Source organism: Rhodococcus sp. MS16 (assembly GCF_013277795.1).
In the GTDB taxonomy this organism is placed as follows: Bacteria; Actinomycetota; Actinomycetes; order Mycobacteriales; family Mycobacteriaceae; genus Rhodococcus_F; species Rhodococcus_F globerula.
Genome location: NZ_VBTM01000005.1, coordinates 745,366 through 803,036, shown reverse-complemented (window position 1 = coordinate 803,036; position 57,671 = coordinate 745,366). Strand labels below are relative to the sequence as shown.

Sequence of the window (57,671 nt, the reverse complement as noted above, 5' to 3'; positions counted from 1 at the left end):
GGCCCTCGCCATTTTGGCGAATGTTGTTCATGAGGAAGTTCTTTCCGTTGCGGAAGCGGATACGAAAGCTCCAGCTTCCGATAGGGAGCTGAAGACATCGATCCTGGTATCGAATTCCATCAGTTCGAGTAACCGTATGGTCCTGTGATCGGTTGCGAGCGCCCAGGTGATGCCGAGTCTGTTCACGCGCGCTGCCAGAGCGCTCAGGATGGACAGTTCAGCAGTGCTGCGAAAGTGGCAGTTGGTGCAGTCGATGACAAAGGGGCGTCCTTCATCGCTGATGTCTTGCAGGTGAGCGCCTAACGAAGCCAGGGACGTTGCGTCGATTTCGCCGCGAACGCAGAGGGCGGTGACCCCGTTGATCTCGGACAAACTGGCAAACAACACGTCAGAGGGGTATGCCGGGTCATGTGAATTTCCAAGCGCACCGGCAAGGCTTGTCAGCTCTGGGCGATGCGTAGCATCAGCTCGATCGTCCGAGGCTCGGCTTGCGGTGTCGCGCCCGCCATCGTGTCCGGATGAATTGTCTGTGGTTGTCATGCTGCCCCCGAGGTGAGAGTGTGTCACCGCATTCGTGTGCATTTCACCCCTGCGGTGGCATCGACGATTCAGTTCTGTTCACTCTTCTCTTGCCATTCTTCGACGGGAACGCCGAGATGGTCGGCTAGACGGTTCATCGTTGCGGCAATCTGCTCCTCCGTGACCCTTGGGAATTGCGCCGCTTGGCGGAACTCCGCGTCCTTGACGCCGGACCAGTCGTATACCTGGGTGAGGCCGGTACTGCCTTCCGATACGACGTCCAGCCGCCACGACCAACGCGTGCCGCGAGGCTCCATGCCTTGGCGGTTCGGAATCCAGCCGATCTCTTCGTTGACTCGGTATACGAATACGGTGTTCTCCATGACGTACTCACCGAGTGCCGGCTGATACATCTGCATCGTGAACGTGTCGCCGACACCGTTCAGCGGCTTCGGATCGATTGCTCCTCTGAGCATGTCGGAGCCATCGATCGTTGCCTGTACCTCGGGGTTCGCCAGCGCGGCGAATATAGACGAGGTGGGTGCGCCGATGACGCGCCGGACGATGAGTTCGTCGGGCATGTGGGACTCGCTTTCATTGATAGACAAAGGTTTTCGTGCTCTATCGCCATCCGAGGCGTACGGCTCCTTCGTGAAGTGGGTGCCGATTTTTTCGCGGTTGTGTCCTCCAGCTTCCCGCCACCCGCACGCGTCGTCTTTCTGTCTGTCTGTCAACTACCAAAATCTATACCAGCAAGCATAGATAATTGGCAATACTGCGATCGTAAATAACCATCTGAACTGGCCTCGAAACGCCGAACTGAGCGGAAAATGTCCACTGGAACGCCCAGTGATGGCTCGACTGCCCAACTTCTTCGCACAAAATCTGTATTGTGGCGGTTAGATTTACTGTGCGCGACGAACCGAGCGGTCGACGAGGAGAGCCTGGCGAGTACGTAGTCGGATCGAATTCTTTCGTTGATCGCTGTGGTGAATTACGAATCTATATCGGGAGGCTTGAAACATGTTGGTACGCAGAATCGCTCGTCCGTTGCTCTCTACGTTTTTCATCGCAGGAGGAATCGATGCGCTGCGTGATCCTGCCCAGCGAGCAGTTCAAGCGGCGCCATTGATCGACAAATGTGTCGGGACGTTGCCCGAAGCGGTCAAGCAGAAGATCCCTGCTGATCCGGAAACGCTCGTCAAGATCAACTCTGCAATCCAGATCGGGGGTGGTGTGTTGCTGGCCAGCGGCAAAGCGCCCCGCCTTGCGTCGATAGCCCTCGCTGGCAGCCTGGTGCCCACCACGCTCGTCGGTCACGATTTTTGGAACGAGACCGATCCCTCGGTGCGCGCGATGCAGCGTACGCAGTTTCTCAAGAATGTCAGCTTGCTCGGTGGGTTGATAATCGCATCCGTCGACACCGAAGGAAAACCATCTCTGGGGTGGCGCGGACGTCGCGCCGCAAAAAAGGCGCGGGCATCGGTTGTCGCTGCACTTCCGCTGGTCGCGGCACAGGGCCATAACGCTGGTTCTCGTGTCGAACATGCAATGGCTGTGGCATCGGAGCGTGGCTCCGAACTCGGCGACACTGCCAAAGCGCACGGTACGGATTGGATCGAACTGGCCAAGGAACGGGGTTCGGGGATTGCGGAGATCGCAAGCAAACGAGCAGCGGAACTTGGCGAAGCTACAAAGGAGCGCGGGCCGGATCTCTTGGAGGTCGCGCAGAAGCGTGGCTCCGAACTGGCAGAGATGGCGCGCGAGCGAGGCTCCGAACTCGCCGATTCGGCTTTGGAGCGTGGCACCGAACTCGCCGAGACCGCGCGCGAGCGTCGGGCTGAACTGGCAGACTTGACGCGCAAACACAGTGCCGAGATCGCAGAACTTGCACGCGCGAAGAGCAACGACTGGGCCGAGGTTGTATCCGAACAAACCGAGGTGCAGGGAAAGCGCGCACGTAAACGTGCGGAGGCAGCACTCGAAAAGGTTCGCGCCAAGAAGGACGAATTGGCACACTGAATATGTTGAAGAATAGGTCAGGCCACCTTCGGCCGGCCTGACCTATTCAGGGTGCATGTGGCGGTCAGTGTGCGAATGCCTTCCTCGCAGGTCGGTCGGCGGCGCTGTTCCTGAGTTGCTGGACGACTTCGTTGATCGCGGTTACCAGTTTGTATGCGAGGTCTTGACTGAAGCCTTCGCGTAACACGATGCGCAGGACGGCGACATCTTCGGCATCTGCGGGCATCGTGTACGCGGGAACTTGGAAGCCGCGTGCTCGCAGTTCGTGGGAGATGTCGAAGACGGTGAAGCCCGGGTCGTCGACGACTTCGAAGGACAAGACCGGGATGGCGGTGCCGTCGGTGATGATGTGCATGTTGTCTATTTTCGAGATCGCCGCGGACAGCATCAGTGCGGTATCGCGTAGAGATTCCATGATCTGGGTGTAACCAGCTACTCCGAGGCGGATGAAGTTGTAGTACTGCCCGACGACCTGATTACCTGATCGGGAGAAGTTCAGGGTGAAGGTCGGCATGTCTCCGCCAAGGTAGTTGACGCGGAATACCAGATCTTCGGGTAGATATTCCTTTGAGCGCCAGACCACGAACCCGATGCCCGGATAGGTCATGCCGTACTTGTGGCCGCTGACGTTGATCGATACAACACGTGGAATCTTGAAGTCCCACTTCAGTTCCGGGTGCAGGAACGGGACCACGAAGCCGCCACTTGCCGCGTCGACATGCAGCGGTACGTCTGGGCCGCCGTTGGCCGCGATGTCGTCGAGTGCTGCGGCGATCTCGGCAACGGGTTCGAGTTCGCCGGTAAACGTGGTGCCGAGAATCGCGACCACACCGATGGTGTTCTCGTCGACAGCGTCGCGGACCTGTTCGGGGGTGATCACGTAGCGGCCCTTGGCCATTGGCAGGTATTTCGGTTCGACGTCGAAGTAGCGGCAGAACTTTTCCCATACAACCTGGACGTTGCTACCGAGGATGAGATTCGGTTTCGTAGCGTCTTTGCCTTCCTGCTCGCGGCGTTGCCGCCAGCGCCACTTGAGGGCGAGTCCACCGAGCATGACGGCTTCGGAGGATCCGACTGTGGAGACCCCGGTCGCGGAGGCAGGGTCGGATGTCAGTCCTTCTGCGTGAAAGAGGTCGGCAACCATGTTGACGCAACGAGTTTCGATTTCCGCTGTTGCTGGATATTCGTCCTTGTCGATCATGTTCTTGTCGAACGTTTCGGCCATCAGACGATCAGCCTGAGGGTCCATCCACGTGGTGACAAAAGTGGCGAGATTCAGTCGTGAACTACCGTCGAGCATCAACTCGTCGTGGATGAACCGGTATGCCGCTTCGGGATCGGATTCGGCTTTGGGTAGTCGTAGCGCGGGAATCGGATCCGTGCCGAGCCTGCCGGTGTACGCAGGTGCGAGGGTTTCGGTGGGAGCTGCAAAAATATCTGACATCTTTCTCCTCCAATAGTCGAACGAGCGATTGCGGATCAGTCGGACAGTCCAGAATCGAGTCGGAAGTTGTAGCGCCGCAGCGCTCTACACTTCGATCGACGGGTACAGACGTTCCATCGTGTAGCGGCGGTTGCGGCGTACCGAGAGTGCGCTGATCGTCATCGATACGAGCAGAATGCCGGAAAGGACGGCGATTGCTGTCCAGAGTCGCGAATCGACGTGTTCGGCGGTGATGAGTTGCCGGAGTCCGTTGACGGTATACGTCATCGGGTCGAACGGATGGATGTATTGAAATGGCGTAGCTGTCGTCGGTACCGGATAGATTCCGCCGGCGGAGACCAACTGCAGCATCAGGAAGGCCAAGGTCACCACTCGGCCGACTGCAACTCCGAAGAGAGCATTGAACATCTGAATCATCGCCAGATAGGTCGCCGAGACCAGCATCAGGAACAGGATCGTTCCGGGAACGTGTTTGACGTCCAGGCCCACTCCGATGTGTACCACTGCGTACATGGTGATCACTTGGAGGATACCGATGAGCAGTGCCGGCCAGTACGAGGCCAGAACTGTTCGATACAGGCCAAGATTGCTGATGGTTGCGCGGGATTGTAACGGGGTCAACAACATCCAGGTGATAATGCAGCCGACGAACAGGGCCAACGACAGGAAGAAGGGTGCGAATCCCGTACCGAACGTTGGCGCCTCGTTCGTGTAGTCCTGCTTGAGTGCGACTGGAGTGGACAGGGTGTCCGCGGTAGCTGTGCGTTGATCGTCAGTCCAACTCGGTACCTGCCCGGCGCCCTTTGCGAGTGCGTCGGCCAGTTCATCCGAGCCCGATTGCAGTTCCACCATTCCCGAAGCGAGCTGATCGGCTCCGCTCGCGAGCGCGAAACTGCCATCGGTCAATTGGATCAGTCCGGAGTTCAAAGTCGTGGCTCCGGAACTGAGCTGGTCGGCGCCGTTGCGTAGTTGCCGCACGTCTGAAGCCAGTCCACCGTTTTGCAGGAGTGCGAGTCCGGATTGCAGGGGACTGGTTGGATCCGTCAACTGGTATTCGAGTGCGCGTGCGTCTTCGCTGAGCCGACTGATTTCCGCTTGTAGTGCGGCAGTGTCACTTTGGGGTTGTGCTGCGGTGAGTGGGGTGAGTGCTGCAACGGCCTGTTGGGCGAGAGGGTCGGTGCTGGGCCCGAGAAGGTCGACAACTCGCTGCAGCACGGGGGAGATGGTCACTTGTGGCGGCTGGGGGAGGCGATCGCCGAGAGCAGTGAGGGACTGCCTCAGCTGTGCCGCTTGGGCTCCGAGGTCGGGCACGTTGCTGGAGTCGAGGGCGTTGAGCAATGGATCCGCGACACCGTCGATCGCCGTGGCGAGTTGCCCGGCGCCTGCTGCGAGCTGCGCAGACCCATCGCGTGCGGTAACCATGTTCGTGGAGAGCTCGTCGGCACCGGAGCTGAGTTGATCCGCTCCGGCCTTGGCTGTGTCGATACCGGTCGCGAGGGTCTTTGCTCCGTCGGCAGCCTGGCCCAGGCCCGAACCGGCGGTCTGCAGACCTGTCAGGACCTGGCCGACGCCTTGGGCGCCGATGGTCGAGTTGACCTGGTTGATGACCTGTTCGGAGGCGTCTTGACCGATGATGGTGGCCAGATAATTATTGGCGTCGTTGAAGGTGAAGGTGAGATCGGCCTTCTCGGGGTTGTCGCCGTTGGGTGATTCGACAGCGTCGCTGAAGTTCTCGGGCAATGTGATCGTGAAATAGTACTTGCCGCTGGAGAGCCCGGCTTGGGCTTCTTGATCCGAGACCTCCGCCAAATCAAGTTGTCCGGAGGCGATGAGCGATTTGACGACTTGATCGCCGGCGTCGACTTGTTGTCCTGTCGATGTTCGTCCCGAGTCGTTGTTGACAATCGCTGCGGGGATTTTGTTCACCTCGCCGAAGGGGTTCCAGAAGGCCCACAAGTACATCGCGCCGTACAGCAGCGGCAACAAGATGATGGTGACGATCGCGATTCGTGGCAGGGTGCCGCGGGAATAGCGTTTGACATCACTGCCCAGAGATATACCTGCGAGCATCAGTCACCTTCCTTCGGTCATAACGCCGATATCGCCGGCTCCGAGCAATCCGTGCATGTTCACCACGGCGTGGACGCCGGTATCAGGCGGGAGGGCGTTGACATCTGCAGTGATCACCGACTGGTGCTCGCCGAGTGCAACAAGCCGTTGCAGCAAGGCGGCTCTCTCGAGGTCGTCGGCGATTTTGTCGATGCGCCCGACAACGAGCAATGGCGGGCGTTTGGTGTTCGCGACGGCGATCCGCAACAACAATTGTTGGATTTCGGGAAGGTCGTCGACGAAGGCATTGAGCGGGGGTAATTCGATGTCACCGAACGTCTCTGCGCACATGTTCGAGACTTCCACCTCGCTCGCGCGGGGAACGAATTTGTACCACGGCGAATCCCATCGGAGTTGTTCGGTCACCATGTCACGTACGGTCACCGACGGTCGGACGTCGTCGAGTTCGTTCAGACATGCGATCGCCGAGATGGCCAAGATTCTTGTCGGATTGTCGTAGCCGAGTACGGCTAATGTCCCCGCGGACAATCGCATTCGTCCGCACAGTGTCATCAGCAAGGCGGTTCGCGCGGCGCCGGCCTGCGCAGCCAGCACCGTCACACCGCCTGCGTCGATATCCATATCGAGTGGACCGAACACGTGGCCCCACGGTCCGTGTAACTCGATGCCCCGAGCGGAGACCAATGTCCCCGCCGCTGCTTCGGCGGGTAATTGCCAACTCTCTGAACTGGTTTCAACCAATTTGAGGCCTCCCGACCTTGGTGCGGCACGGCGGCGCGGAGCTACGCGAGAGGTCCCCGGTGGGTTCTTCTCGTGGAGGATCACGCATCGACGAGAGATGTCACAAAGTGTCTTTCACTACCTGGCCGTTCTTGACGATGACCCTTAGGCTCTTGCCTGGATCTGCGAGCAGGTTGAGGTCCTCGAGTGGATTTCCGTCGACGAGTAGGACATCCGCCCACGCGCCCTCGGTGATCACTCCGAGTGGTGCCTGCCTGTAGGGATCCCGCTCGCCGGCGAGCCGGAAGAGTTCGGCATTTCCGGAGGTGAGCATCCGAAGGGCGTCGACATTGCTGTAATGGTCGCCGAGTCGGGCGGCCATCTCGCTCTGCCGGGGCGCGATCTGCGGTTCGAGCAAAAGATCTGTGCCCCAGGCTGTTTTGACGCCGTGTTTGCGGGCCCAGCTGTATACGTCATCGGTACCGGTGCAGATCTCGCGGTCCTTTTCTGCACGGCTAGGGTCGGGGTAGTGATGATCGCCCAAGGCGAAGGGCTGCATCGAAAGCCAAATGTCCTTCTCGGCCATCAGAGCGATCGTCGCCTCGTCGGCGAGATGGCCGTGTTCGATGGACTTCACGCCGGCATCGATCGCGCGGCGAATGCCGGTGACGTTGTAGACATGGGTAGCGACGTAGGTTCCGTAGTCGGTGGCGGCATTCACCGCTGCACGAAGTTCGGGATCGGTGAACTGGACTGTGTAGAGAGGGTCGTACATCGACGCTGCGCCGCCGCCGACCATCATCTTGATTTGTGAGGCACCCTTTTTGAGTTGTTCGCGAACTGCGGCCAATACCCGCTCCGGACCGTCTGCGACGCGCATGAAGCCGATTTCTTCGGCCCGACTTTGCTTTCCGCCCAAAGCGGTGGGGCATTCGTAGACGAATCCGAAGTCGCCGTGCCCGCTGGTCTGCGAAATAGCGGCCTGGGAGGGATAGATTCGAGGCCCCTCGAACAGTCCCCGGTCGATCACCGATTTGATGCTGCTGGTGTCGCCGGCCATGTCCCGGACCGTGGTGAACCCGCGGTGGAGCATGTTCTTTGCCTCGGCGAGGCCATTGAGCGCGATATGCGCTTCGCTGCCCATCACCATATCCATGTATGAATTGGCGTTGCCGACCAGATGCACGTGAGCGTCGCTCATACCCGGCATCAAGACTCGATTTCCACCGTCGATGACGGTGGTCTCTCGGCTCGGGTCGTCTCCGATCGGGGATTGCGAGACTCCCGCAATCGTCTCTCCGTCAATCAGCACGTCACCCGAAACTACCGTCGCAGCGACGCCGTCGAAGATACGAACATTGCGGAACAGTAAACGATGTCCAGCTTTTGAAGGGGCTGTCATAACTCGCACGCTAACAGTGAAATTCGGACATTGAGGGCAAATAACGAAAAATCACCCTATTGATTCGGTAACGATCAGACCTGGCGAACCGATCCGGAGATGCCGTCGTAGACGGGGGGTATGCGCAAAATCTCGGATCCTCGAAATAATATGTCGGAGTTGAACTACACTGCGGCGCATGCTGATTCACCCGACATTACGGATGCAGTCCTGGGGCTTCGTGATCGGATCGACTCTCTTCGCGCTCGGTTCGGCACCCTTCCTTTCGTCGCTCTTCGGTGCCGCCCTCGCGAACGTTTTCTTTTTCGCCGGGTCCTGGTTTTTCACCGGCGCCGCGTTTATCCAGTTGATACTCAGTGGATCGGCCACTACTTCCGACTCCGGTAAGCCTGCAATCCGTGCCGTGTGGTTATCGGCAGCAGTGCAGCTTCTCGGCACGATACTGTTCAACATCAGTACCGGTTCAGCTCTGCACGACCTCAACGTGCAAGGAGAAATGCACCTCGTCTGGAATCCCAACGCGGAGGGCTCTATCGCATTCCTCGTTTCGAGCGGTCTTGCTGTGCTTATCCTGTGGCGCGCGAAGACGTACTGGGCGCCGCGATCGACGGAATGGCAAAGCGTCTGGCTCAACACATTCGGATCCATTGCTTTCGGCGTATCTGCCGTCGGATCGTTCATACTCCGTGACGGAAATACACTTGATCCCAATATGGCCAATATCGGCACCTTCGTCGGTGCGTTGTTCTTCCTGTTCGCCTCCGCGGTATTCCTGGGAAAAAGCACCCGGCCAGTGTCGGCAATGGCAGAAGCGGTCTGAGTGCACCAGTTTCATCATCGTGAGGAAACAGCGGTGCGTACGTGAGGAATCGTGAGACACGATCGAGCAATGTTTATCGCGCGATATAGTCGCGCGAATACCGGCGGTTATGTGCGCTGCCCATATCTTGCAAGCGCATATAACCACCGATAATTCGGGTACCGATCAGGACGGAAGGGCGAGGAACTTCAAAGGTGCGGTCTCATCGAAGCGGCCGGTGACATTTCCGGCCAGCCCACCTTCGAGAGCGGTGTCCCCGATCAGGTCGAGCTTGCCGGCGGGAGAGCCCTCCTCGAAGTTCAATTCACTCAATTCGACCCAGACGACATTGGGTCGAGTTGTCGACTCGAAGACGTATCGCTTGTTGGTGAGGTCGGAGACGGTCTGCCAAATCGTCTGCGACGCGTTCGGCTTGTCGGGATCAGGGATGCGGAACGGTTGCGCGGTGTTACGGATGACGCTGAACATGCCGGCGATTGCCTCGAGTTCGGTCTTGGGTTCGGGAAGGCGTCCGACGTAATACGCTGCGCGCGCGAACCTATCGGAGGCCACTGTGGTTCCGGGAAGTGGCCTGTCTCCACCGAACCCTTGGACCTGCTTCAATAGTTCGATCTGCTTGTCGTAGGTGGGGGAGTTGGTCATCACGCGGTAGTCACGGCTGTGCCACACGTTGGGCTTTCCGTCGATGTACTCGATGACTACGGAGTCGCCGTTCCCATCGTCCAACGCGAGGTGCACCGCGGGTACTTCACCGGTGCTCGGGTCTCCCAGTGGGACGACTTGGACACTGGTGTCCTCGATCCAGGCCACTGCTTCGTCGACGGTTGCGAAGTTGTCGAGGAAGTACTGCATCCAGACCGCCATGCTCAAGGCGGGTTTGCTTTTGTCGTGCTCGCCGTACGTTGATTCGGAGAGCCAGAGGATATGCCCGGCGAGGCCGACTTCGTTCATCCCGTCGACGGTCATCATGTCGTACGCGCCTGCCACGACGCTGCCGTATCGGGCTACCCAGGACAGTTGGCCGCCGACGCCGTCGTCTCGTTTGATCCCCCGAGGCATAACCCACAGGTTCGTGGCGGTATCCCGGTGGTAGTCCATGTTTCGACCGACGAGAACCGCTCCGCCGGGTTCATTCCAGATGACGCGAGTGCACATACTTTCACCTTTCCTGGATCAGATGTGGGACGAATCAACTGCTCAGGCAATGGTTATTGGAATGCCCTCCGATTATGGCGCACGAGGTCCGCAACTCGGCAGGCGAGCGCACGATTCATCTGCGTTATCGGTGGATAGTCCGTAGTCGCTGTGAACAATCGAGTCCAATGACCAGCAGCGCGAATTACCCCGCCGGTCTTCATGAGGTATCTGCTTTTCACCTCCGTGTACAGGCGCCTCGCTGCCGTTTTCGACGTATGTCGCGGATCAACGCGTTCCAAGAATTGCCGTCTGACAAAGGGTCTGAAAGAAGATGTGTGCAGGCAACTCTCCTTTGTTTTGTATCACGAGTCACGTGTTTGCATGGGCATACGGCACATTGGCTAGGGGTGAAATCGTGGGTGAATTTCGCGATTTAGTGCGTGATGTACACGCATGATGTGTCAGGCGAACGGCACCTGCCGCATGTAGCAAGTGGTCGATCGGCCGGCCGGACAAAGGCAGTGACAAGGAGGGTGGTTAGTCTAAGAATTCGCCCTAATCGACCATCGCGCTGCGTCTCACGTGTTAGATTTCGATTGTTCCAATCTTTGTCGTAGCGCCCGCCGAGTCCGGCTCGGATTTCTCGGGCAAGTTTTTTGTGACTGTGCCGACCAGCCGTCCTCGTAGACACGGATGTCTGGATCAATTCCTCAATGGTCGGCGAACCGTAACCGCGGGCAGTCTCACGCACGCGAAGTTTCCCGCTCGGAAAGCACGCATCCTCGTAGACCGATTACTCACCGACTGCGGCGACGAAAGGTAGCTCCCATGAGTTCAGGCGCCCAGATCGACTCCGCCCCATCGTTACTCACCCACGTAACATCCTCGCTGCGGTGTTGGTGGTTCTGACCCTGATCTTCATCTTCCAGAACCGGAGCGAAACCACGATCAAACTGTTCTGGGTATCCGTGCAGTCACCGCTCTGGCTCACCCTCGTCGTGATCCTCCTACTCGGCTGGATCGCCGGCCTTCTCACCCGCCGTAAAAAGCCAACCAACTGAATTCGCAAACGAATAGCTGTCGGTGGCCGGGATCGGCTGTCGCGGAAAGGTCTTCATAGTTCAGGTGCGTAGCAGAAGAATATCGGCAAACACTGGTTCTCTCGAAATCTACAGAAGGTGAAACGATGTGTACCAGAGTAATTTGGCCTGATGCCGCGGGGTCTGTTCTCGTCGGCCGCAACATGGACTATCACCGCGACACCGGGACAAATCTGTGGTTGCTTCCCCAGGGGGTTGAACGCAACGATGGCGTCGGCGGTTCCCTCAGTTGGACAGCCGAATACGGCAGCGTCGTGGCTGGCGCATTCGACATGATGTCGGTGGACGGCATGAACGAGGCTGGACTGGCGGGCCATATCTTGTGGCTCGCGGAATCGGATTACGGTAGTCGTGACACATCGAAGCCAAGTCTGAGCATGGCGATCTGGCTGCAGTACTTCCTGGACAACTTTGCCACTGTTGCGGATGCCGCCGCCTGGATCGTCGATTCCGACGTCCAGGTTGTACCGCTGGGCGATCCGGCGACTGGCGAGGTGCCCGCCGTTCACCTTGCGTTGGACGACGCGACCGGCGATTCGGCGATCATCGAGTACCTCGACGGCAAGGCGACCGTCTGGCACGACCGTGACTACCGTGTGATGACCAATTCCCCGTCCTTCGACAAGCAAATCGAACTTCTCAAAGAGGTCGACGGGTTCGGTGGCACCAAGCCGCTACCGGGGACCACGCTTGCGTCCGACCGGTTCGCTCGCGCAGCATATTACGTGGGCCGACTGCCTGAGCCGAAGAGCGAGGTCGAGGCGGTGGCGGGAATGTTCAGCGTCATCCGCAATGCTGCGCAACCCTTCAGGATTCCTGATCCCGAGAAACCCTATGCCTCGCAGACGATTTGGCAGACCGTCTCCGATTTGACCAACAAGCGGTACGTCTTCGACTCGACCACGCGACCCAATGTCGTGTGGGTGGACTTCGACAAGCTGGACTTCAACGAGGGCGCGCCGGCGGGCAAGGTCGACCTGATGGGCGACACGTCCCTCGAAGGCGGACTCGCCGGTAACGTCTCTCGCCGCTTCGAGGAAACGCCGCCAATGCAATTTCTGACTCTGCCGGCCTGATCGACAGCAGCCGGCTCTCCCTGCGTGGGTGGTCAGCTCACCGTCGGTTATGCCATCGCCGCGACATCATCGATCCCTGAGGGGTGTACATATGGATACTGCGGATCAGCTGCCTTCCGTTCCTGTGGCAACCGAGCGTGCGGTCGACGCTCAACTCAGGGCGAGTTGGTTGCCGCTCGTGCTCGTGTGCTGCACCGGTTTGGTCTCGGTATTCAACGCTACGGTGTTGCCAATGGCGATCAGTGGGATCGTCGACGGGCTGGACACCACGATCTCAAACGTGCAGTTGGCCATCGTCGCGTACGGCGTGTTCGTCGCAGCCTTCACGATCACCGGCGGCAAGATCAGCGGGGTGCTGGGTGCTAGAAACACTCAGCTGCTCGGCTTGAGTGTCTACGCCGCGGGAATGCTGTCTTGCGTTCTGGCACAGAATGTCTCGGTTCTTATCGCAGGTGAGGCGATCGCCGGACTCGGTGGTGCTCTTCTTGTGCCCAACGCGCTGGCGATTCTCGGTCAGACATATTCCGGCACGCAGCGCACCGTTGCGGTGTCGGTGCTGGCGGGTACAACCGGAATCGGTGCTGCGCTCGCTTTGCTGGTCGGTGGATTCCTCGTGCAGGCCTGGGGTTGGCGAGCACCCTTCGTGCTGCTGCTCGTCGTAATTGCAGGAACGAGCGTCGTCGCGTCCCGTCTACGGCTACCCCGGACTACGTTCCGAGGGACCATCGACAAGACGAGTATCGCGCTTTCGGCCGTGGGCGTGCTGATGTTGGTCGCCGCCATCAATCAGATCGGATCGTGGGGGCTTGTCCTCGCCGCCGAGGGTGCTCCCTTGAGTGTGCTCGGCCTCTCTCCCGTGCTCGCGTTGGTAGTGATCGGCGGCCTGGTGCTCCACACGTTTGTCGCGCGCCAACACGAGTTGCTCGACGCTGACAGGACACCCCTGCTCGCCCCTCAGGTGTTCGGCTCTGGGCTCAACCGTGCGTGCCTGAGTGGGCTGGTCGCGGTGAACCTGTTGATGGCCGGAGTGAGCTACCTGCTGCCGCTCTATACGCAGATGGTGCTTGGCAAGAGTCCGCTGGGGACGGCACTGATGCTGATACCGATCTCCCTTGCCGCACTCGCCTCCGCTGCTGCCACACCAGTTCTGATGCGAATGATAGCGTGCCGTTGGCTGTTGACAGCAGCCCACGTGCTGGCTGCCGCGTCGGTGATACTGCTGGCAATGACCATCTCCAACCAATGGTCAGGTGCGTGGACTTTGATCAGTGAGGTCGCCTTGGGCCTCGGTATCGGAGTGGGACTGAGTGCGGGCAGTGCATTGCTCATGGAGACCAGCCCACCGTCTCTCTCCGGAGAGATCGGCAGCGCTCGGGGAATGGCGAACTTTCTCGGCCTGTGCACGGGTACCGCCGTCGCGGGGGCCGTGCTGATGTCCGTGCTTGCGCAGTCCGCCTCGGTCCGTGTCGCCGACGGATCGGATCTACTGTCGGACAGCAGAATTGAAGTGACCACCAGTTCGGTTAGCTTCGTCGAGAACGACGACCTCCGAAGCCGCCTCGCGGGAATGGAGTTGACCTCGGCGCAGCTCGACCGGGCGGTGGAGATCAATGTCGAATCCAGGTTGGTTGCGCTGCGTGCGAGCCTCTGCGTGCTCGGGTTGGCGGCGTTACTCCCGATCGTGACGTTCAGGCACCTGCCATCCCGGCGGGAAGGGTGACGATCGCGACTCTGCGGTCGAGAGATTTCGAGAGCAAGCGTTGTCGAAGCGATGCCCGCGACGAACCAGAAGAACAGCTCCGCAACGAAATTGGTCGAAGACCAGTGAATACAATCGTCAGGCCGCGCCGAGTCGAGCTATTCACTGAGACAGCGCACTTCAGCGAGGTTCGCTTCGACAACCATGAGACCGTCGACCGCAGCTCCGACGTTTGTCAGGGATGAGTACGACGGTCTCCTGGCGGCGTGAGTGCGACTCTCGGACCAATTTCAAATTGTTTGTGGGAGCTGCTCAGTCGCTGCTGTGAGCTGTCTTGGGAGGATCTTCTGTCTTGACCTGCGAAAACAGCTCGCTTGGGGAGGGTATTCTCGGTTTTCGGGGTATGCACAGGCAGGCAACGAGGGCGGCAGCCAGGACACCGGCGCTCGACAGGAACGCTACGGGGGCGCCGGCCGCATCCAGGAGGGCACCTGTTGTGTACGGTCCCAGAATCGCGCCAACGTCGAACGCGATCCAAAAGGCGGCCAACGCTAGACCGCTGTCGCCACCATCCACCTCTCCGAGGAGCGATGGTGCCGTGGTGGAAGTCAGTCCGTGAGCCAGCCCGAGTCCGACGAAGGCAGCAACGATCAGCTGTATTTCCTCGAGCTCACCAAATAGAGCGGTCACGACCAGCGCTACAACGAGAGCTGTGACAGTGACCGTTCGAAAACTCAGCCGTCCGGTTACAGCGCCCAAGCTGCTTGCGGCAATTTGGGCGACGGCCGCGACTGTCAACAACATGCCTATTACCCCAATACCGAACCCGAGGTCATCAAGCCGGACCGGCATGACCACGGTGCGCACGCCGTACAACACCCATCCCGTCGCAAACTGAAGCAGCACTACCGCTACGAACGTGCGGCTGCGAAATAGTTGTCGGAGGAGATTCCAGGTCGAGACGGGCACAACATCTTCGGCACTAATGCCGTCACTCGTGCGGAGTCCTCGCACGCTGCGCAGCGCGACCAAAGCAACCAGCGACCCCACGCCGAGAAGCACGCCGTAGATGATCAGCGGCAGGCGCGGGTCGATCGTTGCCATCAACCCGCCAATCGCCGGTCCTGAGATCATTCCCAACGATGTGGCTGTGAAATAAACGCTCATCGAGCGGGCGCGTTGCGCCGAAGTCGTGACGATGAGCAACAATCCGGTACCTGCGACGGTGAAACCGGCGCTGCCTATGCCGCTTATCGACCGAAATGCAACAAAGAGTTCAAAGGTCGGCGATAAGCCGGCGACGACACTGCATACAGCTTGAATGGCGAGTCCGAGTACGAGGACGTTCCGCAGACGGAATTTTTTCAACAAGCCCGTCAGGGAGACGTTTGCGATCAGTCGGCCCGCCGCGAGTCCACTGACGGCAAGACTTACGCTCGCTGCTCCGACGGAGTAAAGGTCAGCCAGTGCCGGCAGTGCCGGCCCTAGCATTCCGTAGCCGAGACCGGACGCGACAGCGATAAACGAGAGGACCCACACGGTTGACGGCACACGAGCGTTCTCGGTGACTTCTGTCGCAGGATCACTTACGGTGCGCGTCATCGGTAGAGCGCTTTCGGCTGGGCTACTGCTCGACTGCCGATGACCACGCGATTATTTTCTCCCGCAACGGAAATCGTCGACCTGACGCCGAAATGTATCTCCCTGCCGAACGGACGCGAACGTGACAATATCTTCATTGGTACTCCTGGCAACATGGCTGGTAAGGCAGGGAAATATGAGATGGCCGACGCGGGTGTGGTCAACCGTGGTGAGCGCAACAAACAGATAGCGTTGCCGGACTGAGTGACAGCGAGCTTCGCTATCTAGTGGAAAGTTTGGTCAGTATCCGCGGTTCTGGTCTCAGTTCCCAAGTCGGAGAGAGCGTGCTGACAGCTGCTGCTCCGATACTTCGCCCTGATCCCGTGCAGATCGCTTCGCTGCTCGCGGGAGATCCCATGATGTTGTTGTCCGCCTGATTGTTTCGGAAATGATGTGTGTCTTACGGTCACACGATGGTGGCGGTGCCCTGGTCGATGACGGGTGTACCTGCTGCATCTGTTGTCTGGAATCGCACGACCGTGCCGTCGATCCACATCGAGACAGTGAGGCTCTCGCCGGGGAGAATGGGTTTCGTGAAACGACCCTCCATCGCGCGGAATCGCTTCGGCTCCGAGTTGGCAGCAGCATGTAACAGCGCACGGCCGGTGAACCCGTACGCGCACATACCGTGCAGGATTGGTCGTGGAAATCCGCCGCGGGACGCGAACGAAGGGTCCGTGTGCAGAGGATTTCGGTCACCAGTCAGTCGGTATAAAAGTGCCTGGTCCGTGCGAGTGCGGTAGGTGACCTGATGATCGGGTTTGCCAGCGGGTTTCTCCCATTCCGAGGCCGGTCCCCGGCTGCCACCCCACCCTCCGGATCCACGGAAGAACATAGCGGATCGAACGACGCTCAGCAGACGTCCCGTATCGTCGCGGGCTTCGGATTCGACCTCGACGAGTGTTCCGGAACCCTTGTCGTAGACGCCCGCGATGGCACTGGACGTGGTTACCTCACCCTCGACGGGGAGTGCGTCGTCGATGATGAATCCCTGCTCGGCGTGGAGCATTTTCGACAGGTCCACACCGTCTGGCAACGGAATGAGGCCACCGGAGAGGGCGACATTCGCGAATGTCGGCAACACCTTCTGCGGCTTTGCCTCGCTGTTTTCGGTGGTGAACTCTAGTTCTTCCAACGGGTGGCCCTGCCCGGCACCCACTGCAAGTGCATACAGCAACGCATCCTTGGACGACCAACTGCGTGTGATCGTCTCACTTCGCCGACCCACCCACGACTCGTCGAACATCTAGTACCTCGTCTTATCTCGAGAGGTCAGCGGTATCGGTCCGCGACCTGGCGTGCTGCCTGGGGTGTCCTGCGGCGCCGACAGTAGGGCGCAGCACTCCACAGGTTCAGGGAAGACCCGTTTGCCTAATCGGATCCTGTTCTCTTTATACCTGAGCATATCGAGTGAATATTTTCAACAGGAGCTTCATTTCTTCGCCTGATCGAAAGATTGCGATTCGATCGCACTGGCCGGTGAAGTAGTGAGGGGGACTTGACAATACGTGGAGCGAGGTCCACGCTAGCTAAGCGTAACACGTTCCGATTGTTGGACGATGATCCAGGTTTAGCGGACAGGACTCACTCGATGTGAGCCACGTTCGAGGCCTTTCGTGTGCCGAGACGGTTGGTTTGTGTAGTCAGAAAGGAGCACCCCGTCCGGCCTAGTTCCACAAACAACACCCGACGCGAAGAGGGGCTACGCATTCGGTTCTGGGCCGTGGGTACCGAGTGCTTGTTCTGCCCGCGCAATCTGTCCTCGCTGCGGGTCCGATGACGCGCAGTGGAGCAGTGAAACAGGGAATGCGAAGGAGGACTGCGGATGGTGTCGAATATCGTGCTGTTGCAGACCTGTTCAGCCGCGCCATCTGCTGCGTCGTCATGTGTAGGCGTCCTAGGCTCGAACGCGTCCTCGTAGTGGCAGGGGAACTCGCGCCAGTCGGCTGCTACGAAGGTGTTCACATTCGAGAAGTGGCAAAGCCGGCTCAGCGGCGCCTGTGTCGAGGACCGGCTCCGCGTCGCTGCCCGACGGTTGATCGAGCCGGTCGGTACTCACAACGAAATTGGAACGTCACCAAGAAAATCGTCCAGCGTCGCTTTGGTGTGACTTTTGTCGAGGTTGACGAGGGAACGGCGGCATGCAGGAAAGAGCGCTCGGTGTCTGTCCCTGTGGGCCAACCCGATGGTCAACGGCGAAAGCTTTTTTCCTGAAGGACAATTGGATCCGAATAGCATAGAGCCGGCGGTGGTCACCCGTACTTCGGCGCGCACACCTGATGCTGAGTTGTCTGTGACATCGAGGGTTGCAACAACGACGCGTTCAGATCGTTCATTGGATGCCGCTACGCTCAATTGCCCCTGCACCCCGGTCAAACGAACCTGGGGATCGGCGATGACGATATCCAGAAGTCCGTCGTGTGCCCGGAGATGGATCCGGCCACGGTACTGGGCAATCCGAGTCCCGTCGGGCTCATGATGATCGGTGACGAGAGGCCAGTTCGTTGCCCTGTTCGACGATGGCAGAATCATATGAAATCTCGCCAAGTGCTCGAACGTATTGCAGCAATGACTCTTTCACTGACCATCTCAGTGACGTGGAGGTACCGATCTCTGGCATTTCCATAGTGATCTCGTTTCTCTACCTACGCGCATCAGGAAGTCGCGATCGGATTGAACGCAACCAAGGATCGGACCCGTCGCTGTCGACCATCGTCGGCCAGGTCCGTCGATTATAGACGCTCGATGTATATGTACGTCAACAACTTTCGCCTAAACAGGCTAGTCGGTCGTTCAATGGCTCAGCCTGCCGGTGCACCGCGAGAACAGAAGTTGAGCGCTTGATTCCCGGTTGGTCGACAGTTGATACTCGTGATTACTTGTCGGCAGAATTACTGTGGCAGTTGAGGCCCGCGAGAACGAGGTCGACGACTGATTCGATGTATTTCTCGGCCCCGGATTCGAACTCTTTGAGTTTCGACATCGGGGTCATCAAATAATGGTGCTCGATTGTTCCTGTGACAGCATCGAGTACCAGGGCTGGCGACGTACCCTCTATGATTTCACCGCGTTCGATTGCGCGAAAGATAATTCCACGACCGTTGGCAATAGTTTCACTGCGCAAATCGGCTATTTCGCCCTCGAATAGTTCGGGATAAATCTTTGCATCAATCATGGCTCGCATTCGCACTAAGCCATAATCGCCTAGTAGCCAATCTGCCGTCGCTCGGCCAAGAGTAAGAAGGTCGCCACGAAACGTTCCGGTATCGAAGTCGACCTGGGGACCTTGGTGGGATCGCAACGCGGCTGACATTATCTGTTCTTTCGTTTGCCATCGCCGGTAGAGGGCCGCTTTTCCAACCTTGGCGTGTCGCGCAATGAGATCGAGATTCAGTCTTGCCCACCCCAGATCTCCGTACAATTCCAGCGTAGTGGACAGAAGACGTGCTTCTATGTCTGGATCGATCGGGCGCCCGCGGCCGGATGGTTGCTGGATGGCGCGTGACATTGGCCCATCATGCCACGCGCCATCCGGCACTTTCTTCAGGGCATCTCGTCAGTTTCTGGTCAAGCCCGATGCAGTAGCGAGGTACGGCCCGCTCACTGCTCAAAACTGGTGTTCGAAAGATCTCGTACGCAGTCTCACGATGATTCTCGGACCGGATGATTGATCACTTGCTCCGGCGACTCGGGTTGGTAGGCCTTTCCGCCTAGCTTGTTAAGGAACGGGACGAGCATGAAAATTAGAACTCCCGCTCCGATACAGCCGGACCAAACTGTGATGAATGCACCTTCGTTTGGTATTTTCGACCCACTGATCAACATCCCGGACATGATCGCGGCGCATATCGCTCCAGCGGTTGCCCCAGCCACCGTTCGCGCGGTGTTATATAGAGCGCCCGCGATTGCGGAGTCTTCCGGACGTGCGCGAGAAATCACGAGTGCGGGAAGGATTGCGACGAATAGACCAATTCCGGTGCCGCCAACGAATCCCATTGAAATGAAGGCGGACAGTGTGTGTCGAAATGCAATTAACCCACCAAACCAAGTGGAAATCAATGCAGCAGAAATCTGCAGTGCCGTTCGTGTACCGAATCGTCGCGCGAATCTGTCGGCGAGCGCCGCCGAAATCATGAGGGCAATGGGTACTGGAGTTATCGCAAACGCGATGCCCATCGAATCGAGACCAAATCCGTATCCGACGATTTCAGGTTTGGATGAATAATACAGTGTAGAAACTGTAACGGCTCCGTAAAACTGCAATCCGAATACTAATGTCAAAACTAACAAGAATCCGACTCCTCCCTTCGTCAACAAGTTGAAGTCGACTAGGGGGGTGCTGATTCTTTTTTCCATCATGACAAAGGCGACAAGTAATGCCACGCCGCCGCCAACTGTCATCAGGGTTGTAGTAGAAATCCACCCTAGGTTGCTTCCATTGCTTATCCCGATGAGAAAGGCCCCGAGGCCGGTGCCCAGCAGTGCAGCACCCGTCCAGTCGATGGACCCTGTTGCACGAGTGGAGGTTTCGGGCACGAAATATGCAATGCAAACAAGGCTTGTCAGTGTGAGTGCGGCGGGAATGAAGAGGGCGAGAGTCAGGTCGACTGTAGTTCCGAGTATCCCGACCAAAAGTGTCCCCGCCGCGCCTCCGGCGCCAAGGCACCCTACAAGTATTCCGATTGCGCGTCCTGCGTCAGCGCCAGCTCGTTCTCGGAGAATTGCCAACTCGAGAGGGAGAAGCGCGCCCAGCGTTCCTTGGATGATTCTGCCCAACAAGAAGATCCCGAATGAGGGTGCCATCGCGGTAAGGACCGTTCCGACGGTTACGGTGCCAAGCACAATCAATACCATGCGACGGTGGCCGTATTTGTCTCCCAGTTTGGCCAGCAAAGGCACGCAAATTACGGTCGAGAGGAGGTAGGAAGCCAACACCCAGTTGAGTTGTGCCGGGTTGACACTGAGCTGCTGTCCAATGTGCGGTAAGAGCGGGATGTACCACGACTGCAGCATTCCGCTGATGACTTCGGAAAAAGCCAGGAATCCAACGGCTGCGAGTCCTCCGGCTTGATGTGGAGACATCGCAAGATTTGACTGAATGCTTGGTTCGGTCACTGGCACGCCCCGTTGGAATATTCATCATGAGTTGAGTTGTCAGGCATGGGTTCTCGTGTCCTTCTCGTCAAGGGTTACGGGTCGACCGAATAAGAGACGACTATCGTCCGCTGAACTGTATGGAGTGACGAATAACTGTGTCAAGGGTCACATTTCTTTGCTGGAGGATTGCCGCCGTCGGACGAAACCGGTTGCGGCCCAACGTCCACGTCCTACATTGTCAAGTTGCCTGCCGCTTCGAAGGCGGGGGCTGCGGACCGTTGATCTCGAATCCGAACCGGTGGAGTTCTGCGCAGCTGACTGCAATCGCATTTCCAATCGGGTCTTCGGCAGCCACCGCCAGTTTCTGCCGATGTAAGCGATACGATCGGGGCTGTGAAGAGGTCGGAGATCAGCGCTCTGCGCCGCCGTTGGTCAGTAGAGGACGTCGAAGATCTACGGGCGCAGCTGCTCGATCAGTCGCGAATCACCAAGCCGCCTCACACGCTCACCTCCCCGTGGCCCGCGACCGAGAATGAGCTGCTGGATTTGTGTGGTCTGACGGTGGGTCGCTATGGATTGGACATCAGATTCGTCACGCTGGAACGTATCGATCTGAGTTTCGTGCGCGGTGCGCTCACGGCGTTCGAAGCCGAATTGTTCGACTGCCGCTTCGATTTCGCCGCATTGACCGGCCAACCACGCTTGAACCGCAGATTCGAACGATGCAGTTTCCGCGGCGCCACCCTCTCTCGTCTGGCGCTCGGGCCGAAGGTTGTCGATTGCGATTTCACTGGAGCGAAAGCCCACAAGCTACGTTCCGTGCCCAATACCGTGTTCGATCGGTGCACATTCGACGACTCGGACCTCACAGGTGCGCAGTTCTCCGACACCTCGTTCGTCGATTGCACCTTCGGTGCCGTGCGGTTCTCCGCGTCGACGAGCTTCGCGCGGTGCTCGTTCACCCGTACCATCATCGATTTCGGCATGGCACAGGTCTCGCGAACGACGAGCGACGGCACTGCTGTGCCTGACCAATGGAAAGGTGAAGACGAGGCAAGCGTCGCACTGGAGCGGTATGCCGCACGCTACGCCCGAGCCATTGTCGCGGAGGATGAGGATGGGCCGCCGTCAAGTCCGAAACTCGAGTGAAGAACTAGCTGACGTTGACCTCGGCTGCTTCGTCCGCCTGCCCGTCCGGCGGCGACGGTCAGGCGCGTGGTGAACGCGGAGACGCTCGAGGCTCTGCACTCCGCTATCTGCTCTCCGCTATCTGCTCTCGAATGTCGTTGTACGTCGACGCGTCAGGGGCTACCAGTCGTACAGCGTCGTTGATGCCCTCGATTCGCTGCGCCTCAACTGTTTCGAGTTCACCTCGGTTGATTCGGCCAAGAAATCGGAAGTCGACGAACAATTGGATCTGTTACAAAGGCCGGCACCGCCGAAAATCGCAAACGGATTGTTCGTCGTGAAGGACGGACGTGTCGCTGTTCGACAGCTTCGAGCCTCTGGATCGGCATCTCGATGCGGGCGTAGCCTACGTCCAGGTGGAGTTCGACTCGTTGATCGATCCACGGTTTCCCAATGGGATTCAGTTTCTGACCACGGCGATCTGTGTTCGGTGGTGTGTCGGATTGTCGATTTCGTCAACCGTCGCGACAGCGAGGTCGGTATAGGTGAATGTCGGATCGGATGAATGCAAGAGTTCCGGGCCGGCGCTGACTAGCAGTGGGCCGGTTTCGGCGTGCTCTCCGATGACCACAGGAGGGGGAGTGATTACCACCCAGTCGAGTTCGCTCGGGCTCTGCTGGAGGAGTTCGAGTTCGAGGGCATGACCGACGGTGAACGGCTTCGCTTCGTCGGGGAAGTCAGGGGTATCCACCAGTCGTATTCCCGGGGTCGGTTCGAGGGTTGTTCCGATCCCGATCACGAGTAGACGCCTGGTCTGCAGTCCTCCGATCAATGCATGCGTGGATGCGGAAAAGAACTGGTCCGGTGGTACATCCATGCTAGCGCCGGCATTGATCACCGCATCGGCCCCTGCCGTGAGTCGGCGTACGTCAGCGACATCGGTGACGTCGCCCGTGACACCGTCGATGTCGGGGTGCGCATGTGGGTGGCGCATCACGGCTAGTACGTCGTGGCCCCGGGCGCGGGCCTGTGCCAAGATTCGACGACCCGCGCGGCCGCCAGCTCCGAACAACACAATCCGGCTCATGCTTTCCTCCGTTCACTGCGTCACCGAGATGGCGACGGGGACGCGTTCACGGTAGAACGCGCCCCCTCGGTTACCGCAACGTAAGCAACTCGACATCCGTAGTGTGGATTCCATGACTGGACCTCTGGATTCAGAACTATTCGCCTCGTGCGGGACGGTTCGTCCTCCGGTGCAGGTAGGCGGTAAATGGGATGCTCAGATCATCTTCTGCCTCCTCGGTGGGGCCCGGCGGTTCTCCGAGATACAAGTCCCGATGCGGCACGTTGCGCCGAAGGTCCTCACCGAATCTCTGCGAACTATGGAGCGTGACGGGTTCGTCAGTCGGACAGTGCATTCGGAATCTCCGCGCCACGTCACCTACGCTTTGACCGCACTCGGATACACGCTCACGCAGCCGCTGCAGGCTGCTTGTGAGTGGTCTCAAAAACACCTTCCGGAGGTGATCGAGTCGCGTCGTCAGCACGAAGCTGGGCTCGCTTGACAGGTCGTGCTTCTGCGTGGAGGTGTCACGAGGAGGTTCTGGCCCAATTTCCGTGATCGATTGTGAATGTGTCAGCGACTGAGGAGTATTCGTTTGCGGACCAGGTCGAAACCAGCTCGTCCGTACATTTGCCGTTTGAGCATCTTGATCCGATTGACATGCCCTTCGACCGCACCAGAACTGTAGGGCAGTTGGCGAGGACCTGTTTTAGTCCGATCTGCTCGTCCTCGGTGACGTTGTCGGGGTGTCGTAGCATCCATGAGGTGATCCGCCGAACCTTCGGAGTCTGCTTTCTGGCTGGCGCAGCGCCGATGGTACACAGCGGGCTCGAGTAGTCGCGGACGGTTCCGTGGCTTGCTTCAGCGTGGGCGGAAATTGAGCATGTTCGCACGCCTTTGTTGATTGCTTCGGCTGTGACACTGAAATTGGTGATCCAGTTGGAGATCAACATCCGCCGTTTCAAATGAGTGTGCGTAGGAATTGGGACAATGGCCCGATGACGCTCGAAGAACAACGAGGCGATCGATCACCGACACGATGGTTGTCCCTGAGAGGGGCAGGGCAACTGGCAGTCCGGGCGCGGCGGCTGCGGCCCTGACGGCCTGGATTGAAGTGCTGACGCCTCTTACTGCAGGTACAGCCACATGCAGTGGGAGATGATCTCCCGACGAAGCCGGTAGCCCTGTGCGTCGCCGACACCACCAATACACCGCGACTGGAAAGTATTCGGATCAGGTTGGCGGATTGTGTCCCAGGCGGTTGCGCAGAATGTACTTCTGAATCTTCCCGGTCCCCGTCTTCGGTAACGGCCCGAAGATCACCCGCTTCGGTGTTTTGAAGCCAGGCAATTGTTTTCGGGCGAACATGATCAACTCCTGCTCGGTGAGGCGAGATCCGTCGACGACGGACGCGTAGGCGACGGGTACCTCGCCCCAGCGTTCGTGTGACTCTGCGACGACGGCACATTCGAGTACATCGGCGTGTCGTTCGAGCACCTGCTCCACTTCCACTGAGGCAATGTTCTCGCCACCCGAGATGATCACGTCTTTGGAGCGATCGCGCAGTTCGATGTAGTTGTCCGGGTGTTGAACTCCCAGATCGCCGGTCCGAAACCAGCCGGATCCGAACGACCGACGCGTCGCTTCGGCATCGCGGTAGTAGCCCAAGGCCACTGTGTTTCCGTGTACAGCGATTTCGCCTGTCGTCGTTCCATCCGCGGGAACGTCGGAGCCGTTTTCGTCCAGAACTCGGAGGGGCGTACCTGCGATGTTGCAGTTTCCTTGTCTGGCCTTGAATCGTGCCTGTTCCTGCATAGCCAATGACGAATACTCGGAGGGGAACTCGCAGATCGCAGACGGTCCGAATGTTTCGGTCAGCCCGTACAGATGGGTGACGTCGAAGCCGAGATTGCCGAGTTGTGCGAGCAGCGTCGGAGACGGCGGTGCACCACCGGTGCCGACACGTAGAAGTTTGTCGACAGAATGCGCAGCGGGGTGCGAGGCAAGGTCGATCAATACGGTTGGCGCAGCATTGAAACTGGTAATGCCCTCGGTGTCGATGAGTTCCCAGATGCGTCCGGCGTCGACCCTGGGGAGGCACACGTGTGTGCCTCCGGCAGCGGTGACGGCCCAGGTGAACGCCCACCCGTTGCAGTGGAACATCGGTAGTATCCAGAGGTGAGCGGTGTCGGTATCGAGTTTGCTGTGGAAGGCCATTGCCATTGCCTGGAGGTAGGCACCTCGATGGTGGTACATCACGCCTTTGGGGCGCCCGGTCGTCCCTGAGGTGTAGTTCAGCGTGATCATTGAGTGTTCGTCCGTAACCGGAATTTCCAGTTCTTCCGCGTCACTCAGGCGTTCCTCGTACGTTTCCGAGTCGAGTGAGAACTCCACTGCCAACTGTTCGGCGAGTTGGTCGAGCGATGTGTCGTACAGGAGGACGGTCGCACCGGAGTGCTCGATGATGTGCTGGAGTTCGGGGGCCGTCAGTCGTGTATTCAGTGCTACCAGTACAGCTCCCGCCATCGCGGCTCCGTAGTGGGCATCCAGCAGCATGCGACTGTTCGGGGCGAGTACTGCGACGTGGTCTCCTGGCTTCACATCGAGTGAAGCCAGGAGACCGGCGAGGCGCCGGCAGCGTGTCAACCACTGACGGTAGGTGATTCGGATGTCTCCGTCGACGACAGCGATCCGGTCGGGGAAGAACGTGGCAGAACGCCGTAGGAACGACCCTGGAGTGAGTTGTTCGGCTGTCGCGGGGGCGTGGAGCGGACGTGCGTGCATCGTGCGGTCTTCCTTCTCGGATCGCTTCCGAAGTTCAATCGTTCTATCGAATAGAAAGTGGTGCAACGGTTTCCGCATTTGATGCGGATGAGGTGCGCGATCCGCCGTACGTCGCGGTCCGGATGCTGAGCAAGGTGAGAATGCCGACCAGGCACGAGCCGAGGAGGAAGTATGCGGGAGAAAGGGAGTTTCCGGTGCGATCGATCAGCCACGTAGCGATGTACGCGGCGGTTCCGCCGGTCGCGATGGTTGCGAGATTGAAACCGAGAGCTACGCCGGTGAGCCTGACTCGGGACTTGAAGAGCGACGGGAAGAGCGGTGCTGTGGCGACCTGGATGAGCGGGGTGCCGAGTGCGAAGACGAAGAACGCCAGACCGGCAACGGCGAGTCCGTGGCCGTTCATCAGTGACATGGCAGGGTAGGCAAGTAGGCCGGATCCGATCAAGCCTGCTGCCGCGACGGGGACGCTACCGAACCTGTCGACGAGGAGTCCGGCAACGGGCATGAGTAGAGCGATGAGGACGATGATGAGTGCCGTCATCCAGGTGACTTGCGTTCTGTCGTAACCACCTTCGCGAACAAGATAGATGGCGACGTAGGTCAGCACCATGTATCCCGTGGCATTCTGCGCTACTCCCAGCCCGAAAACCTGCAGGACTTGCCTGGGCTGAGTGCGGAGCAGTTCTGTGAGAGGCGCCTTTGCGACATCGACTGTTGTTGTGGAGTCAGCGAATTGGGGAGTGTCTTCGATTCGGGTACGGGTCCACAGGCAGAACAGGAGAAGCGGTACACCCAGCAGGAATGGGATTCGCCATCCCCAACTGGACATTTGAGCATCCGTAGTGAGCGCGGAGACCGTGCCGACAGCGATAGCGGCGAGTGCGAATCCGGAGTTGCTGCCGAGTGCAACGAACGAAGCCCCGAGGCCCTTGCGCTTCGGGCCGACCGTCTCGTACACGTATGTCAGTGCGCCGCCTAGCTCTCCGCCTGCTGAGAATCCCTGCACCAGTCGCGCAACGACAAGCAGAATCGGTGCCAGAATGCCTACCGACTCGTAGACCGGCAGAAATGCCATGAGTAGGCTGCCGGCGCCCATCAGCAGGACTGACAGCAGGAGCGCACGTTTCCGTCCGTGTCTGTCGCCAAGGCGGCCGAAGAAGATTCCGCCGATGGGTCGCATGAGGTATGCGGACGCGAATACCGCGAGGCTGGCGAGTAGCGAGGCGGTTGGATCTCCGCCGGGGAAGAACAGGGGGCTCACGACTACTGCCAGGTAGGCGTAGACGGTGAGGTCGTAGTACTCGACGATGGTTCCGACTGCGGCGGCGAGAACTCCGCGGCGCCTCGTCTGATCGAGGGCTCGGGTGTCGGTCTGGGAATTCGTGTGACTTTCCACGAACGTCTCATTTCTGTGCGGAAGTGTGAAGGAGATCGTGCGCTCCCCATGAAGTGGGAGTGGTCACATCTCGGGGCGCTTTTCACACCATAACCGCTCAGGCCCTAAATCTGTACATGTTTAGTCGAGTTGGTTGAAATATCCTGCGGAATTGTCACAGCTGCCAGTGCACCGGCTCGGAAATGATGTGTGCGAGGCGCTTGCGGTAGTACTTCGCGGTGTCGTGAACGAAGGCTTCCATCGCATCTCCGGCAGCAGATGCGTTTCGGGAACGCATGGCATTGAGTACGAGTTGCTGTGCCTCGACGGCGGCGATGCGGGTGACTTCCGGATGTCGCGACGGCTCGGCGTCGCGTACCAGGAGAAGCAATGTCTCCATGAGTATGCGAAGTACCGGGTTCCCTGACGCTGTGTAGATGATGGTGTGAAACAGTGCGTTCTTCTCGACGAAATTGTCGTAGTCATCGGGATGCGTGCGCATGGTGTCGAGCGCTGACTGTAAATCGTCGAGTTGCTCTTCTGTAATTCGAGGCGTGGCAAGCTGTGCGACCACTGGTTCCAGGGTCAGGCGCGTATCGATGACGTCGCTGAGATTCGCCCCCTCTAGCTGTAGGAACAGCTTCATGGTGTTTCCCAGTGCTTCGAACTGCGGCCGACATGCGACGGGGCCTCCCCCGACGCCGGCGCGGATAGTGACCAGGCCTCGACTTTCGAGGAGGCGGAGTGCTTCACGTACGGACGTGCGTGCAACACCGTATTCGGTAACCATCTCCTTCTCGGTAGGGAGCCTGTCCCCGACCTCGATGTCCCCGCCGAGGATCTTGTCGGCGATTTGGTTGGCAATGCGCTCCGATATTTTCGGTGCCCGACTCGGTGCTCTGCGGGCGATGTCCTGCGTCATTGTTTCCCCGGTGTTCTCGTCGACAGTTCGATGTGTAGCCGTCATGCGTACAAACCCTACCTAGATTCGAAAGTGAGTTGAGCTAAATCTGTACATATTTAGCGAAATCAGCTACTTTGGGCAACGTTCCTTGTATCGACGCAGTGCTTCACGGAGGTAAAGATGTGGCCGACCCGCCCACCGACGCCCGAACTGGCCCAGTGCTACCGCGAGTCGGGACACTGGCGGGGCCGGACGGTCGGCCATTACTTGACTCGCGCGGCGTCGCTCTACCCGGATTCTGTGGCGGTAATCGACGACGATGTGCAGTTGACCTTCGCCGACGTCGACCGTGACGCAACCATCCTTGCGGCAGCGTTGCACGATGCGGGGATTGGTGCTGACGATGTAGTTTCGTTCCAACTCCCGAACAGGGCAGAAGCCGTAGTTATCTATCAAGCGATCATGAAACTCGGCGCTGTCGCCAACCCCATCGTTCCTATCTATCGAGGGCGTGAGCTGCGGTTCATTCTCGGGCAGGCGCGAGTGTCCGTTGTTTTCATACCCGCGTCGTACCGAGGATTCGACTATGCCGCGATGTACACGCGGTTGCTCGGTGACTTGCCGCATCTGAAGAAAGTCGTTGTCCTCGGTGAGCCTGAGGTGAGCAATGCCGACGAGCGGATGACGACCTGGACGGACTTCTTGCTCGGCGCCCCGGCGGAGGCTGCGAAAGTGATTGCCGCACTCCCCGAGCCGGATCCTGATCAGGTCGGCGTCCTGCTTTACACCTCTGGGACGACTGCGGATCCGAAAGGTGCTCTGCACTGCCACAACACAATCGTGTTCGAAAACCATTCGATGATTGAGTTGTTCGATCTCAATGAGAAGGATGTCATCTTCAATCCGTCGCCGGTCACCCATGTGACAGGCGTGAATTGTGCGCTGACACTGCCCTTTCTGCTGGGAGCGCCCGTAGTGCTGCAGGATCAATGGGATCCCGAAGAGGCGCTGTCAAAGATCACTCGCTACAGCGCCAGTTTCATGATCTTCTCGACTCCGTTCCTTCAGGGGTTGGTCGAAGCCTCCGTTGCGGCGGAGCTTCCCACTCCGTCGATCAGATACATCGTGTGCGGTGGTGCTGACATCCCCGACGAGTTGACGCGTAGTGCGACGGATCGTCTCGGTACTGTCGTTCGTATGTACGGTGCCACGGAAGGTCCATCCGTGACGTCCGGAAATCGCTGGGATACACAACAATTGCGGACCCGTACCGACGGTCGTGTTCTCGCGCCTACAGAGGTTCTGATCGTCGACGGCTCCGAACTTCCCGCGGCGGCAGGTTCGGTCGGGGAGGTGTTGTGGCGAGGACCCGACACGTTCCTCGGGTACCTCGATTCTTCACTCAACGCTGCAGCGTTCACCGCTGACGGCTTCTTCCGAACCGGTGACTTGGCGCGATTCGACGAAACCGGCGCAATCCACATCGAGGGTCGGATCAAGGACATCATCAATCGATCCGGAGAGAAGATCAGCACTCACGAGGTGGAGAACCTACTTAGTGAGCATCCCTCCGTCAGGGAAGTTGCTGTGGTAGCTGGGCCGGATGCGACAACCGGAGAACGTGGTTGTGCATTTATCGTCACCCATGACGGCAAGGATCTGACTCTTGGTGAGGTTTACGAGTTCTTGTCCAATCGCGAGGTAGCCAAACAGAAGATCCCCGAGAGCGTATTTGTCGTTGAGGTGCTGCCGAAAACAGCAAGCGGCAAAATTCAGAAATTCGCGCTACGCGACTGGACTCGCGACCGAAGTGTAGTTCCGCCGCAGATGGTCGACGTAATTGTCCATTCGGCGTATGAGAAGTGAGGGCTTCATGACAGAGAATATCGTTGTCTCCCAACCGGAGCCGGGCATTGCATTGGTCGAGTTGGCGCGAGGCAAGGTGAACGCGATCGATCATCGAATGTATGGAGAGATCGCAGATATCTTCGACGGACTGTCGGACGACTCGACAGTGAAAGCTGTTGTCCTGACAGGACGTGGTCATGTGTTCTGCGCCGGCAACGACCTGAATGACTTTCGGAGCATGGACTCGACGAGTGGCGAAGTGCAGATGCGCAATGTTCGACGAGCGATATTCAACCTCATCGACTGCTCGGTTCCGGTCATTGCTGCCGTCAACGGCCCCGCGCTCGGCAGCGGTTTCGGTCTGACTGCATCTTGCGACCTGGTAGTCGCTTCGGTGAAAGCGACATTCGGGCTTCCGGAGATGAATGTCGGGGTGCTCGGTGGTGGGCGATTCACAGCCCGCATGCTGCCGGAACAGGCGATGCGTCGGATGTTCTTCACCGCGGAAGCCGTCGACGCCCGCACCTTGGAACGGTGGGGAGCACCGATCGAGGTGGTGGAACACGAGGCGCTGATGGAAACCGCGATGGACCGCGCACGGTCTATCGCGTCGAAGAGTCGTTACGCACTGACTCTGGCAAAGAAGTCATTGAACGGTTGCGAGGGTATGGATCTCAAACGTGGCTATGAGCTGGAACAGAATTTCACCGTCCAGCTATCCGAGCATCCGGATTCCAAAGGTGCAGTCGAGGCGCGGATTGCTGCGCTGACGAATAGGAAGAAACCATGAGTATGGCAACAAGTGAACTCGCTGCGCATCACGACTTGGATGCATTCGGTGACCACGTCAGGGCCTGGCTCGCGGAGCGTCTGGACCGGCACTTGCCGGCAGATGGGACACATAACCACTCGGACGAGGAACGCTCCTACGCAATTTTTCACAACCGCACCGAAGATGAGGAGCGCGAGCTGCTTGACCGTGGTCGCGCGTGGCAGGCTGAGCGCGTCGACGCAGGTGTCGGCGCGATTACCTGGGCGCCGGAATGGGGCGGACCAGGACTGACAGCCTCTCATGAACGCATCTACGTGGAACTTGAAGGTCAGTTCCGGGCACCGGATCGACACGAAAACATTCTGGTAACGGTGGAACTGATAGCACCGACCATCCATCTCCTCGGTACCGAGGAGCAGAAGAAACGATTTGTGCCGACGTTTCTGCGCACGGATGAACTGTGCTGCCAACTGTTTTCGGAACCCGGAGCCGGTTCCGACTTGGCCTCACTCTCGACCCGCGCAGTGCGTACCGACACCGGATGGCGAATCACCGGCCAGAAGGTGTGGACTTCGGGCGCGCAATTCTCGGAATGGGGACTGCTGATTGCTCGCAGTGACACCGAAGCCCCGAAACACCGTGGCATGACGGCATTTCTGGTTCCCATGGATGCTCCCGGAGTAGAGGTTCGACCGATCCGTCAGATGTCCGGCGGTTCCACATTCAACGAAGTATTCCTCTCCGACGTTGAATTACCGGATTCGTTGCGTCTTGGTGAGGTCGGTGACGGTTGGAATGTCACGTTGACGACTCTGGGTTTCGAACGAAGTTCCAGTGGAGGAATCGTATCTGCCGGCGGAAATGCCGCCGACCTGATCGCGCTCGCAAAGCAACTCGGAATTACCGACGACCCTCTGGTGCGACAAACTCTCGCGGATGTCGTCATACACGAACGGGTCACGGCGACATTCAATGCCCGATACGCCGAACGTGAACTGGCAGGCCATGTTCCCGGTATTGAGGGTTCTATCGCGAAACTCGTGTGGACGCAGAATCTCAAGCGGATCGGCGACGCGGCGGCGAAGTTCTTGGGACCTCGCATCCTTGCCGATACGGGCGCTCCGAATACCTATGCCTGGACCGAGCATGTGTTGGGCGCTCCGGGCTACCGAATCGCAGGTGGATCCGATGAGATTCAGCGAAACATTATCGGCGAACGTGGCCTCGGCCTGCCAAGAGACTCCCGATAGGAGCACAGGATGGTCCTCGAACTGACTCAGGAACAAGAACAATTGCGCGACAGTGTGCGCGCATTTCTTGCAAAGAATGTGGAAGGCGAAAAGGCGCAGTGGCTTGGCCTCACTGAACTTGGTCTCACGGAGATTCCATTTCCCGAGCGCTTTGGTGGCGCTGGGTTCACGCTTAAAGACACTGCAGTGGTGATGCATGAGCTAGGACGCACGATCGCGGATGTTCCGTACTTCTCATCCGTGTGCCTTGCCGGGTTCGTACTATCGGAATGCGGTACGGACGCGGGGCGTGCCGCCTATCTGCCCACCATTGCCTCAGGTGAATGTACGGCCGCGCTGATAACCGGATTCCCGTTCACCGATACTGCGGTCACAGCCACTGAAGCCGACGACGGTCAGTTGAATCTTATTGGCACACAAGACTTTGTGGTTGATGGAACAGCAGCCGACCTAGTTGTTGTAGTCGCGCGTGGGGTGAACGGCTTGGAACTAGCCGTGATCAAGGCAGATGTGCCAGGAGTCATCTGCACGCCGTTGGAGTCTCTCGATCCCAGTCGTCCGCTGGCCCGAGTTACGTTCGATAATGCGCGCGGACAGGCGGTAGGTGGCGCGGACTTGCACCTGACGTTGCCACGCGCACAGGCCTTAGCGCTCGTAGCGTTGGCATCTGAGCAGGTCGGCGCCGCCGAGGCGTGTCTCGACATGTCAGTGGAGTATGCGAAGGTTCGTGAGCAGTTCGGCCGCCCGATCGGGTCGTTCCAGTCGATCAAACACCGCCTCGCAGACATGTTGGTGTCGCTTGAACTGGCGAAGGCGGCAGTCTTGGAAGCCGCGAACGCTGACGAAAGTTCTACTGATGAACTGACCATCGCGGCAAGCATCGCACGGGTGATGGCGTCGGAAGCCTTCACATATGCCGCGGAGGAATCCATACAGATCCATGGTGGTCTCGGATTTACCTGGGAGCACCCCCTGCACCGGTACTTTCGGCGCGCCATGAGTGATGCACTGCTGTTCGGCAATTGCGAGGCGCATCGTGAGGTGATTGCTCGTTCTGTCGTGTAATTTGCTGGAATGTCGGAGTTTGTCAAGGTGATTGAGTGCAACTGAACGAGGCCAGTCGGCCGGCGGTAGTAAACCTGGCCATGCGTCCGCCTGGCGTCGATATCATCGCGACCTACCGCGGCAGCCTTCCCTGGCTCGTCGGAGGCTGGTTGCATCCGCGTTGGCGAAGGTCCTAGTGGCTGCCGGCCGGGAGTCTCTGAATATGGGTTCCACACCCAGCACAAGCTTTCTGGTGGCGCTCAAAACTATCGACATCGCCCGAACGCAATTTCGTGTCGATCCTGAGGCGGACCGGGTCGGTCCTTGCTGCTGTGTTGTCAAGCAAAGACTTCTCACCGTCTAGTGAGGGCATTTTCTTTCTTGTATGACACGGTCGTTGCAACTTCCCAAACATCGGGTGTTGCAACGACCGCTAGAACCCAAGCCTGCGCGTCGGGGAGCTGCCCGCGCCACGTCGGGCGGGAATCGTTGGGGTTGTGTTCATTGTGCTGGTTCATTGCTGCTCCTGTGAAGTGCCGAGTCCCGCGGGTGCGGGTTCACCTGTTCTCTTGGGAACTCGGCTACTTCCCAGTACGACGGAGCGGAGTAGTTCCTTTTCGGTGTTGTGAACTGGGGTGATGGCACGTCCCAGCGGAAGGTTGCCGCACGCTCGGTGGTTGCTTGTGTGGGTGCGCGCAGGGTTGCGTGGGTTGTCGGAGCGGTGGTGCTGGTTGCTTTGGCGGTGTTGGTTGATCGTGCTGCTGTGTGGGCGGATCTATTGGCGTCATCGGGCGATGGGTGGTGCTTCTGGTTTGTTGGGGGAGCTTGAGTCGGTGTTGTCGCCGTCGTATTGGCATGTGGTGGAGGAGGTGCATGCGAAGCAGATTCCGCGTCTGGATCAAGCGTTGGGTGATGGGTCCGGGGCGATCTGATGCTCCTATGGTGTCAAATTGATGTTTCGGAGCCATGTGTCGTAGGTGGTGAGGAAGGCAGCGCCGTGGACTCGTCCGTTTTCCGCGAGTGAGATTTTGGCGATGCTGACGCCAGGGCTGCGGCGGCCTGGAGCTGGATGAGTCCAGCTTCGTGGCGAAGCGGTCGAAGATTTCGGTGGTCGACGGCGGGGACGGGGTTGGTGATGAGTTTGAAGACCTCCCGGGCGATCGCGCGTTTGAGGCAGCGAAGGATTTCCTCGGTGCCCTTGCCTTCTTGCTGCTTGCGTTGAATGTAGTCCTCCGCCCTCCATCAAATCGCCCTCACTCAAATGACCTATGACCAACGAACCCGCAGTTTGCGTGCCGGTCGCCGCGATTGAGGCGGTGACGGGTGGTCTTGCCGCTGGAAGCCGGAATAGGGCTTGTCCCGCAGAGTGCCGCGAAAGACGCTTCCGATTTCAGTCGATCGGGGTTTCCACCCGCGGTGATCAATAGTTGTGCGGCGGTGACGGTTCCTGATGAACACTTCGTCGAGATGCCACCTGCGTCCTCGGCAGAAGTCTCGCCCGGACCGGTCGCACCGGGCGCGGATCGTCTTGCCTGTCACTTCGATCCCGGGTTCACCTTCATTCGATCTTGCCGGGCAAGGGGTGAGTGGTTGGAGCACACACATGCATTGCGCGATGATCATCCCCGATGAAACCGACTTTTCGTCGACGTCACCACCGCGCTATGTCACTTCACTCTCGAAAATTTGACGGTGCCGTCACTGTGCGTACAGAGCGTCGAATACGTCGCCGTACTTCTCATGGACGGCGCGCCTCATGATTTTCAGACTCGCGGTCATTTCCCCGCCTTCTGGAGTCCACTCCGTCGCAAGCACCCGGTAGCGCTTGATCTGTTCCACCCGGGCGAGATCCTGGTTGGCGATCTCGACTGCGCGGTCGATCTCCGCGACTACGTCCGGATGTGCGGCCAGCTCGGACGGCGCTGCGACGACGATTCCCTGCGAGGCTGCCCATGCCGTCGCCGCATCCAGGTCGAGAACGATCAGGGCGACTACGTACGGTCGGCGGTCACCGTATGCAAGCGACTGACCGACCAATGGATGCTTGGTCAGCAGCGCCTCGAGCGCGGCCGGGGCGATGTTCTTGCCGCCCGATGTAATGATCAGGTCTTTCTTGCGATCGATGATGTAGAGGTGTCCGTCCTCATCGATGCGTCCGATATCACCGGAGTGCATCCAGCCCTCGTCGTCGGTGACGGGGAGAACGGTTCCGTCGTCCTGAAGGTATCCCGAGGCCACGATCGGGCCGCGAACCAGGAGTTCGCCGTCGTCGAGCATCTTGATCTCGGTCCCCAGGATCGGGGTGCCGACCGACCCGAAGCGGAAGTCCGTCTCGGTCGTCGATGTGGCAACGCCGGTGGTTTCGGTCATGCCCCATGCCTCGATGATCGCGATTCCCTGCTCCCGGAAGTACTCCTGCACGTCCACCTGCAGCGGCGCGGCCGCACTGCATGCCCAGGTGACCTGATCGAGGCCGACGTCCACGAGGGACGAACCCGGTCGCGCACGCAGCGCTGCGGCAAGTTTCTCCCAGATTCTGGGGACGCCGAAAACGCTGGTCGGGCGCGTCTGGAGGAGTACGCCGACCAACTGGCTCGGGTCGGGACAGAACGTCACGTAGCCGGCCTTGTGGATGGCCATGTAGACCGAGATCATGCGTTCGGCGATGTGCGCCAACGGCAGGTAGCAGACGCTGCGGAAATGCTGGGGTATTGGCGCCCCGGCATCCCAAGCTTCGGCGTTGGCGATCACGTTGCGGTGAGTGAGCAGCACGCCTTTGGGGATGCCGGTGGTGCCGGAGGTATAGATCAGTGTCACCGGATCGTTCTCGGTGATCTCCCGCCAACCGGCCTCGAGCGTGTCTAGGTCCGTCTCGTCCGTTACGACGTCCGACCACTTCACGAATCGATCGTTGTCGGCCACACAGGCCTCGGGATCGAGCACGACGACACGCTCGAGTGCGGGCAACTGGTCGAGCACCGGCAACCAACGGTCGACCTCGCCGGCGCCTTCGAGTACGGCGACCTTGGCCCCGCTGTGGTTGGCGACGTACGCGATCTGGGAGGACGGCATCGTGCCGTACACCGTCGCCGGAAGCGCACCGAGATGCACGAGCGCCTGGTCCGTCAACCAGTGTTCGGGGCGACTGGACATCATGATCGCGACGCGATCACCCTTGCGCACGCCCAGTTTGGATAGTCCCAGAGCGATCTGGGCGATGCGAGTTCGGGTCTCGCTCCAGGTCAGAACCTGTCCGTTGTGGGACAACGCGGGCATGTCGCCGTATTGCTCGGCGTTGCGGTGTAGTAGTTCAGGAATCGTCGACATTGCAGAACCTTTCACTAAGGCTGCGGCCGGAGCACGCTTGGGTCGGATCGAACAAAAAGCTCAGTGCATTAGCCGGCAGTCACCGACTGCTGAGTAGTTGTGGTACTCACACTCCGGCGATAATCAGTCCGTCGAAGGAAGCGAGTGCGCAGCCAGTACGACAGCGTCGACTTCGGCCACAGCAGCGTATTGCGCCCCGTGACGGGATCTTGGTACCAACTCTTGCAGCCGCCGGCCTGCCACACGGTCGACGAGAGCCTGCCCTGCAGGAACTGGTTGAAGCGGTCCTGGGCATCCTGTCGCACCTCGATAACGCCTCGGCGACCTGCGTACCGAATGCACCGCTTCATGTACCTGGCCTGGGCCTCGATCATGAAAACCTGCGAGTTGTGCCCGAGGCCTGTATTCGGACCGCACAGCAGGAACAGGTTCGGAAATCCCGCCACCGTCGTCCCCAGATACGCCTCGGGGCCCGACGCCCACTGCGAGCCGAGCGCGACTCCGTCACGTCCGCGGATCGGCACCCGGCTGAGACTGTTCTGTGCGTCGAAGCCGGTTCCGAAGATGATGACGTCAGCATCGTATTCGTTTCCGTCCGTGTCGATTACGGACTTCGCTCGAACCTCCCCGACGCCGGCGGTGACGACGTCGACATGCGGCTTGACGAGTGCCGGGTAGTAGTCGCTGGAGATCAGCAGTCGCTTGCAGCCGATCTCGTAGTTCGGAGTGAGTTTCGCCCGTAGCGCGGGGTCACTGATCTGCTTCTTCAGGTGCCCCGACGCCAACGCCTTGGTGGGGCCCATCTTCGAGGTATCGGAAACGAACCCCTTGGCCCGCTTCTCGTGGATCCAGAATAGTCGTGCGCGTCGGTTCCATCGCTTGATCGGGTTGCGGCGCATCTCTTCTCGTTCTTCCTCGCTGAACGCGCGGTTGAACTTCGGGGCGATCCACGGGGCTGTCCGTTGGAAGAGCGTAAGTTTTGCGGTCTGGTCGACGATAGCGGGAACGAACTGAATGGCGCTCGCACCGGTGCCGACGACGGCCACCTTCTTGCCCTCGAGATCGCACGAGTGATCCCAGTGCGCGGAATGGAAGACCTCGCCCTGGAAATTCTCGAGGCCAGCCAATTTCGGATAGGAGGCGTGGTGCAGTAGTCCCATTGCGGAGACCAGGAATCGCGCTCGGAACACCGAGCCGTCCGCAGCCTCCACTGTCCAGGTACCGTCCTGCTCATCCCAGTCTGCGCCGGTGACCGTGGTGCCGAATCGAACACGCTCGGTGATTCGAAGCTCGGCGCTCGTGTCGCGGAGGTAGTCCAGGATCTCCTGTTGCGGCGCGAAGAGATGTCGCCAGTCCGGGTTCTGCCGGAAGGAGAACGAGTAGAGCGGTGACGGGATATCGCAGGCGCACCCGGGGTAGGTGTTCTCGCGCCAAGTGCCACCGACGTCGTCACCCTGTTCGAGTATCAGATAGTCGAGTCCGCCCGCGCGGGAGATCGTCGCAGCCGCGGCGAGGCCTGAGAATCCGGCGCCGAGGATGAGCGCGTCGGTCCGGCTCGAATTGCTCTGTGTTCTTTCAGAAGTCATAGTCGTCCTGTTCAAATTGCAGCTGTGGTGGCGCCCGGCGTCGGGACAGGCTGTCCGAGCGAGCGATAGATGGCATCTACGAGGGACTGTCCGCGCTCGTTGAGCAGCGTTCCCGGGCCCTGCTTGTTCATTGTGTAGCCGACACTGAGGCCGAGTTCGGGGTCTGCGAACCCGATCGAACCGCCCGATCCGCAGTGGCCGAAGGCTTTGCTACCGATCCGCATGCTGTGACCGGGGCCAAGGTGTGCACCACTATCCATCGACAGCATGAACCCGCCGCGAAATCTGGTCCGCATCAACAGTGTTGCGTCGAATCCGTCGGACGTGGGCATCTCGTGTGCCGAAGACAGTTCGGGTTCGCCCAGGCGCCGTACGACGGGATCTTCAAGGGCGCTTGCGTACATCTGCGCGAGGCCCTTTCCATTGGTGACACCGTTTGCTGCGGGAATTTCCGCCGCCCGGCCGGTGCGGGTGTTCACCCCCGCACGAGCCCAGTTTCCCGAGTTGAACACAAAGAGATTCGGGATCGAACCACGCTGGTGGACGGCGGCATCGAGGAACGGCGTCGTGGTGACCTGACCAGCGATTCCTTCGACGATCGGCGCGACACGCGGTTCGATTTCCGGTGGCAGCCCGATCCAGAAGTCGAAACCTTGCGGACCCGCAATCTCTGATGCGAAGAACTTGCCGACCGTGGAGCCGGTGACGCGGCGCACGACTTCACCGAGAACGTACCCGAAGGTCACCGGGTGGTAGCCGTGCTGCTCGCCTGGCCGCCAGAACGGCATCTGGTCTGCAATCCGGCCGACCATGAACTCCCAATCCTCGAGCATCCCGGATCCCAGCGGCTCGCGGAGCACGGGAATCCCGGCGGAGTGATTGAGCAACATCCCGATTGTTATGTCGCCCTTGCCATTCGCAGCAAACTCAGGCCACACCTGTGCCACCGGCATGTCCTCGTGGAGGTCGCCGGAGGCCAGGAGTCGGTGGACACACAGTGCGACTGCAGCTTTGGTGGCCGAGAATACGACGCTGACCGTGTCCTGTTCCCATGCTCGCCCCGTCTCGGGATCGGCGACACCGCCCCACAGGTCAACGACCGGCTTGCCGTCGAGGAGCACATGCAGGGACGCTCCCACTTCGCCTCGCTCGGCGAAATTCCGACCGAACTCCTCTGTCACCGCGGCGAAGGCCGGGTCTACAACGCCTCTCATCAATGTTGCAGCTCCTTCCTGGTCGCAATTCGCCACTGCGACAGCTCCTTTCGATATGAATGACGGGGAACGACGGATCAGCGGTAGAGGCCTTGGGTGTTAATCCCCGCACCCCCGTCGACTCGCAACGACTGGCCGGTGATGGCGCCGGCTCCGGACGACATCAGGAACAACACTGACGCCACTACCTCGTCCACCTCGACCAGCCGCTTCATCGCGACGTTGCGCAGCACCCGATCCCGAGTTTCTGGCGGCATCGAGAGGACCTTGGGGGTCGCGACCAATCCGGGGACGATTGCATTGACGCGAATGCCGGAGTCTGCCCATTCGGCCGCAAGGGTGCGGACCAGCCCGAGCACTCCAGCCTTGGCGGCCCCGTAGGACACCTGACCGGGGAGGCCATCAAGGGCGCCTGTCGAGGAGAAAAGAACCAGATTCGCCTGATCACTCTCGACTAGGGCGGAATAGGCGGCCTGGACGGTCCAGAACTGTGACAGCAGGTTCGACTCGATGTCCTGACGGAAGAGACTGGGAGAGAAGGACTTCGCTCGATGGAGGGTCGCGACGCTGGCTGCGGCACCAATCAGGCAGTCCAAACCCCCGAGTTGGAACACTGCTCGTTCCACTGCGTCCGCCGCTGCAGTCTCGTCGGCGAGGTCGGCCTCGAAGAGCGGGATCGCCCCGAGTCCTTCCGGCAGCGCCGTCCCGGGACGGTCGATTCCGGCGACCTCACAGCCGAGTGCAGCAAGGGCGCCGATCAGTGCGGCGCCGATCCCTCCGGCTGCGCCGGTGACGATGACCTTCGTTCCGGGTCCGGGTGCTGTTGCGGGACTGGCTGACGTTGACTCCATGACGGACGAGTCTCCCTACCGATATCTTCTTGCTGGATGATGTTTGCGCACAAAGTGATTGGGTCGATTGTTTGATCGACCGATCGAATGGGCATCAAGTTACCCACGTCACTATGTGCCTGTCAATGGGCTGGCATCATCTCCCTTGTCGAGTTGCCGAAGGCTGGAAGCGGCTCAGCTCAAAGGGTGGACATTTACGCGATCCTGATTGTAAAGTGAATTTACTTTACAAATGAAGGAGAAACTATGTACGAGACCCTGCTGTATTCCGTTACCGGTCCGGTTGCCACGATCACGTTCAATCGCCCCGAACGCCTGAACACCATCGTTCCTCCGATGCCCGACGAATTCCAGGAAGCAATGACCAAGGCGAATCGCGACCCCCAGGTCAAGGTCGTCGTGGTCCGTGGCGCGGGCCGATCATTCTGTGCCGGATACGATTTCAGTGGCGGTTTCAAGCACTGGGAAGATCAGATGAACACCGATGGTGAATGGGATGCCGGCAAAGACTTCGTGATGGCGACTGCTCCATCGGAGTCCCCGACGCAGAAGTTCATGAGCATCTGGCGCAGCCCGAAGCCGGTCATTGCTCAGATCCACGGGTGGTGCGTCGGCGGCGGCAGCGAAATGGCCCTCGGCGCCGACATCGTCATTGCCTCCGAGGACGCTCGTATCGGTACGCCGTATGCTCGTATGTGGGGTTGCCACCTCTCCGGCATGTGGATCTACCGGCTCGGGATGGCCAAAGCGAAGGAGTACGCACTGACTGGCAAAGCAGTGTCTGGCGTCGAGGCGGAGCGCATCGGCCTGATCAACAAGGCTGTTCCGTTCGAGGATCTCGAAGCAGAGGTAGCAAAGATGGCCGCCCAGTTGGCGAGCATTCCCGTTTCCCAGCTTTCGGCGATGAAGCTGATCGTCAATCAGGCCTACGAGAACCAGGGACTCGCGAGCACCCAGATGCTCGGCCCGATTCTCGACGGCCTGATGCGCAACACCCCCGAAGCGAAGAAGTTCATCACGATCGCCGAACAACAGGGCGTCGCAGCGGTTGTCGCTGAGCGGGATACACCGTTCGGTGACTACAGTGCTGCGCCGGCCGACGAGCAGCCGAACCCGAACAATGTCATCCACGTCTGACAAAACCACCCGCTACGGGCGGACGGCCCGCGGTGACGCCACCCGATTGAGGTTCATCGCGGCCGCCCGCGCGGAACTGCTGGAAACGGGAGGGACCCTGGAGGTTGCAAAGGTCGCGGCACGCGCCGAGACATCTCCAGCGTTGCTCTACCGGTACTTCGGCGCAAAGGACGGCCTGGTCGCCGCTGTTGTCCACGGCTTCTACGACTCCTACGACGACGCCGTCTTCGCGGTCCCGGTATCACCGGAACTCGGCTGGACCGAGCGCGAACGCCTACGCCTGTCCCGCGAGATAGATTTCCTGTTCGAGGACCGGCTCGCACAGATCGTCATGGGTCGACGAATGCGCGAACCGTCAGCCGCTCAAGCGGATGCAGAACGCCTCGCCTCCCAGATCGACATGGCCGCGCGCAACGTCGCGTACGCACAGCGCAACGGCGAGGTCGATCCCGAGGTCGATGCACGCCTCGTCTCTGCGGCGTTCCTTGGAGCTTTCCGTGAGCTCATGGCCGAGGCCATGAGCCGCGAGGTGACACCCTCACGGCAGTACCTGCTCGATACCATCTGGCGACTCGGCGCCAGTATCATCCCCAGCGCTTGATGCATCTGGAATCGCTTCGGGCACAGCCAATTTAACCAAAAATCGACTGTGCCCGAAGTATCGGGACCGGGCGCTGGAGGAAATCCCCAAGATCTCGCAGATAATCTCGGTCTAGCGCGCAGTGCCTCGAACGCCTGTGACGGCTTCGGCGCCGCGACTGAGCAAGACTACTTTCGAATGCGCACCACCGCCTCGCTGAGCCGAAGACCGGATCCGAGACGTCGTTCTCCTGCTAGATTTTTCTTTGAATGCACGCGGAACCGGATCACTGTTACTTCGGAGGTGAAAATGGCGAGAAACCTCGGACTCGAGGCCGGCGTGGACGTGGCCGAGCAGATCAGAGTCGAAGCGGCGCGGTTGTTTCACCAACGTGGTTACGGCATGACCACGATCCGCGATATTTCCGACGCCGTCGGAATTTCGTCGTCGACGATGTACCACCACTATCGAAATAAACAGGATCTACTGTTCGCTATATCCCTGCAATTCATGCGGGAATTCAACGACGCCATCCTCCCAGTCCTGACCGACTCGACGCGTGCGCCGCAGGATCGTCTGGACGAAGCAATCACACTGCATCTACGCATCAGCAACGCGCGGAACACTGAACTGCTCAGCATTCGAGGCAACCGTGGCGCGCTCTCTCCTGACCAGTTGGACACCGTCGTGGGCTTGCAGGCCACCTACCAACGTGCCGTTCGTGACACGGTGGCCGCCATCCGAGACCCGGGATCCGAGACCACGGACGTCGAGATCACGACCCTCGCACTGATGGATCTGATCAATGGGGTCTGTCAATGGTTCGACCCGTCCGGACGCCTGTCGATCGATGCGATCGCAGACCGCTATCGGAGCATCGCGCGATCGATAGTGAACTGCGCATCTGATGGGATGTTAACGACGGTTGAAAAGTAGTCCAGAAACGACGAGGCGGATTCAAGGGGTCGTTGCAATACCGGTGACTAACAACACGGGGAAGCGACCGGCGCGCGTCAGGTATCTGGTGAGTTCAGGGCAGAGGTAGTAGATAGTATTGCTCGGTTTATCGCGTTGTCGATGACCTGTTTGAGAACGTCGGGCCCGGCGAAGTGTCCGGTCACGTCACCGACCGTGAAGTTGAAGGTCATGTCCCAGCCGCGCTCACGCTTCTTCGACAGAATGGCACTGTCACGTTGATTGAAAAAAATCAGCGGCGTCGTTGACTTGGAGTATGCGGCGATGTAATCCCGTTGGGGTTGTTCATGTTTCAGGAGGTAACACCGCTCGCGGTGACTTCCCGCCAGACTATGAATCGATCGGCCATCTCGGCCGCGGTCAGTCGATGCCGGCAGGGCCCGGAAACGCGGTGAGATCGAGCTGTACGCAGACAGAAAACGTTGCGCGTGTGCGACTGATTTGAAGCGTTTCATAGCGCGCTCCCGCGGTCGGGTCGGTTGGTAGGAATTCTCAGCCCGGTTGTTCAAGTACTTGGACTGGCGATACTCGACCGAGGACAGCATCTCGCGGTGCGCCACCTGGTAGCTGCCCAGCTTGTCGGTGACGATCACCCGCGGAACATACCTCAAACCCTTAAGTAGCCGCCGGAAAAACTTCTTGGCCGCCAACGTATTTTGAGTAACTGGACCAGTACGTCGAGCACGTTGCCGTTCTGGTCGACCGCCCGCCACAGGTAATGCAGCTTGCCGTCGATTCGGATGAATACCTCGTCGACGTGCCACTTGTCGCCGGGTGCCCGAACTTGGCGCACCGCCGCCGGATCGTCTCGTAGCTGACTACGACACCGCGTTCGAGCATCAGTTCCTCGACTTCACGGAAGCTGAGCGGGAACCGGAAGTAGAACCACACGCAATGGTTGATGATTTCCACCGGGCAGCGGTGGCCTTTGTACGCCAGCATTGGGGGTGCTCACTCCACCGATTCTCCCAGTTCCCCGACTTCAACATCGTGACAGTGCCCCGTGCCACCGGTCACCGGATGGCAGTACTCGACCAGACTGGCCCGCGATCACTACATCCGACTCGATTCGAACGACTACTCGGTGCACCCGTCGGTGATCAAACGGCGCATCGAGGTCACCGCAGATCTGGCCCGGGTGCCAGTGTGGTGCCGGGCCAGTGCATTGCCAACCATGTTCGGGCGTGGGCGAAACATCTTGACGATATCCGATTTCGACCACATGAAAGCTGCTGTCGCACTGCGCCATAACCACATCACAGCGGTTCGCCCGGCGACTGAACCGGAGGTTCAGATCCGATCGCTGAGCGATTACGACGCCATGTTCTTACGTCCCTGACTACGACGGAACGGAGGCGCTATGACCAGCAGCAACACCGGAATCTGGCGGCCCCAGCATGATATGTCCGCCGAGTTGAATTTCCTGTCCCGCCCTCAAAGCCCCAACCTTGCGCGATGCCGCCGGACGATTGACCGAACGAGCACGAGAAGAGAGTTGGACCCACGAAGAACTTCTGGTCGCGTGCCTGCAGCGGGAAGTCTCCGCGCTTCTCAGTCGCTGACACATTCAGAATCGATCACGGAAATTGGGCCAGAACCCACGAAGATTGTCCGGGATAGATGGTGGACATGGCGATTCCGGAGTGCAGGAGTTGCTGGCGACCGTGTCTGGATCCCGAATCGCGATAGCCCTCCTCCATTCGTGGGTAGATGTTGACTCCTCGACGTAGGCAAACAGGGCATCGCTGCATTGCGCCCGACGATTTGCGCTCGTCGAGTGATTCCCTGCTCGAGTGGTTGGCCTCGACTGGCCGTAGCCAGTAGTTTCGGGTGGATGAGTGCTTCGTCGTGAACTACTTTGATCACTACGAAAGCGCTGTTGCTTGTCGACCGGTGCCCGCCGGCGCCGAAGCCTGCGACGTGGTCAGGCCGTTGGCGCGACCAGTTCGGTTGATGCCGGCGTGAGCGGCGACTGCGTATCGCGCGGCGGGGTTTCGTGTCAGCGAATCACTACGTCATGGTCGGTGGCGCTGAGAGTGACCGCTGCAATGTGGTTGCCGCGCATCCAGTCTCGGACAAACGCGTCAAGCGTGGGGTTCGATTCCCGAGCCGCGTATGCGTCCGCCGGGATTTCGATTGCCCCGACGAGGTGGCGTGGGTTGGCGTCGAGGCCGGGCCCGCGGGGTGTCATTCGGAGTCCGTCGGCGGTGTGCAGGATGACCGGAATGCAGGTGCCGTCCGGTGCGGTGACTGTCGCGGTCCGGGTGGTGGCGACGGGGTCGAAGTGGTCCACGTCCAACCGGTAGCCAGAAGGCTGTGCGTGCTGGCCGATCGCGTCGAGCATGCGCGGGTCCACCACGGTGTACGGAAAACCGATGTCGATCAGTGTCTGACCGTCGATGGCGCCGTTGCGCGCGGGCAGCGTTGTGGACAGGTCCCAAGGGGCCGCGGGGGCCAGGGTATCTGTCGAGCGGTCTGTCGGCGTGTTCTCGATCGGCGAGCCGAGGAGGTCCGCGCCCGTTGGTGTGAACTCCCACAGGCCGCCTACGAGATCCTTGTGCCAGAAACCGGATTCGGTGCCGTTGCGGCCCTCCACGCGCAACTCGCGCCGATTCGGGCCGGGGCCGAGGGAGTGCACACTGATCGCGGATGTGATCTCGCCGGGAATCTTGGGTTGGTGCACCCAGTCCGGAGCCGGCAGTTGGATTGCGGCGGTGCTGCGGTCGAGCGTTTCGGCGACGAGGTTGGGCGCGGACGGTTTATCCGACTGGTCGTCCCAGCTGTAGCGGAAGAAGATCGAGTCCGATCCCGACGAATCGAAATCGAATGTGCGGGTGTACATGTCGCCGTACTTGTTCATCACGAAGGTGGTCGATCCGGCCGCCGACAACGAGTCGGCCTGGAACCGCCCGCCGAGCGGCCCGCCGATCTCGTAGCTGTCGTCGTTGGGGAGCCACGGGTCCGCGTACGTGATGCGGCTGCCGTCCCCGGTCAGCGCGGGGAGCATTGTCATCTTGCCAAATCCGACGAAGTGGATTCGTCCGGCGATGTCGGTGAAGGTTTGGTTGTCCCACGGCGACGACACGCTCAGCGCCCATCCGTTCGGCCGGTCTCCTGGTAGTTGGCGGCCGGGGGCGCTCCACAGGGGTGCGCCCCACGCGGAGGTCCAGTTCCACGCGAGCGGGTGCTGGGACGCGTTGTCCATCGTGTAGATCCAGCCGTTGTCGTCGACCGCGACGAGTTCGTCGTCGTCCAGCGATATCCCGACCAGTCGGCCGCGCAGGCACTCGGGCATCGGTACGAATCGCCAGGGTTCGGTGGTAGACGCGTCGGCTTCCCGTGGCCGAGTGAGCAGGTCGTGGCCGACAAGCGCGAAGTCCCAGAATCGGTTGAATTGCGTTGTCGGCGTGCGAACCTCGATAGATTCCGGGGCGGTCGAGCCGGTGAACGTCGGCAGTTCGGCCAGCCCGATGCGCCCTCCGCCCGATGGAGCGCCCGGCGGCAGCTGGGCGGTCCCGAACGGTACGCAGCTCGCTGGTCCGGCCTCGGCGGGTGCGGCCGCGGCGAGGGGAGTGGGCCACAGCAAGCCTGCGGCGAAGAGGACGCCGACACACAGAAGTCGCGTTGGGCGCGGGTGCAACACTCTACGGCTGGTGTCGATCATTGTCCGATTCTCGCATGCATCGACATGTCCACCGCGTTGCTGGTGAGGACGGTCCATCCGTGTCGAATGCGGCGCAGCGTGCTGATTGTGGCCTTGGACGTAGGTAGCGGATGCGTCGCTGCTCCACAGTGACCAGGAGCCCGTCCAGTCAGGCGGTCGGGTGCTCGGAAGGCGTCATCGCGGTCAGTAGCGCGAGGAAGTTCCGGAATGCGGCAGGCATGTCCACCTCGTCCGGCGCCAAGAGCCACTGGATCTGTATGCCGTCGATGACAGCTATGAGTAGTGGTGCAGCTTGCTCGGGTGTGAGCCCGCCGGCCAATCGGTCCCCGAGCTCCGCGCGCAGCAATTCGGCCATGCCCTCTCGCACGGACGCATAGCGCTCGGTGAAGAACTCACGCGCTGGGTGCTGCCCGGTCGCGCTTTCGGCGGCGAGTGCGGTGAAGGTCTGGACGACTCCGGGCCGGTCGGCATTGAATTCCACGATTTGTTCGAGGTGAGACAGTCGCACATCCGTCGAGTTCGCGAGAAGGGCTGCGGCGTCCCATCGGTCGCGAGCGTCGAGCACTCCGATCAGGAGGTGCTCCTTGCTGGGAAAGTGGTGCAGCAGTCCGGGTTGCGTCAGGCCGACGCGCTCGGCGACGGCAGCGAGAGTGGTGCCGCGGTATCCGCGTTCCGCGATCTCGGCCATCGTCGCATCGAGAATGGCCTCGCGCCGGGCCTCGGCCTTGACCGCCCGGCCACCCCGTTGTCGCTCAGTCATGCAGTGAGCCTATCGACGGAAGCGTTTCTCATCGCGCCTGGGTGAGGATGACGGCCATCAGTCCCGCGTCCTGGCTCTGGGTCGGCGCGAGAGCATTGCCAAGGTGACGGCCCCCGCGATGACGCGAACGGTGTTCAAGGACTTCAATTTCGAGTCTCGATGCGCAGGGTGAGAGGGCAGTTGGCCGACGAGGCACCGACGTGGAGATCGTACGATCCGGGTCGGTAGCACCAACTACGGCTCTGCTCGTCCCAGACCTCGAACGCACGACGCGGCAGAGTGATTGTTGCCGTTGCGGTTTCGCCGGCCTCTGCCACCACGCTCGCGAAGCCGGCAAGCGCACGGGCGGGTCTGGACGGGTCGATGTCGGCGGTAGCGAGATACACCTGCACAACCTCGCGTCCCTGCCTAGATCCAGTGTTGTGGATACGAACCGTGACGGTGTCGCCTTGCCATTCGACGCTCTCGTATTCCCACGTGGTGTAGCCGAGACCGTGTCCGAACGCGAACGCGGGTGCGACATCTGTTCGGTCCCAGGCGCGGTAGCCGATGAACAGGCCCTCGGAGTACGTGAGCTTGCCATCGACGGGTGTGACATCCGTGACCGGGCAATCTGCAAGTGTTGCGGGCCAGGTGGTCGGTAGCCGGCCACCCGGCTCAGTCAGTCCGACCAGAACATCGGCCAGTGCGGCGCCGGCTTCCTGGCCGGGGAACCAGCTCAACAATACCGCCGAGACATCGTTCCGCCAGGGCATCTCCACCGGCGAACCCGAGTTCACGACAACGACAGTTCGCGGGTTAGCGGCAGCTACGCGGGAGACCAATTCGTCTTGACGCCCCGGCAATTTCAGTGTGCTGCGGTCGAAGCCCTCGGACTCGACCTGGTCAGTTGTCGCGACGACAACGACGGCGACGTCCGCCGCCTTCGCGGCATCGACCGCCTCGGCCATCAGCTCTTCCGGGTCTCGTTGCGGCTCCTGGTGTCCCAGACTGAAACTGAGGATGTCGATCGGCGAACCCTCCATTTTCATCGGAGTGTGCTTCAGGACCACTTCGACAGGTTCTCCGGCAGTCAGTTCGACGGAGCCGCGGTCCTTCGGGGCACCGAAGAACAGCTCGAACGGATCGAAGCTTTCCAGGAGTTGGTCACCGTCGAACAGAGTTTCACCGCCGACTGTCAGGGTGAACATGCCGAGTCCCTTGGTGCCGAAGCGATGTGAACCACTCTCACTGGGTGTGAAAGTGCCGAGAAGCTCGATTGTGTGCAGCGCTTGGAAGTCGAGGCCTTCCGGGAGGATTCCCATCCACGTGATCATTCCGTTGGGTAGGTCCAGTTCTCGAAGCAGGGTTCCCGCAGCGTCGTAGCACCGGGCGCGCAACTCGAATCCTCTTTCGGCCGTGCCCATCTGGTCGGTCAACGTTGTGCCGATGCTGTAGCTGAGCGAGCCCTCGAGCAGGGCTGCCGTCAGTCCGTCGAGTGGGGATACGACGGACTCGGGAAAGACCATTGCGGAGCCACCACCGAGGACGCGGGCGTCGCGGGCGGCCAGTCCGATCAGCGCGACGGTGGTAGTGCTCGGGTCGATCGGCAGGATCGTCTCACCGCCGATGGGAGCATTGCGGGTCAGTACGAAGGAACGGCTGGCGATCTCGTGGGCCAGAGCGCGGCCGTCCACCGGCGCGGGGAGTTCGGTCACCGCAGGGTTGGCGTCCTCGAGGAGGCCCGCGCGCGCCGCGAGCAGTAGGACTCGGCGCACTGCGTCGTCGACTACCGACTCGTCGACCTCGTCATTCCTGACTGCCTCGGCCAGTAGCTCTCCGTAGACGGAGCGGGGGCCGGGCATCGCGATGTCGAGGCCACCCAGAATCGCGCCAAGGGTCGAGCGCGTTCCCATCCAATCCGAGACTACGCAGCCGTCAAATCCCCACTCGCCCCGCAATACTCCGTTCAGAAGTTCGTTGTGCTCGCTCATGGTGGTGCCGTTGACGCTGTTGTACGCGGACATGATTGCCCAGGGTCGGGAGTTCTTCACGATGTCCTCGAAGGGCGCAAGATAGATCTCGCGCAGCTCATTCGGGGACACAATGTTGTCGACGGACATGCGGTCCGTCTCGGCGTCATTGGCTACAAAATGCTTGACGGTGGCGCCGACGCCACCGGACTGCACCCCGCGGACGTAGCCGGAACCGATTGCGCCGGTGAGCAAAGGGTCCTCGGAGTAGGCCTCGAAGTGTCGGCCGCCGACCGGGGTGCGGTGCATGTTCACGGTCGGAGCGAGCAACAGGTGCACGCCCTTGCGCCTGGCTTCCTGCGCGAGCAGAACTCCAGCACGCGCGATCAGGTCAGGATCCCAGGTCGCGGCCATTGCGGTGGGCGACGGCAGCAGAATTGACGGATCGTCCGGTCCCCAGAAGACGCCTCGCACACCTACCGGTCCGTCGGACATCACCAGCGACCCGAGCCCGATTTGCGGGAGGGCAGGAAGGGTCCACATGTCCTGGCCCTGGAGGAGTCGTGCTTTCGCATCCAGGTCGAGCTTGGCGAGTGCTGATTCGACGGCCTCGTAAGTTGCTTCGTCCCGCAATGTGCACTCCTTCGACATGGTGTGGGTTGGTTGCCCGTCCGATGGAAACTCATCGTGCCATCAAACTTAATAAATGATAGGTGTTGTTACTAAAACGTTATATATTGGCTTGGCCATGCCGAAGGTGCTTCTCCGGCAAGCGAACTCGAAGTCGTAACGATTAGATTACAAAGCCTTAGTTGGATTAGGTCTCGTCGTTAGGGTGCATCACATGAAAAGTCTGATGAGCAAAAGTGTCGTGCTCCTCGCCGCTGCAACTCTGGTTCTGCTGGGATCAGGCGCCACAGCGCAGGCGGGTGGAACCAGAGAGCCTGTCGCAAACGGCAGAACCGTCGATGGCACGTACTCCGAGCGAGGTCCGTGGGAGGTGACCAGTCAGCAAGGTTTCGGTTGCTGCGACTCCTCTGGTAACAAGTTCGACGTCTGGTATCCCACTGACCTGGGTGCGAACGGAGATCGGCACCCGATCATCACTTGGGGCAACGGGACGTGGGCACACCCCTTCCAATACGACTATCTGCTCTCGCACCTGGCATCGTGGGGGTTCGTGGTGATCGCGGCCGACAACACCAATACGGGCACGGGTCAGGAAATGCTGGAGGCAGTGGATTTCCTCCGACATGAGGACAGCGATCCGTCGAGCATTTTCTATCAGAGTTTGGATACCGGCAATGTCGGTGCGATGGGGCACTCTCAGGGGGCGGTCGGTGCCCTCAACGCGGCGATCAGCTCCGGCGGCGAACTGAAAACAGCTGTCCCCATAGAGCTTCCAGGCCAGTACATGTGTGGCCTGCCCAAAGCGGATGCGGCGATGAACGTCTGCACGGATCCGCGGGCGCTGACCACAGGTTCTGTGCTGTACGTGAACGGCTCCAACAGCCCCATTTCGCAGTCGATCCAGCCGTTGCCGTGGGACTTGATCGGAGCGCAGTCCGCGGAGGGCTATTTCGGTGCCACCCCGGACTCTGTTCCGAAGGTGCGCGCGACTCTGAACGGTCCTAACCACAACGACATTCAAGGTCAACCCGGTTGCCCGGCAAACGATCCGGGCTGCGTCGACGGAGTGCAGGGGTTCCTTGGTGTTCTCACTGCGTGGAACATGGACAATTTGCGCGGAGACGCGCATGCGCACAGTGCCTTCATCTCCGGGGCCGGTGAGCTGTTCAGCCTGCCGGCGTGGAGTAACCAAGCTAGCAACATCATCAGCTGACGCCGAGGACCTGCACGAGCGAAAGTCAGCGAGTGGCAGTTGCGGTGATCTGGCTCAACACGCACAGCCAGCGGCCATTCCGTCGAACGAAGACATCGGTAGTCCACTCGTCGGCGTCGAATTGTCGGCCGCGGTAGTGCGCCGTGTTCGTCAACCGCGCTGTCAGAACCGCGGTGTCACCGTAGGTGCGGACTCTGGCGTCGTTGACCCGGTCGAACGTCGAGTGGGTGAGCTCGCCAGACTGGATGATAGACAGGAATTGTTCTTTGGACGTGAGGCCCGAATCGGACACGATCACCCAGTCGTCCGCCATGAATCTGCCGATTCGTTCGGCATCGTTCGAGACGATCGCCGTGGACCACTGCTCATGGATCGCGAGTATGTCTGCCTGCACGTCATCACCCGTGCCTGTTGTGACGTCCTTGCCCATCGTCGCTCCTCGGCTCCTCTAATTGATCGTGGCCGTCACGGCGTTGCGCGCCGCAGTGTCGCCCAGGCGCCGGCGATGCACGCGATGGTCAGGACGAGAGGGAGCACCGCCATCGGCACCACCCGTGGGACATCGACAAACCACGAACCGATCGCCGGCCACCAGCGGGCCCAGGTGATTACGATCGCTGACAGGCCGAGCGCGCCGAAGAGTCCGGTGAGGGAGGCAAGCAGACCGGTGATCCGCCACCGCTGGTAGATCGCACCCGTCAGCATCGCGATCGAACTGGTCAGCAGCAGCGTAGCGAACAGCGCCAACAGCTGCACGGCCGTGCTGTCGGTGAAATAGCGTGCGATGCCAAACATGCGCATGTGCACACCCCAGCCGTTGGTAGCGGACTCCACCACTGACAGCAGCTGCAGCGCGATTGCGAAGACCGCGGACTGTGCCAGCGCCATCACCGTTGTGGCGGTGAAGAACTCGCGGCGAGTCACGCTCAGTCCGAGTGCGAACGGGAATGTCTGGGCCATCGACTGGAGGTAGAAAGCGAGCACGAAACCGTAGACGGAGAACACGCTGCCGGTGAAGCCCTCGTCCTGCTCGTTCCTGACGATCGCGTAGATGGTGAAGCTGATCAGGAACGAGACCAGCAGAATGCCGACCGGCCAGGCGATCAGCAGCGGCCATGCGACCGTATGCAATTGGAGGACGGAACCGATCCGGGACCGGGTGGGCGCCTTCGGGATCGTCCGGGGCGCGGTCGTCGTGATGCTCATACGGTAGTCTCCCTGCGCTGTGTGGTGGTCGCGATGACAAGTTCCTGCAAAGATGCCGGCTCCAGTTCGACCCCAGCCTCCCGTAAACGGTTCCGCTCGGTATCGGTCACGCCGGCCTGCACCGTGATTCGGGCGTGGGAGCCGAGGGACTCACGGTGCAGAACCGTGCCGGACGCGGCAAAAGCATCTACAGCAGCGAGGGGACCGGTTGCCACTACTGCGCGGCTGCGCAGTGTGTCCGCGTCCTCGTCGAGCACGATTCGGCCGTGGTCGACGACGATCACGTGCTCGAGCAGATTGGCTACCTCGTCGATCAGGTGAGTCGAAAGCACTACGGTACGTGGATGTTCGGCGTAGTCGGCAAGAAGTCGGTCGTAAAACAGTTGGCGTGCAACGGCATCGAGACCGAGGTACGGCTCGTCGAAGAGCGTCAGCGGCGCGCGGGATGCGAGCCCGATTATTACCCCCAGTGCCGACCGCATACCGCGCGAAAGCTTCTTTACCTTGCGGCCCAGAGGAAGTTGGAAGTCGTCGAGCAGTGCCTCGGCGAACGTGTGGTCCCACTTCGGCAACAGATGGCTCGCGGCGGTGAGTACGTGCTTGACCCGGAGGTCTTCGGGGTATGTCTGGCTTTCCTTGACGAAGCACACGTTCGCCAGCACGTCAGAATTTTCGAACGGGGCGGCGCCGAATACCTCGACCTCGCCGCTGGTGTGCAGGTCCTGCCCGGTCAGGATCTGCATGATCGTCGTCTTGCCCGCGCCGTTACGGCCGAGCAGGCCATAGATCTTGTTGTGCTCGATCTCGAACGTGACGTCGGAGAGCGCGTCGACATCCCCGTATCTTCTGTTCACCGAGCGCATCGAGGCGACGAGTTCTGATTCGGTGAAACGCCTGACGTCGGTCCCGGTCGTTGTCATGCTCGCGTTCATCGGGCCACCTTCCTGTCGTCCAGCATGGATTTGAGTTCGTCGAGGGGGATCTGGAGTCGTTCGGCTTCTGCGACGAGCGGTTCGATGTACTGACGTGAGAATGCTTCTCGGCGTCTGAACCTGAGTGCGTCGCGCGCACCGAGAGTGACGAACATTCCGATTCCTCGTTTCTTGTAGAGGATCCCCTCGGATACGAGCTGATTGAGGCCCTTGGCTGCCGTCGCCGGGTTGATCCGGTGGAACGCCGCAAGTTCATTGGTCGAGGGCACCTGCCCGTCCTCGGGCAGTGAGCCGTCGATGATCGAGCTTTCGATCTGCTCGGCGATCTGCTGGAACAGTGGTCGTCCGTCGTCGATCACGATGATCCACGCCCGGGGCTCACTGGTTCATTACTCATGTAATGAACCATAGAACTTGTGAGGGGGTGTTGGCAACCCCTGTTGACGTCGTGCCCGTTCAGGTGTGGCCTGAGAATTCTTGCAACATCGGCTCGTTCAGCGACGTGAATGGCGCGAGCCGGAACTCACCTCGAATGCCGAGTCAGGAACGACGCGCCTGCCCGTACCGCATCCCAGTCGGTGTTCACTTGGTGCGCCATCGCTTGCGAGAGCCAGGTCCGACGCTCGGCCTGCTCCCGGATCAGACCGGGGATGTCGAGGTCGAATCCCGAGAGAACGTCGGTCGCGGCGATCGTGTCCACCCTCACTTGCATGGCTTCGAGGAGGCGGTAGTCGAAATCCGTTATTGCGGAAACAAATTTGTCGGTGCTGACCGATGCCCGGCCCGATAGCGGCGCGGTGAACGCGACATCGCCGTCGGGGTCGACAGGGAACCGCCAGTCCACGTTGACGGTGTCTACCGGTTCGAGTGTGCGCCACCACTGTAGTTCGGGCCCGAAACGCAGATAACCGTGTCGACGCTCCGATCACTGTATGCATCGATGGCCGCGTCGATCTGCGTATTGTCCAGGAGCTCTGCGTCGTCGATGTCATCGAAATCGATTGACCACCCGGCAGTCACGAAATCCACCAGGTCATTCGGTACTGGTTCGAGGATGTAGGGCAACGCTTGCAGCATGTCTTCCCGGAGGCGGACCACGTAATATTCCGCGCACGGGGGGACGGTTCGCCCGTCCGTGGGGGAGCGCCTGGCCGTTGTCTGCTCGCTATTGCGCAACAAATCGACTCCACCCACATCGAGGCAATACCAACCCTCGGTGAGCCCGAACCAGTGCAGGTTCCGGTTCTCTCCCCACGGTTCGACCTCGTCCACCGGTACCAGCTCGAACTGGAAACGCACCATGGCTCGATGTAACTCTATCGCCGCATATTCCGTCCACAGGCTTTCGCGCGAGAGCATCTGAGAAGGTGGGTATCTCGGTGGTCGACGTGTAAAAGTCGATGGAAACAAGAAGCGGGGCAATGTACTTCGCGCGCGATCCCTTTCCGAAGGCCAACGTCGTAGTGCGGAACGACCCGTAGTAGTCGCTGCAACCGACGTGACGAACCCAATCGCCCTGAGTTGCGTGCCACGGACTCGGGGTGAGGTGCGCGGAGACTGCGATGAAAGGCGGCCCTCCGAGTGAGCGGCCGAATTCAGTTCGGCAGTTCGGGTATGGCGCGAGAAAATCCATGCTGGACATAAACAAGTCCCACGACTTAGAGTTCAGTCCAACGACTGAAAGGTGAGTACAGGGATGGAAAATCTAGGTGAGGAAGCTGTATACGCGGTGATGACGACTCGGCCGGCCGAGGTCGGTTCGGCGTTCGACAAGGCAAACCAAGACTTCGTATTCGGCGAGATCTGGTCTCGTCCCGGATTGAGCCGGCGCAACAGGCGTTGGGTCACACTGACCTGCGTTGGGGCCGCTGTTGCGCCTCGCGCCATTGACGATCAGGTCTATGCCGCGCTGAACAGCGGTGACATGACCGTCGACGAGATGCTCGAGTTTGTCTTGCATTTCGCTGTGTACAACGGTTGGCCTAAAGCTTCACATCTCGAAGGCGTCGTTCGCCGCCAGTGGGCCCGGATAGAGAAGGACCGAGGTCTCGAGCGTTCCCCAATTGAACCTGCGAGCAATGACACTCTCGGGCTTAATGATTGGGACGATCGGATCGAACGTGGTGTAAAAGAATTCATGGACGTCAATCTGATCGACGCTCCATCGCCCGATACTCCCTATATTCACGCCGGGATCTTGAACTTCGTCTTTGGACACGTCTGGCAGCGCCCGGGTTTGACGAGGCGGGATCGACGGTTCATCACTGTTGCATCCGTGGCGGTGAACGATGCAGTGACGCCGCTGCAATCACATGTCGGCTCGGCCTTGGAATCGGGCGATATCACCAAGTCGGAGATGGATGAAGTAGTTCTCCAGCTATCCGCATACTCGGGATTTGCCAAAGGTGAAGCCCTACAGACGACTGCCGACGAAGCATGGGATCGACTGAGCCTGGCCCGGACTGCCGTTGGCGGCGTCCGACATGAGAGCGCCTAGTACGTCGCCAGAAACTACATTCGAAAAGTTGATGTCTAAAGGAGAACTTCGAACATGTCAGGATTAGAAGGCCGCGTCGCTTTTATCACCGGAGCCGGGCGGGGACAGGGCCGAGCGCATGCGATACGGCTCGCCCGTGAAGGCGTCGACATCATTGGCGTTGATATCTGCGAGAACGTGGACTCGATGACCTATCCGAATGCCAGCGAAGCTGACCTCGAAGAGACAGTGCGGTTGGTGGAGAAGGAATCTCGGCGCATGGTCGGCCTGAAAGCTGACGTGCGGAACTATCGACAACTCACTGCCGCCTTCGAGGAGGGGTACGAGCAGTTCGGTCGCGTCGACATCGTTATTGCCAATGCAGGCATCATCCGGATGGGGGCAGAATCGGAGGATTTTCTGGCGGACTGGAACGATGTGATCGACACCAATCTGACCGGGGTTTATCACACGGTGCGAGCGGCGCTGCCTGCCATGCGCGAGGCTGCGCGCGGCGGGTCGATCGTCATCACCAGTTCGACTGCCGGTCTCAAAGCTTCCTCGTCGTTGTCAGCCAGCGGCAATGCGTACGCGTCTGCCAAACGTGGCGTTGTGGCTCTGATGCAGGGTTTGGCAGCACATCTCGCCCCGGAATGGATTCGGGTCAACACCATCCATCCCACCGGAGTAGCCAGCGGGATGACCCAGAATGCCGCGATGGACGCCCTCATGGCGCATGCCGCTGCCGGCGGCTCGAACTCGATCTCCGGGATGCAAAACGCTTTACCGCTGCAAATGCTCGAGTGTGAAGACGTCGCCAATGCTGTCGCATATCTCGTTTCCGATGAAGCCAAATTCATCACCGGCATCCAATGGCCACTCGACGCCGGATTCATGATTCGCTGACAGTCATTCGAGACAAGGAAGTTCTATGACTGCAACATATGGTGCTGCAACCGTTTTCGATGAACTTCCCAGCGGACTTCTCATCGGCAGTGATTGGGTTTCGGGCTCCTCGGGTGGATCGTACGAGCACGTGTATCCGGCAAGCGGCCGACGGAACGCAACGATCGAGATCGCCGGCGAAGTCGAAATCGACCGTGCAGTGAAGTCTGCGTGGGAGGCTCATCGTGAGTGGATCGCGTACACGCCTGAGCGTCGTCGCGATCTTTTGTTCGACCTCGCCGACGCGGTGAAAGCTGACGTCGATCGTCTCGCGCGACTCAACGTGCATGACTTCGGTGTTCCGATAATGATGAGTGCCGGGCACATCGGATTGGCTGAAAAGTTCATCCGGTACTACGCCGGATACGTCGACAAGGCCCACGGATCGAGTACCCCCGTGTCCAACAAGTTCGACGTCAACCTGATCGAACGCGAGCCCTACGGAGTAGTCGGCATCATCGCACCCTGGAATGGGCCGATGGTGGTCGTCGGACTCAACGTTGCTCCTGCCCTCGCCGCCGGAAACGCAGTCGTACTCAAACCTTCCGAACTCTCCCCATTCACATCACTGCGATTCGGCGAACTCTGTCTCGAGGTAGGTCTACCACCCGGACTGGTCAATGTGCTGCCATCCGGACCCGAAGGCGGTGCCGCGCTCGTCCGCCATCGCGGGATCAGCAAGATCCACTTCACAGGCGGAGGCGACACCGCAAAAAAGATCATCGCCGAAGCTGCTGCCAATCTCACCCCGGTGGCCACCGAACTGGGTGGCAAATCCGCCAACATCGTCTTCGCTGACGCCGATCTGGATGCGGCGGCAAAACTGTCGGCGTTTCAAGGTCCACTTGGACAGGCCGGTCAGAGCTGTGCGTGTGGTAGTCGAATCCTTGTGCAGGACTCCGTCTACGACGCGTTCATCGAGAAATTTCTCGCTGTGGTGCAGTCGGTGAAAATCGGAGAACCTTTCGATCCAAGCGTCGTAGTCGGGCCAGTGGTAAGTCAGGTGGCGGCGGATCGCATCCTCGAGACCATTGATCGGGCATCAACCGAGGAGATGGGTGAACTCATCGCCGGTGGCAAACGACTCGGTGGAGACCTGGCAGACGGCTTCTTCATAGAACCCACCGTCTTCACCGACGTCGACAATCACTCACCGTTGGCCCGGATCGAAACATTCGGCCCAGTCGTCTCGATAATGCGATTCACCGACGAAGCACAGGCCGTGGGCATCGCGAACGACACCGTTTTCGGACTCAACGCCTACATTCAAACCAACGACCTCACACGCGCACATCGAGTTGCGCG

At 59.9% G+C, this 57,671-nt stretch carries 47 protein-coding genes and 5 pseudogenes (2 of these 52 only partly in view); 21 read left to right on the top strand and 31 right to left on the bottom strand.

Going from position 1 to position 57,671, the window contains the following annotated elements; translation table 11 throughout:
• From FEZ60_RS16510 to FEZ60_RS16500, 3 genes are all read right to left on the bottom strand, one after another.
• Positions 1-31, bottom strand: the 5' portion of a protein-coding gene (locus FEZ60_RS16510; protein ID WP_045064424.1) for a trehalose-6-phosphate synthase. The gene continues 1,460 nt to the left of window position 1, outside the view; only the first 31 of its 1,491 coding nucleotides appear in the window; it begins with the start codon at positions 29-31; its stop codon lies beyond the left edge, outside the window.
• On the bottom strand, positions 28-387 hold the full coding sequence (locus FEZ60_RS16505; protein ID WP_033231605.1) for an STAS domain-containing protein: 360 nt from the start codon (positions 385-387) through the stop codon (positions 28-30). The genes FEZ60_RS16510 and FEZ60_RS16505 overlap by 4 nt, the downstream gene beginning before the upstream one ends.
• Before the next feature lie 221 nt (positions 388-608).
• Positions 609-1,100, bottom strand: coding sequence for a hypothetical protein (locus tag FEZ60_RS16500; RefSeq protein WP_045064420.1), 492 nt, complete (start codon positions 1,098-1,100; stop codon positions 609-611).
• 442 nt (positions 1,101-1,542) lie between these two features.
• Between FEZ60_RS16500 and FEZ60_RS16495 the strand changes: the two genes are divergently transcribed.
• Positions 1,543-2,541, top strand: a complete 999-nt coding sequence (locus FEZ60_RS16495; RefSeq protein ID WP_045064418.1) for a DoxX family protein — start codon at positions 1,543-1,545, stop codon at positions 2,539-2,541.
• A gap of 64 nt (positions 2,542-2,605) precedes the next feature.
• Here the strand turns inward: FEZ60_RS16495 and FEZ60_RS16490 are convergent, their stop codons facing one another.
• The 4 genes from FEZ60_RS16490 to FEZ60_RS16475 all read right to left on the bottom strand — a co-directional run bounded on the left by FEZ60_RS16490 (position 2,606) and on the right by FEZ60_RS16475 (position 8,177).
• Positions 2,606-3,985 (bottom strand): glutamate decarboxylase, encoded by a 1,380-nt coding sequence (locus FEZ60_RS16490; RefSeq protein WP_033231603.1) that lies wholly within the window; start codon positions 3,983-3,985, stop codon positions 2,606-2,608.
• Between the two features lie 84 nt (positions 3,986-4,069).
• The gene (locus FEZ60_RS16485) at positions 4,070-6,055 is read right to left on the bottom strand and encodes a YhgE/Pip domain-containing protein (RefSeq protein ID WP_045064417.1); all 1,986 of its coding nucleotides are present in this window, start codon (positions 6,053-6,055) and stop codon (positions 4,070-4,072) included.
• A 3-nt stretch (positions 6,056-6,058) separates the two neighbouring features.
• Positions 6,059-6,796, bottom strand: a complete 738-nt coding sequence (locus FEZ60_RS16480) for a hypothetical protein (protein WP_239654612.1) — start codon at positions 6,794-6,796, stop codon at positions 6,059-6,061.
• 100 nt (positions 6,797-6,896) lie between these two features.
• Complete coding sequence (locus FEZ60_RS16475; protein WP_045064413.1) at positions 6,897-8,177, bottom strand: amidohydrolase family protein; 1,281 nt, start codon at positions 8,175-8,177, stop codon at positions 6,897-6,899.
• 178 nt (positions 8,178-8,355) lie between these two features.
• Here FEZ60_RS16475 and FEZ60_RS16470 point away from each other — a divergent pair, with 178 nt between their 5' ends.
• On the top strand, positions 8,356-8,997 hold the full coding sequence (locus tag FEZ60_RS16470; RefSeq protein ID WP_033231599.1) for a hypothetical protein: 642 nt from the start codon (positions 8,356-8,358) through the stop codon (positions 8,995-8,997).
• A 165-nt stretch (positions 8,998-9,162) separates the two neighbouring features.
• On the opposite strand, the gene FEZ60_RS16465 is transcribed toward FEZ60_RS16470, so the two are convergent.
• Positions 9,163-10,152 (bottom strand): linear amide C-N hydrolase, encoded by a 990-nt coding sequence (locus FEZ60_RS16465; RefSeq protein WP_141484993.1) that lies wholly within the window; start codon positions 10,150-10,152, stop codon positions 9,163-9,165.
• 875 nt (positions 10,153-11,027) lie between these two features.
• Here FEZ60_RS16465 and FEZ60_RS16460 point away from each other — a divergent pair.
• The 3 genes from FEZ60_RS16460 to FEZ60_RS16450 all read left to right on the top strand — a co-directional run bounded on the left by FEZ60_RS16460 (position 11,028) and on the right by FEZ60_RS16450 (position 14,030).
• Entirely contained in the window at positions 11,028-11,195 is a 168-nt protein-coding gene (locus FEZ60_RS16460; RefSeq protein WP_230589995.1) for a DUF1049 domain-containing protein, read from the top strand.
• Between the two features lie 125 nt (positions 11,196-11,320).
• On the top strand, positions 11,321-12,310 hold the full coding sequence (locus FEZ60_RS16455) for a linear amide C-N hydrolase (RefSeq protein WP_172936527.1): 990 nt from the start codon (positions 11,321-11,323) through the stop codon (positions 12,308-12,310).
• 91 nt (positions 12,311-12,401) lie between these two features.
• Positions 12,402-14,030 carry an MFS transporter gene (locus tag FEZ60_RS16450; protein WP_045064409.1) on the top strand — a complete coding sequence of 543 codons (1,629 nt, stop codon included), beginning with the start codon at positions 12,402-12,404 and terminating at the stop codon, positions 14,028-14,030.
• Between the two features lie 291 nt (positions 14,031-14,321).
• Here the strand turns inward: FEZ60_RS16450 and FEZ60_RS16445 are convergent, their stop codons facing one another.
• Entirely contained in the window at positions 14,322-15,611 is a 1,290-nt protein-coding gene (locus FEZ60_RS16445; protein WP_116103492.1) for an MFS transporter, read from the bottom strand.
• Between the two features lie 39 nt (positions 15,612-15,650).
• Here FEZ60_RS16445 and FEZ60_RS16440 point away from each other — a divergent pair, with 39 nt between their 5' ends.
• Positions 15,651-15,854: a hypothetical protein gene (locus tag FEZ60_RS16440; protein WP_045064406.1), complete on the top strand. Its 204-nt coding sequence runs from the start codon at positions 15,651-15,653 to the stop codon at positions 15,852-15,854.
• Positions 15,855-16,056: 202 nt separating this feature from the next.
• On the opposite strand, the gene FEZ60_RS16435 is transcribed toward FEZ60_RS16440, so the two are convergent.
• The 4 genes from FEZ60_RS16435 to FEZ60_RS16415 all read right to left on the bottom strand — a co-directional run bounded on the left by FEZ60_RS16435 (position 16,057) and on the right by FEZ60_RS16415 (position 20,765).
• Positions 16,057-16,896 carry a MaoC/PaaZ C-terminal domain-containing protein gene (locus FEZ60_RS16435; protein WP_045064404.1) on the bottom strand — a complete coding sequence of 280 codons (840 nt, stop codon included), beginning with the start codon at positions 16,894-16,896 and terminating at the stop codon, positions 16,057-16,059.
• A 651-nt stretch (positions 16,897-17,547) separates the two neighbouring features.
• Entirely contained in the window at positions 17,548-17,709 is a 162-nt protein-coding gene (locus tag FEZ60_RS16430) for a hypothetical protein (RefSeq protein WP_155276675.1), read from the bottom strand.
• An 816-nt stretch (positions 17,710-18,525) separates the two neighbouring features.
• Positions 18,526-19,158 (bottom strand): TetR/AcrR family transcriptional regulator, encoded by a 633-nt coding sequence (locus FEZ60_RS16420; protein ID WP_051730258.1) that lies wholly within the window; start codon positions 19,156-19,158, stop codon positions 18,526-18,528.
• A 134-nt stretch (positions 19,159-19,292) separates the two neighbouring features.
• Positions 19,293-20,765: an MFS transporter gene (locus FEZ60_RS16415; protein WP_172936526.1), complete on the bottom strand. Its 1,473-nt coding sequence runs from the start codon at positions 20,763-20,765 to the stop codon at positions 19,293-19,295.
• Between the two features lie 375 nt (positions 20,766-21,140).
• Between FEZ60_RS16415 and FEZ60_RS16410 the strand changes: the two genes are divergently transcribed.
• Entirely contained in the window at positions 21,141-21,896 is a 756-nt protein-coding gene (locus FEZ60_RS16410) for a pentapeptide repeat-containing protein (RefSeq protein ID WP_172936525.1), read from the top strand.
• A gap of 439 nt (positions 21,897-22,335) precedes the next feature.
• Here the strand turns inward: FEZ60_RS16410 and FEZ60_RS16405 are convergent, their stop codons facing one another.
• Complete coding sequence (locus FEZ60_RS16405; RefSeq protein ID WP_172936524.1) at positions 22,336-22,962, bottom strand: NAD(P)H-binding protein; 627 nt, start codon at positions 22,960-22,962, stop codon at positions 22,336-22,338.
• Positions 22,963-23,074: 112 nt separating this feature from the next.
• Between FEZ60_RS16405 and FEZ60_RS16400 the strand changes: the two genes are divergently transcribed.
• Complete coding sequence (locus tag FEZ60_RS16400) at positions 23,075-23,443, top strand: helix-turn-helix domain-containing protein (protein ID WP_141484985.1); 369 nt, start codon at positions 23,075-23,077, stop codon at positions 23,441-23,443.
• A 731-nt stretch (positions 23,444-24,174) separates the two neighbouring features.
• Here the strand turns inward: FEZ60_RS16400 and FEZ60_RS16390 are convergent.
• The 3 genes from FEZ60_RS16390 to FEZ60_RS16380 all read right to left on the bottom strand — a co-directional run bounded on the left by FEZ60_RS16390 (position 24,175) and on the right by FEZ60_RS16380 (position 28,067).
• Positions 24,175-25,725 carry an AMP-binding protein gene (locus FEZ60_RS16390; protein ID WP_172936523.1) on the bottom strand — a complete coding sequence of 517 codons (1,551 nt, stop codon included), beginning with the start codon at positions 25,723-25,725 and terminating at the stop codon, positions 24,175-24,177.
• 43 nt (positions 25,726-25,768) lie between these two features.
• Complete coding sequence (locus FEZ60_RS16385; protein WP_172936522.1) at positions 25,769-27,121, bottom strand: MFS transporter; 1,353 nt, start codon at positions 27,119-27,121, stop codon at positions 25,769-25,771.
• Between the two features lie 154 nt (positions 27,122-27,275).
• Positions 27,276-28,067 carry an FCD domain-containing protein gene (locus tag FEZ60_RS16380; protein ID WP_172936521.1) on the bottom strand — a complete coding sequence of 264 codons (792 nt, stop codon included), beginning with the start codon at positions 28,065-28,067 and terminating at the stop codon, positions 27,276-27,278.
• A gap of 117 nt (positions 28,068-28,184) precedes the next feature.
• On the opposite strand from FEZ60_RS16380, the gene FEZ60_RS16375 reads away from it, so the two are divergent.
• The 4 genes from FEZ60_RS16375 to FEZ60_RS16360 are packed head-to-tail and all read left to right on the top strand — an operon-like array spanning position 28,185 to position 32,939.
• Positions 28,185-29,870 carry an AMP-binding protein gene (locus FEZ60_RS16375; RefSeq protein ID WP_172936520.1) on the top strand — a complete coding sequence of 562 codons (1,686 nt, stop codon included), beginning with the start codon at positions 28,185-28,187 and terminating at the stop codon, positions 29,868-29,870.
• Between the two features lie 7 nt (positions 29,871-29,877).
• Positions 29,878-30,642, top strand: coding sequence for an enoyl-CoA hydratase-related protein (locus FEZ60_RS16370; protein ID WP_172936519.1), 765 nt, complete (start codon positions 29,878-29,880; stop codon positions 30,640-30,642).
• Complete coding sequence (locus FEZ60_RS16365; protein ID WP_172936518.1) at positions 30,639-31,874, top strand: acyl-CoA dehydrogenase family protein; 1,236 nt, start codon at positions 30,639-30,641, stop codon at positions 31,872-31,874. Before FEZ60_RS16370 ends, FEZ60_RS16365 begins: the two co-directional genes overlap by 4 nt.
• 9 nt (positions 31,875-31,883) lie before the next feature.
• The gene (locus FEZ60_RS16360) at positions 31,884-32,939 is read left to right on the top strand and encodes an acyl-CoA dehydrogenase family protein (protein WP_172936517.1); all 1,056 of its coding nucleotides are present in this window, start codon (positions 31,884-31,886) and stop codon (positions 32,937-32,939) included.
• Positions 32,940-34,049: 1,110 nt separating this feature from the next.
• Here FEZ60_RS16360 and FEZ60_RS32530 read toward each other — a convergent pair.
• The 5 genes and pseudogenes from FEZ60_RS32530 to FEZ60_RS16335 all read right to left on the bottom strand — a co-directional run.
• A pseudogene (locus FEZ60_RS32530) lies at positions 34,050-34,354 on the bottom strand (transposase); the annotation flags it as partial.
• Between the two features lie 262 nt (positions 34,355-34,616).
• Positions 34,617-36,245 (bottom strand): AMP-dependent synthetase/ligase, encoded by a 1,629-nt coding sequence (locus tag FEZ60_RS16350; protein WP_095889120.1) that lies wholly within the window; start codon positions 36,243-36,245, stop codon positions 34,617-34,619.
• Positions 36,246-36,313: 68 nt separating this feature from the next.
• Positions 36,314-37,831: an NAD(P)/FAD-dependent oxidoreductase gene (locus FEZ60_RS16345; RefSeq protein WP_172936515.1), complete on the bottom strand. Its 1,518-nt coding sequence runs from the start codon at positions 37,829-37,831 to the stop codon at positions 36,314-36,316.
• An 11-nt stretch (positions 37,832-37,842) separates the two neighbouring features.
• Complete coding sequence (locus tag FEZ60_RS16340; protein WP_172936514.1) at positions 37,843-39,045, bottom strand: serine hydrolase domain-containing protein; 1,203 nt, start codon at positions 39,043-39,045, stop codon at positions 37,843-37,845.
• Between the two features lie 77 nt (positions 39,046-39,122).
• The gene (locus FEZ60_RS16335; protein ID WP_172936513.1) at positions 39,123-39,896 is read right to left on the bottom strand and encodes an SDR family oxidoreductase; all 774 of its coding nucleotides are present in this window, start codon (positions 39,894-39,896) and stop codon (positions 39,123-39,125) included.
• A gap of 246 nt (positions 39,897-40,142) precedes the next feature.
• Here FEZ60_RS16335 and FEZ60_RS16330 point away from each other — a divergent pair, with 246 nt between their 5' ends.
• The 3 genes from FEZ60_RS16330 to FEZ60_RS16320 all read left to right on the top strand — a co-directional run bounded on the left by FEZ60_RS16330 (position 40,143) and on the right by FEZ60_RS16320 (position 42,549).
• Positions 40,143-41,033, top strand: coding sequence for a crotonase/enoyl-CoA hydratase family protein (locus FEZ60_RS16330; protein ID WP_172936512.1), 891 nt, complete (start codon positions 40,143-40,145; stop codon positions 41,031-41,033).
• Entirely contained in the window at positions 41,017-41,634 is a 618-nt protein-coding gene (locus tag FEZ60_RS16325) for a TetR/AcrR family transcriptional regulator (protein WP_172936511.1), read from the top strand. The genes FEZ60_RS16330 and FEZ60_RS16325 overlap by 17 nt, the downstream gene beginning before the upstream one ends.
• Positions 41,635-41,922: 288 nt before the next feature.
• Positions 41,923-42,549 carry a TetR/AcrR family transcriptional regulator gene (locus FEZ60_RS16320; RefSeq protein ID WP_172936510.1) on the top strand — a complete coding sequence of 209 codons (627 nt, stop codon included), beginning with the start codon at positions 41,923-41,925 and terminating at the stop codon, positions 42,547-42,549.
• A gap of 362 nt (positions 42,550-42,911) precedes the next feature.
• Here the strand turns inward: FEZ60_RS16320 and FEZ60_RS16315 are convergent.
• Positions 42,912-43,530 (bottom strand): annotated as a pseudogene (locus FEZ60_RS16315) (IS6 family transposase); the annotation flags it as partial.
• 58 nt (positions 43,531-43,588) lie between these two features.
• On the opposite strand from FEZ60_RS16315, the pseudogene FEZ60_RS16310 reads away from it, so the two are divergent.
• Together FEZ60_RS16310 and FEZ60_RS32525 are read left to right on the top strand one after the other, a co-directional pair.
• Positions 43,589-43,927, top strand: a pseudogene (locus FEZ60_RS16310) (IS21 family transposase); the annotation flags it as partial.
• A gap of 63 nt (positions 43,928-43,990) precedes the next feature.
• Positions 43,991-44,135, top strand: a pseudogene (locus tag FEZ60_RS32525) (IS21-like element ISAau2 family helper ATPase IstB); the annotation flags it as partial.
• Positions 44,136-44,587: 452 nt separating this feature from the next.
• On the opposite strand, the gene FEZ60_RS16305 reads toward FEZ60_RS32525, so the two are convergent.
• From FEZ60_RS16305 to FEZ60_RS16295, 3 genes are all read right to left on the bottom strand, one after another.
• Positions 44,588-46,252: a hypothetical protein gene (locus tag FEZ60_RS16305; RefSeq protein WP_242484617.1), complete on the bottom strand. Its 1,665-nt coding sequence runs from the start codon at positions 46,250-46,252 to the stop codon at positions 44,588-44,590.
• Positions 46,253-46,400: 148 nt separating this feature from the next.
• Entirely contained in the window at positions 46,401-47,012 is a 612-nt protein-coding gene (locus FEZ60_RS16300; protein WP_033231589.1) for a TetR/AcrR family transcriptional regulator, read from the bottom strand.
• A 143-nt stretch (positions 47,013-47,155) separates the two neighbouring features.
• The gene (locus tag FEZ60_RS16295) at positions 47,156-49,597 is read right to left on the bottom strand and encodes a glycoside hydrolase family 3 C-terminal domain-containing protein (RefSeq protein ID WP_242484616.1); all 2,442 of its coding nucleotides are present in this window, start codon (positions 49,595-49,597) and stop codon (positions 47,156-47,158) included.
• A 211-nt stretch (positions 49,598-49,808) separates the two neighbouring features.
• Between FEZ60_RS16295 and FEZ60_RS16290 the strand changes: the two genes are divergently transcribed.
• The gene (locus FEZ60_RS16290) at positions 49,809-50,807 is read left to right on the top strand and encodes a hypothetical protein (protein WP_095886943.1); all 999 of its coding nucleotides are present in this window, start codon (positions 49,809-49,811) and stop codon (positions 50,805-50,807) included.
• 25 nt (positions 50,808-50,832) lie between these two features.
• Here the strand turns inward: FEZ60_RS16290 and FEZ60_RS16285 are convergent, their stop codons facing one another.
• From FEZ60_RS16285 to FEZ60_RS32520, 5 genes and pseudogenes are all read right to left on the bottom strand, one after another.
• Positions 50,833-51,237: a nuclear transport factor 2 family protein gene (locus FEZ60_RS16285; protein ID WP_172936507.1), complete on the bottom strand. Its 405-nt coding sequence runs from the start codon at positions 51,235-51,237 to the stop codon at positions 50,833-50,835.
• A gap of 35 nt (positions 51,238-51,272) precedes the next feature.
• On the bottom strand, positions 51,273-52,013 hold the full coding sequence (locus FEZ60_RS16280) for an ABC transporter permease (RefSeq protein ID WP_172936506.1): 741 nt from the start codon (positions 52,011-52,013) through the stop codon (positions 51,273-51,275).
• Positions 52,010-52,945 carry an ABC transporter ATP-binding protein gene (locus tag FEZ60_RS16275; protein ID WP_172936505.1) on the bottom strand — a complete coding sequence of 312 codons (936 nt, stop codon included), beginning with the start codon at positions 52,943-52,945 and terminating at the stop codon, positions 52,010-52,012. Before FEZ60_RS16275 ends, FEZ60_RS16280 begins: the two co-directional genes overlap by 4 nt.
• A complete protein-coding gene (locus FEZ60_RS16270; RefSeq protein WP_095886940.1) occupies positions 52,942-53,304 on the bottom strand; it encodes a GntR family transcriptional regulator in 363 nt (120 codons plus the stop codon). The genes FEZ60_RS16275 and FEZ60_RS16270 overlap by 4 nt, the downstream gene beginning before the upstream one ends.
• A 164-nt stretch (positions 53,305-53,468) precedes the next feature.
• Positions 53,469-54,247 (bottom strand): annotated as a pseudogene (locus tag FEZ60_RS32520) (DUF5984 family protein).
• A gap of 394 nt (positions 54,248-54,641) precedes the next feature.
• Here FEZ60_RS32520 and FEZ60_RS16255 point away from each other — a divergent pair.
• The 3 genes in view from FEZ60_RS16255 to FEZ60_RS16245 are tightly spaced (at most 54 nt apart) and all read left to right on the top strand, a layout consistent with a single transcriptional unit that may run on beyond the window.
• Positions 54,642-55,442: a carboxymuconolactone decarboxylase family protein gene (locus FEZ60_RS16255; RefSeq protein WP_095886937.1), complete on the top strand. Its 801-nt coding sequence runs from the start codon at positions 54,642-54,644 to the stop codon at positions 55,440-55,442.
• Between the two features lie 54 nt (positions 55,443-55,496).
• Positions 55,497-56,327: a mycofactocin-coupled SDR family oxidoreductase gene (locus FEZ60_RS16250; RefSeq protein WP_138868741.1), complete on the top strand. Its 831-nt coding sequence runs from the start codon at positions 55,497-55,499 to the stop codon at positions 56,325-56,327.
• 25 nt (positions 56,328-56,352) lie between these two features.
• Positions 56,353-57,671: the 5' portion of an aldehyde dehydrogenase family protein gene (locus FEZ60_RS16245; RefSeq protein WP_033231583.1), read on the top strand. 160 nt of this gene lie beyond the right edge of the window; 1,319 of the gene's 1,479 nt are visible here — the first part of the coding sequence; the start codon lies at positions 56,353-56,355; its stop codon lies off the right edge, out of view.

Excerpts from the sequence above, each read along its gene's own strand:
- FEZ60_RS16500 (WP_045064420.1), bottom strand. The coding sequence starts at position 1,100 with ATGCCCGACGAACTCATCGTCCGGCGCGTCATCGGCGCACCCACCTCG.
- FEZ60_RS16495 (WP_045064418.1), top strand. The coding sequence starts at position 1,543 with ATGTTGGTACGCAGAATCGCTCGTCCGTTGCTCTCTACGTTTTTCATC.
- FEZ60_RS16490 (WP_033231603.1), bottom strand. The coding sequence starts at position 3,985 with ATGTCAGATATTTTTGCAGCTCCCACCGAAACCCTCGCACCTGCGTAC.
- FEZ60_RS16485 (WP_045064417.1), bottom strand. The coding sequence starts at position 6,055 with ATGCTCGCAGGTATATCTCTGGGCAGTGATGTCAAACGCTATTCCCGC.
- FEZ60_RS16475 (WP_045064413.1), bottom strand. The coding sequence starts at position 8,177 with ATGACAGCCCCTTCAAAAGCTGGACATCGTTTACTGTTCCGCAATGTT.
- FEZ60_RS16470 (WP_033231599.1), top strand. The coding sequence starts at position 8,356 with ATGCTGATTCACCCGACATTACGGATGCAGTCCTGGGGCTTCGTGATC.
- FEZ60_RS16465 (WP_141484993.1), bottom strand. The coding sequence starts at position 10,152 with ATGTGCACTCGCGTCATCTGGAATGAACCCGGCGGAGCGGTTCTCGTC.
- FEZ60_RS16455 (WP_172936527.1), top strand. The coding sequence starts at position 11,321 with ATGTGTACCAGAGTAATTTGGCCTGATGCCGCGGGGTCTGTTCTCGTC.
- FEZ60_RS16450 (WP_045064409.1), top strand. The coding sequence starts at position 12,402 with ATGGATACTGCGGATCAGCTGCCTTCCGTTCCTGTGGCAACCGAGCGT.
- FEZ60_RS16445 (WP_116103492.1), bottom strand. The coding sequence starts at position 15,611 with ATGACGCGCACCGTAAGTGATCCTGCGACAGAAGTCACCGAGAACGCT.
- FEZ60_RS16440 (WP_045064406.1), top strand. The coding sequence starts at position 15,651 with ATGACCACGCGATTATTTTCTCCCGCAACGGAAATCGTCGACCTGACG.
- FEZ60_RS16435 (WP_045064404.1), bottom strand. The coding sequence starts at position 16,896 with ATGTTCGACGAGTCGTGGGTGGGTCGGCGAAGTGAGACGATCACACGC.
- FEZ60_RS16420 (WP_051730258.1), bottom strand. The coding sequence starts at position 19,158 with ATGTCACGCGCCATCCAGCAACCATCCGGCCGCGGGCGCCCGATCGAT.
- FEZ60_RS16405 (WP_172936524.1), bottom strand. The coding sequence starts at position 22,962 with ATGAGCCGGATTGTGTTGTTCGGAGCTGGCGGCCGCGCGGGTCGTCGA.
- FEZ60_RS16400 (WP_141484985.1), top strand. The coding sequence starts at position 23,075 with ATGACTGGACCTCTGGATTCAGAACTATTCGCCTCGTGCGGGACGGTT.
- FEZ60_RS16390 (WP_172936523.1), bottom strand. The coding sequence starts at position 25,725 with ATGCACGCACGTCCGCTCCACGCCCCCGCGACAGCCGAACAACTCACT.
- FEZ60_RS16380 (WP_172936521.1), bottom strand. The coding sequence starts at position 28,067 with ATGACGGCTACACATCGAACTGTCGACGAGAACACCGGGGAAACAATG.
- FEZ60_RS16375 (WP_172936520.1), top strand. The coding sequence starts at position 28,185 with ATGTGGCCGACCCGCCCACCGACGCCCGAACTGGCCCAGTGCTACCGC.
- FEZ60_RS16370 (WP_172936519.1), top strand. The coding sequence starts at position 29,878 with ATGACAGAGAATATCGTTGTCTCCCAACCGGAGCCGGGCATTGCATTG.
- FEZ60_RS16365 (WP_172936518.1), top strand. The coding sequence starts at position 30,639 with ATGAGTATGGCAACAAGTGAACTCGCTGCGCATCACGACTTGGATGCA.
- FEZ60_RS16360 (WP_172936517.1), top strand. The coding sequence starts at position 31,884 with ATGGTCCTCGAACTGACTCAGGAACAAGAACAATTGCGCGACAGTGTG.
- FEZ60_RS16350 (WP_095889120.1), bottom strand. The coding sequence starts at position 36,245 with ATGTCGACGATTCCTGAACTACTACACCGCAACGCCGAGCAATACGGC.
- FEZ60_RS16345 (WP_172936515.1), bottom strand. The coding sequence starts at position 37,831 with ATGACTTCTGAAAGAACACAGAGCAATTCGAGCCGGACCGACGCGCTC.
- FEZ60_RS16340 (WP_172936514.1), bottom strand. The coding sequence starts at position 39,045 with ATGAGAGGCGTTGTAGACCCGGCCTTCGCCGCGGTGACAGAGGAGTTC.
- FEZ60_RS16335 (WP_172936513.1), bottom strand. The coding sequence starts at position 39,896 with ATGGAGTCAACGTCAGCCAGTCCCGCAACAGCACCCGGACCCGGAACG.
- FEZ60_RS16330 (WP_172936512.1), top strand. The coding sequence starts at position 40,143 with ATGTACGAGACCCTGCTGTATTCCGTTACCGGTCCGGTTGCCACGATC.
- FEZ60_RS16325 (WP_172936511.1), top strand. The coding sequence starts at position 41,017 with ATGTCATCCACGTCTGACAAAACCACCCGCTACGGGCGGACGGCCCGC.
- FEZ60_RS16320 (WP_172936510.1), top strand. The coding sequence starts at position 41,923 with ATGGCGAGAAACCTCGGACTCGAGGCCGGCGTGGACGTGGCCGAGCAG.
- FEZ60_RS16305 (WP_242484617.1), bottom strand. The coding sequence starts at position 46,252 with ATGATCGACACCAGCCGTAGAGTGTTGCACCCGCGCCCAACGCGACTT.
- FEZ60_RS16300 (WP_033231589.1), bottom strand. The coding sequence starts at position 47,012 with ATGACTGAGCGACAACGGGGTGGCCGGGCGGTCAAGGCCGAGGCCCGG.
- FEZ60_RS16290 (WP_095886943.1), top strand. The coding sequence starts at position 49,809 with ATGAAAAGTCTGATGAGCAAAAGTGTCGTGCTCCTCGCCGCTGCAACT.
- FEZ60_RS16285 (WP_172936507.1), bottom strand. The coding sequence starts at position 51,237 with ATGGGCAAGGACGTCACAACAGGCACGGGTGATGACGTGCAGGCAGAC.
- FEZ60_RS16280 (WP_172936506.1), bottom strand. The coding sequence starts at position 52,013 with ATGAGCATCACGACGACCGCGCCCCGGACGATCCCGAAGGCGCCCACC.
- FEZ60_RS16275 (WP_172936505.1), bottom strand. The coding sequence starts at position 52,945 with ATGAACGCGAGCATGACAACGACCGGGACCGACGTCAGGCGTTTCACC.
- FEZ60_RS16255 (WP_095886937.1), top strand. The coding sequence starts at position 54,642 with ATGGAAAATCTAGGTGAGGAAGCTGTATACGCGGTGATGACGACTCGG.
- FEZ60_RS16250 (WP_138868741.1), top strand. The coding sequence starts at position 55,497 with ATGTCAGGATTAGAAGGCCGCGTCGCTTTTATCACCGGAGCCGGGCGG.